Genomic DNA, 40,626 nt, shown 5'->3' with positions numbered 1-40,626 from the left:
GAACCCGGAAGCTAAGACCCACAGCGCCGATGGTACTGCACCCGGGAGGGTGTGGGAGAGTAGGTCACCGCCGGACAACCATTAAGGTCGAGAACCCCCCAACACACACGTGTTGGGGGGTTCTCCCACTTAAACCACACCCCAACCCTCTCCCACATCCTGCACCCGTTCGGGCGACGCTCACCCACCCCGACGGAACCCGGCCAGGAACACCCACCCCGGGCACCGCCGTCGCACCCCACCCACACCACACCCCGGGAGCGGCCGGCAGAAACCAGCAGCAACTGCGAGAGCGTTCGGGGAAACCTGCAGGAAGTGAGAGAGCGTCCGCTGGAAACCCGCAACAACTGCGAGAGCGTCCGCTGTGGGCGCAATTCCCGCAAAAATCCCCTCAAATCTGGTGATTTGAGTCAAAAAGTCGCGGAAACACGCGGAATTTGCGGTCCTCGGCGGCCCAAGCTGGTAAGTTTTCGAACAGTGGCTTGTACGCATGCCGCGTGCAGGCTCCAGAAATCATGACCGTCCAGGAGGACATCAATGGCTAAGAACCGTAGTGAACTTGTTTCAGAGGTAGCAGGCAAGGCTGGCACCAGCCAGGCAGCCGTCAACTCCGTCCTCGACGCACTGTTCGAGGTTTTCGAGACCTCTGTCGCCGCGGGCGAGAAGATCACCATCCCGGGCTGGCTCGCCGTCGAGCGCACCGACCGTGCAGCACGCACCGGCCGCAACCCGCAGACCGGCGAGACCATCCAGATCGCAGCCGGCCACAGCGTCAAGCTGACCGCTGGTTCCAAGCTGAAGGCTGCAGTAGCCAAGAAGAAGTAATTTTCTTCAACAGCATCAGTGGAGCGGCAACCCTTTGGTTGCCGCTCCACCGCTTTAAGCCGATTCGCCGCCTCGGCACGTGTAGCGGACAATGGATAGGTGCCTTCCGCAGCAAAATCCCGTTCCGCCGCACCCCAGCCCATGCCCGGCAAGGGAGCGCCTGGACTGGCCGGTGCCTTGGGAATCTCGCGGCCGTGGCAGCTGGCCGGCCTGGCGGCACTGCTCCTGGGATTAACGGCAGCACTCCTCTTCTCCGGTGCGGCCGCTGCCCGTGAGGTCTCTGACCCGGGTGCGCTGGCCCGCTGGGGGCTTCCCATCAGCAAAGCCATCCACAACGTCTCCCTGGCAACGGTAGTGGGCGGCCTGATTTTCGCCGCCGGCATCCTGCCCCGGAGCGCGTCCCGGCGTTCCAAGGACGACGACGGCCCGGAACACCCGGCTTTTTCAAGGGCCTTGGCCGTGGCGGCTGCAGCCGGTGCAGCCTGGACCCTGTCAGCCATTGCGGTCCTGGTGCTCACGTACTCGGACATCGCGGGCCAGGGCATCTCCGGGGACGCTGAATTTACCCAGGCACTGGTCTACTTCATGACGGACATCGAGGCCGGCCGCGCCTGGCTCGCCGTCACCATCATCGCGGCGGTCGTCACCACGGCTCTGTTCGGTGTGCGGTCGCTCGGAGGCCTCGCACTCACGCTGGTCCTGGCGCTCATTGGCCTGGTGCCAGCTGCCCTGATCGGCCACTCGTCCAGTTCCTCCGACCACGAAGGCGCCATCAACTCCCTGGGCCTCCACCTCGTAGGCGTCAGTGCCTGGGTGGGCGGCATCATTCTGCTGGCCCTTCTTTCGGGAATCCTGACCGCCTCGAAGCCCGGCACTGCAGCGGACATTACCGAACCCACCCTTCGCCGGTTCTCGTCCCTCGCCGGCTTCGCCTTCGTCCTGGTCTTTGCCTCCGGTGTCATCAATGCCAGCATCCGCATCACCAGCTGGGCTGACCTCTTTGGCTCCGCCTACGGGCAGCTGATCCTCGCGAAGACCGCCGCCACACTGGTCCTGGGCGGCATCGGATTTATGCACCGCCAGTGGGTCATCCCGCAGCTTGGCCGCAAGGGATCCGCGTTCTCGTCCCGACGCGTCCTGTGGCAGCTGGTGGTGGTGGAACTCCTCATCATGGGTGCCACGTCCGGCGTCGCCGTAGCGCTGAGCCGGTCCGCCCCGCCGCAGCCCACCACGTTCGCCCCCGATGCGTCCCCTGCCTTCATCCTCTCCGGTTACGAGCTGCCCCCGGAGCTGACCCCCGAGCGCTGGCTGACGGAATGGCGCCTGGACTGGCTGTGGATCGCTGTCGCGGTGTTCGGGCTGGTCTCATACGCCCTCGGTGTTGCAAAGGTGCTGCGCCGTGGCGACAAATGGCAGTGGTTCCGAACGGTGAACTGGGTGCTCGGCCTGATGGTGCTGACGTACATTACGTCCGGGCCGCCGGCGGTGTACGGCCGGGTCCTGTTCTCAGCACACATGGTGGACCACATGGCCCTGACCATGGTGGCGCCCATCTTCCTGGTGCTTGGCGCACCCGTGACGTTGGCCCTCCGGGCGCTCCCTGCCCGGAGGGACGGCTCCCGGGGTCTGCGCGAATGGCTTCTGGTGTTTGTGCACTCGAAGTTCTCGCAGCTCGTGACGCACCCTATCTTCGCGGCCGCCAACTTCGCTGGATCGATCGTCCTGTTCTACTACTCGGACGCATTCGGGTTCGCGATGCGCGAGCATGTTGGCCACGAACTGATGAACCTGCACTTTGCGCTCACCGGCTACATCTTCATCCTGAGCATGATCGGCACGGATCCGCTGCCCCGACGTGCACCGTATCCCATGAGGCTGGTACTCCTCCTGGCCACCATGGGCTTCCACGCTTTCTTCGGCGTGGCCATCATGGGCGGGACCAACCTCCTGGCGGCTGACTACTTCGGCAACCTCGGCCGGGCCTGGGGACCATCGGCGCTCCTGGACCAGCAGACCGGAGGCGCGGTGGCGTGGGGCATCGGTGAAGTACCCACCCTGCTGGTGGCGATTGGCGTGGCCGTAATGTGGTCCCGGTCGGACGCGCGTGAAACCAAACGCGTGGACCGGGCAGCGGACAGGAATAACGACGCCGATCTGACTGCTTACAACGATATGTTTGCCAAATTGGCCGAACGCGATGCCAAGCTGGCTGAACGCAACAAGCTGGAAGGACGCTGATGAGCGAAACCGTACGCACTCATGCCCGGGTCCGGGCCTCCGAACTGGTGGGCCGCAATTGGTTGAACACCGGCGGCAAATCGCTGGACCTTGAAGCCCTGCGCGGGAAGATTGTGCTCCTCGACTTCTGGACCTTCTGCTGCATCAACTGCCTCCACGTCCTCGACGAACTGAGGCCGCTGGAGGAGCAGTACTCCGACGTGCTGGTCACGGTCGGTGTGCACTCGCCCAAGTTCGAGCACGAAGCAGACCCCGTGGCCCTGGCGGCCGCTGTGGAACGCTACGAGATCCACCACCCGGTCCTGGACGACCCCGAACTGGAAACCTGGAAGGCCTACACCGCGCGTGCCTGGCCCACCCTGGTTGTCATCGACCCCGAGGGTTACATCGTTGCCCACTTGTCCGGTGAAGGCCACGCCGACGGCCTCGCCGTGCTCATCCCCGAACTGATCGCCGAACATGAGGCCAAGGGGACCCTGCACCGCGGTTCCGGGCCGTACGTGGCGCCGGAACCGACGTCGGGCACGCTGCGGTTCCCAGGCAAGGCCCTGTTCCTGCCTGCCGGACGCGGAACGGCCCCCAGCCCGGGACAGGATGCAGGAGCTTCCGACGGCGGGGCTTCCATTGATGCCGCAGCAACCCACGGTTCGTGGCTGGTAACCGACACCGGCCACCACCGCATTCTGGAGCTGGACACCGACTTCCACACGGTCCTGGCGACCTATGGCACCGGCACCAAGGGCCACGTTGACGGCCCGGCCGCCGCTGACCCAGCCGATCCTGACGCGGCCACCGCCCAGTTCAACGAGCCGCAAGGCCTGGTGCTGCTCCCGGAAGACGTGGCAGCGAAGGTTGGCTACGACGTCGTCATTGCCGACTCCGTCAACCACCGCCTCCGCGGGCTGTCGTTGCAGGACGGAAAGGCCACCACCCTCGTGGGCAACGGCATTCAACGGCTGCTGGAAACAGGCCCCGCCCGCGTTGACGAGGACGCCGCTGGGTTTACGGGCCGCCTCAGCGAGCACCCGCTGGAAGTCTCCCTGAGCTCCCCGTGGGACGTCGTCTGGTCGCGCAAGCTCAAGGCAGTAGTGATAGCCATGGCCGGAACGCACCAGATTTTCAGTTTTGACCCGCTGACTGGTGCCGTAGCCATCGCCGCCGGCAACGGCCTCGAAGGCCTGCTGGATGGCCAGGGCCACGAGGCCTGGTTTGCCCAGCCCTCTGGCCTCGCCGAGGACGCTGACGGCAACCTATGGGTGGCTGACTCCGAGACGTCGGCCCTGCGCAAACTCGTGATTGACGACGGCGGCACGGTCACCGTGGAGTCCGCGGTCGGAAAGGGACTGTTCGACTTCGGCTTCCGTGATGGCGCCGCGACTGGGGCCCGGCTGCAGCACCCGCTGGGTGTCACCGTCCTGCCGGACGGTTCGGTGGCCATCGCTGACACGTACAACGGCGCGGTGCGAAGGTATGACCCCGCGTCCAAGACGGTTTCTACCCTGGCGCGCGGGCTGGCCGAACCCTCCGACGTCATCGTGGACCACACCCACGCGGCAGGCTCCGAACCGCTGCTCGTAGTGGTGGAGGCCAACAAGCACCAGCTCGTGTACGTGCCGATTCCCAAGGAAGCCCAGCAGGTGGATGAGGGTGCAGTGCAGACCCACCGGCCCAAGAGCCCGGTTGCGCCCGGCCTGCTGGAGCTCAAGGTCCGCTTTACCGCGCCCACCGGCCAGAAGCTCGATGACCGTTGGGGCGATCCCACCCAGATGAAGATCTCCTCCACGCCGCCCGAGCTGATCGTGGCCGGCGGAGGAACCTCTGTGGGGCTGCTCCGGACTGTGGAGCTCTCCGCCGACGTCCCCGAGGGCATCCTGCACATTACGGCCCGCGCTGCGGCCTGCGACGGGCCAGAAACCGAGGACGGTGAGATCCCGGACCACGCCGCGTGCCACCTGTACCAGCAGGACTGGGGCATTCCGGTCCTGCTGCAGGACGACGGCGACACCGAGCTGGTCCTGGACCTGCGCGGCATGGACTGAGCGCCGCCGTCGTGACCTAAGTGCCGAACTGGCCCGGTTTTCGACCCGCGAGGGTGGGGAACCGGGCCAGTTTTGTCCTTGCTGCCGCCAAAACTGGGCCAGTTTGGGCGCTGGTCCGAGGGCGTGGCTTATCCACATAGCCAGTTCCGGGACTGTCTGCAGGCCGGGAGGGCCGACATTGTGGCTTTATGGACCCCACGGAGATCCTCAGGTCGGCGGGCGGAGTGCTGCTGACGCGGGAAGTGCTGACTGCCGGTGCCACAGAAACCGGACTTCGCCGGGCGCTGCGGAGCGGCGAAGTGGTTCGCGTGCAGCGGGGGCTCCTGGCCCTTGCGGGCGCTGATCCGCAGCTCGTAGCCGCCGGGCGCGCTCGTGGCCTCCTCACGTGCGTGTCTGCCGCTCCAGCATTCGGCCTCTGGCAGCTCCGTCCTCCGGTGCGGCCTCACTACTGGCAGAGTAATGGCCGGAACCCTGTGGGCTGTGTCAGCCACCGTCTTCCACTGACGCAGCAGCCCAGCCATGGGACGCTTGCAGCCCTTCCGGATGTCCTGCTGCATGCGCTGTTATGCCTGCCGGAACTCGAATCCCTGGTCATGGTGGAGTGTGCGTACAACCGGGGAGACATCGACCCTGCATTCCTGCTCCGCCACCTGACCGGCAATCGTTGCGGCAAGGCGCGGACCGTGGTGTCCAAGGTGGACCGCGGCGCAGATTCCCTCCTCGAGACGTTGGCCAGGGTGCTGTTCAGGGATGCCGGTATTTCCACAGAGACCCAAGTATGGATCGACGGCATCGGGCGGGTGGACTTCCTGCTGGAGGGTTTCCTCATTGTGGAGATCGACGGACTTGCGTTCCATCTTGAGGCGCGGCAGTTCAAGAAGGACCGCCGCAGGGACAACTCGGCCACACTACAGGGACTGCCTGTGCTCAGGTTCTTCTATGATGACGTCGTTCACGCACCGGAATCTGTCCTGGCGCAGGTGCGGGAGGTGCTTGCCCGTGGTTCGCTGCGGTGGCCCCAACCGAACCGGCCCAGTTATCAACGCAACCGCCACGAAGGCAGTTGGTGATGCAACGGGCAGCCTCCCAAAACTGGGCCAGTGCGGCAGGGGTACTGACCAGCAGGGCTTAGTAGCTCAGCAGCGGCGTGACCTTGATGGTGTCGCCGGCGACGTCAAGGCGGGTGGTGAAGCTGAAGTCCACCTCTTCGTTGAGCGGGAAATTGGCGCCCGTGAAGGAATTCTGCTGGACCGCCTCCACGCGGGCTTTGCCATCCAGCGGCGCCACCACCCAACGACCGCCGAAGGGCTCGATGGAAATCTCCGGGTACTCGGTGATGCTCCACTTGATGGTGCCGTCGTACACCGTGTTGTTGCTGGCGTAGTAGAAGGGACAGTCCGGCTGCAGTTTCTGCTGCTTCTGGGCCTCGGCGGCGCACGTGTCCAGGAACTCCTTGACCTTGGCCCCGACGTCCTCCTTCAGGTCCTCCGTGGCCTGGGTCAGTAGGTTCAGTGGAGCAACAGGGACGTTGTTGCCCGTGATCGTGGCCCGCGTAGGCGGGGCAGCGAAATACTCGCCGTTCAGGGACGCCTCATACTCGCCGGGGTAGAAGACGGCGAACGTGTTGCGGCCGTTGGGCATGTTGACCGGCACTCCGTTGACGGTGGCCTCGCTGGCGTTCACCACGGTGATGTCCACGGTTGGCAGCCGTGAGGGAACAAAGGCCCAGGTATTGAAGAAAAGCCACTCGGTGCCGGTTTTCTCCAGCATGAATTCGGTCCGCAGCCGGCTGCCGTCGATGGTGTACTCCATGGGCACCATGACCTGGTTGCGCGGCCGCGCTTCGGCTTCGCCGATCTTGACGTTGGCGAACCGCGAGGCAGCTGTCTGCAGGGCTGTACCGTCCAGCATGGCGGCGTTGGCCTGCGGGACAGTGGCCCGTAGCAGGCCCAATGCCTTGCCGCCGTCGCCGCTGTGCAGCGCGTCCAGGTACTCGCGCACAGGCTGCTGCGGACTGGCCACGGTATCGTTCACGAGGTTCACCGCCACGATGGCTCCGGCCACGGCAAGCATGAGGCCCAACAGCCATCCGGCCGCGATCCTCACCAACGCTTGACTCATCTGCACGTCCCCCACGTTACCTGCAAGCCCGCCAATTCCGGGTGCCGGGGCACGCCTGCATGACGTGCACCGGCCGCTTTGCCAGGGCCCGACGGCGGCACTCCAGTTCCTGGAACATCGTCAGTTTGGGCCTAGCGGCGGCGCCGGGACGACGTGCCGAACACGCCGCGCAGCAGTTCCCGGCCGAGCTGGGTGCCCATGGAACGGACCATGCTCTTCAGCCCGCCGCCCAGCGCCCCGCCCAAGGCTCCGGCGAGGTCGCCCGCCAGGTCGCCGCCTGCCGGGGCGGGCCGTTCCGGAGCACGCGATGCCCGTGTCCGGGGGGCACGTGGGGCACTTGGGGACCGCCCGGAATCGCCGCTTTCCGGTGCGGTCGACGGTACCGGCGATGAGGCCGGGCGGCTGCTGGGTCGGCCCAGGATCTCTTCCTCGATCCTGCGGGCCTCGGCATCGACGTCGGCCTGGCTCCTGGGAGCTCCGGGCACAGGTGGTTCGCCCGGTGCCGCCGCTCCAGTGGGCGCCGCAGCCTTGCCCGTGAGCTTTTCATAGGCGGAGACGTTGTCCACCGAGGTTCCGTACTTGGCCAGCAGCGCGGAGCCGGCCACTGTGCTTTTGACCAGTTCGTCCGAGCTGGGGCCCATGACGGACTCTGGCGCGCGGAGCCGGGTATGCGCCACCGGGGTGGGGGCGCCCTTCTCATTCATGACCGTGATGACGGCTTCGCCGATCCCCGCCGAAGTCAGCGTTTCCTCAAGGTCGTAATCGCTGACCGGGAAGGTGGACACGGTGGCCTTGAGCGCCTTGGCATCCTCCGGCGTAAAGGCGCGCAGGGCATGCTGGACACGGTTGGCCAGCTGGCCGAGGACGTCCGCCGGCACATCCTTGGGAGTCTGGGTCACGAAGAAGATGCCCACGCCCTTGGACCGGATAAGCCGGACGGTGGTGGTGATGGCGTCCAGGAACGCCTTGGACGCGTCGTTGAACAGCAGGTGGGCTTCGTCCAGGAAGAACACCAGCTTGGGCTTGTCGAGATCCCCGGCCTCTGGCAGGTCCTCGAAGAGGTCGGCCAGCAGCCACATCAGGAACGTGGAGAACAGCATGGGCTTGGTCTGCAGCGTGGGCAGTTCCAGGCAGGTGATTACGCCGCGGCCGTCGGGCGCCGTACGGAGGAGCTCAGCGGTGTCGAACTCCGGTTCGCCGAAGAACCGTTCCAGCCCCTGCGCTTCCAGGTTCACCAGTTCCCGGAGGATGACCCCGGCCGTGGCCTTGGAGAGACCGCCCAGCTCGGCAAGTTCGTCCTTGCCCTCGGCCGAGGTCAGGAACTGGATGACCGAGCGGAGGTCCTTCAGATCGATAAGTTCCAGGTTGTTCTTGTCTGCGAAGTGGAATACGAGCTGCAGGCTGGACTCCTGGGTGTCGTTGAGCTCCATCACCCTGGACAACAGGATGGGGCCGAAGGACGTGACGGTGGCGCGGACGGGCACGCCGTTGCCGTCGCCGCCCAGGGCCAGGAATTCCACCGGGAACGTCTTCCCCGCCCACTCCTGTCCGATGCTCTCGGTCCGCGCGGCGAGCTTCTCGCTGCCGGCCGCGGCCGTGGCAAGGCCGGACAGGTCCCCCTTGATGTCGGCAAGGAACACCGGGACCCCGGCGGTGGACAGTTGCTCTGCCATCATGTGGAGGGTGACGGTCTTGCCCGTGCCGGTGGCTCCGGCCACAAGGCCATGCCGGTTCATCATGGCTAGCGGAAGCCGGACCTGGGCTTCCTTGTGGAGTTCGCCGTCGATGATGGCGGCACCGAGTTCGATGGTGGCACCTTCGAGGGCGTAGCCCTTCTGGATGGTGGCGAGCTTCTCTGCGGTGGTTTTGTTGGCCATGCCGCTAGCTTAGTGGCGGGCCCGGGAGATTCTTGGTGAACGCCAGGGACTTTATCGTCGCCGGATCGGCATGAATATCGAACTGCGGTTCGTACCCGGTGGCCAGGTACAGGTGCTTGGCTTCGGGTTGCCGGGGACCGGTGGTGAGGTAGATCCGCCGGTAGCCGCGGAGGGCCGCCAGCCGCTCCAGCTCGGTGAGCACCACTCGGGCGAGCCCCCGACGGCGGTGCCGGGAGTGCGTCCAGATGCGCTTAAATTCGGCGGTGTCCGCGTCGTACCGCCGGAAGGCGCCGCCGGCAATGGACTCGCCGTTCTCCTGGATCATCAGCAGCGCCCCTCCCGGGCCGGCGAATTCGGCTGCCGGGTAGCGGTTGAGTTCCTCGGCTGCCGCGCCGCGGCCGAAGAGATCGCCGTACCGGGAGTCGTATTCCACCGCGAGCTCATCCAGCAGCGGCCGCACCCGGGGATCGTGCATGGGAAGGTTCAGCACAGTCAGCGCCGCGTGGTCGAGGGGCGTCTTTGTTTCCATTTTTCAGGCCTTCCCGACGGCGGCTGGCTGGGTGGCAGTGTGGGACCCGGCAGTGTGGGACCCGGCAATGTGGGACCCGGCTGACACTGCCCCGCCGGAAGGGTCAGCCGCATAAATCCCCGCCACTACGGTGAGGACGTGCCGGGCCAGGGCATCGTTTTCGCGGAAGGGGGCGGCGTTGGTGCCCGGCCGGGCGAACGCTCCGGCGCCCCAGCCCGATGTGCCAGGACCGATGCCGAAGATCCGGTCCTGGGCCCGGCCCTCCGCGTCCACCAGCTGGTGATTCCCGGACACCAGCAGCTTGCCGGTGGAGTGGATGCCATCCGCGGTGAGGAGCTGCTGTTCGGTTCCCAGCCCGGCGTCGTGCATTGACTGGAGTGCCGGGTTCAGCGATCGGGCCACCGACGTCGCCGGCAGACGCGCCTCGATGAAGGCCTTCGCCCGGACGGCAACGCCGGACTGGGCTGACGTTGCCACGAAGTCTCCGGTGGCCTCGTCCGTGCCCACTGAGATCTCCGGACCGAGGAAGTCCAGCAGCCCGGCGCGGTGGAGGGCCAGCATCTCCCGCAGCCTGCGCGGGGGCGGACCGGAGTCCACAAAGCTGAAAAAGCCGTGCCACCAGCCGTGCACGGTTTGCTGCGAGCGGGCGTTGAGCCGCTCTGCCGGAACCAGCCGGCCGAGGTCCATGTACACCTTCAACAGCGCCACAAACAGGGCCATCGTCTCGGGGTGGTCGGGCCCGTCGCGGACGAGAAGATCGTGTTCGATGTACTTCGCCACGGCGTCCTGCACCTCGGAATGGCTCGGGAAGGACTGTCCGGCGAACGGTCGGTCCAGGCGCTCCAGGTCCAGGCGGAGGCTGCTGTCCTGGACGGAAGCGGCCACCAGTTCCTCGCGGGCTGTGCTGTACCAGTCGAGCGCAGCGAAGCGCCTGGAGAATTCAGCCCAGCTTGTGCTGACCTTTTCGGGGCTGCCCGTGAACAGCTCGCGGTAGTAGCCGTAGCCGGCTTCCTTGGCGATGAGCGGCCAGAGGTGGCTGCGGAAGTCCAGTTCCGTGTGGAGCTCCATGAGAGCGTCCACAGCGTCCCGAGTGAAGAACAGCAGCTCACCCGGGGCCTCCCCGCGAAGGTCTGCGGACACCTTGGAATGGTAGGGCACACCGCGCCGCGACCCGGCCAGGAGCCTCGGTTCGCGGCCGGACGCAATGTACCGCAAACCGCCCTCGGCCGTTTCTTCAAACCGGCCGCCCCGCCCCTCCGTGAGGAGGACGAGCAGGTCAACGAACGCGAGCCCCATGCCGGCCACTATGACGTCCTGGCCCGGGGCCAGGACGGAGTAGTCGACGTCGGTGGTGTAGCTGGGTGCCGCGTGGAAACCGCCGTGCCGGGCAGCGAAGCCGGACCAGGCCTCGGATGCGGCGTCGGGCAGCGAGTCGGTGTGGCCCAGTGCGGCCACCACGACGTCGGCCCGCACCTCGCCACCGTTGGCCAGGCGCACGAGGTGCGTGCCGTCGTCGGACGCGGTGCTGGACGCGACGCCGGAACGGGCTGACACGCGCTCAATGGCGACGGCGGTGGTGCGGTGGACGGTTACGTTCCCGCCGAGTGCCGCGACGGCCCGGCGGAAGAACCACTCCAGGTACTGGCTCTGCAGCTGGCGGGTGGGAAACGTGGCACCGGTGAGGTTGCGCAGCTGCTCCCGGATGGTGCGGGGGAAGTCCGGAACGTCGGTGATGGACCCGTCGAGCACGCCGGCGGCCCACGCGGCGAGCCCGGGACCATCTGCGGCCGGGCCTTCGCAGGCTACTGAGGAGTCGGTGAACATCGTGACATCGGCGGCCGCCGAATTGAGCATGAGCCCCGGGTGCTGGTCATAGCGCCAGATACGGCCCGAGCCCGGCTCGTGCGGCTCCACCACATGGATGTCCAAAGGGCCGGCAAAAAGTGCGGGACGGTTCACCGCCAGCCGCTCAAGCACGCCCGCAGCCCGCGGACCGCCGCCGATGAAGACAACGGAAGGGACGTTGGCTGGCATGGAGGCTCCTGACGGGACGGTGGTTGAGTGCCCATGCTAGGCAGCCTGGACGATGGCGGTCGACGTGCCGGTAACGCCCGTTAACTCCGCGTCACAGGCCGTCAAGGGACGCAAGAAACCGACTCATGACGCCGTGCGAAGCCCGGTGAACTTATGCAACTTGGCGCCTTGCTGCCCGTTTCCCGGCCGCCCTAGATTTGCAGCCAGCGGCCCGGAGCATCCGGGTTCTGCAACCAGGATCCCGAGCATAAGAACCCCAGTGAAGAAGCGAGGTGGCGCATGAGTTCAGCAGTAACCAAAGTGGCCCAGCCGGCAGAGTCAGAAGCAGCACGGCAGGCCACCGCACCGGCGCCCACCGAACCGGCGCCCACCGGCGCGGGAACTGCGGGTCCGGGAACTGCCGGGCCAGGATCATCCGGTCCGGGACCCCGCGGCCACTCCGGCAGCAGCGGACCGCGTGGGCCGGCCATCGACTACTCTGGCTACCCGCTGGTGGCCGCGAAGCATCCGTGGCGCTGGGTTGGAACCGCTGCAGTGGCACTGGGCGTGGCCGCCGTGGCGTGGTCGCTGGCCACCAACCCGCGGTGGGAATGGGGAGTTGTGGCGCAGTGGTTCACCGCCCAGTCCGTCATCAACGGCCTCTTGGAGACGCTGAAGCTGACCGCCATTTCCGGCATCCTCGGATTTGTCCTGGGCTTCGTCCTGGCATTGATGCGGCTCTCCGCCTCACCGCTGCTGGTCTCGGTGTCCTGGACTTTCTCCTGGATCTTCCGCTCCACCCCGCTGCTGGTCCAGATGCTGCTCTGGTACAACCTGGGCTACCTCTACGAGAAAATCAGCCTGGGCATCCCCTTCACGGACGTCCGCTTCTTCGAGGTGCAGACCACCACCCTGGTCAGCCAATTCGCGGCAGCGGTGCTGGGCCTGACCCTGAACCAGGCCGCCTATTCTGCCGAGATCATCCGCGGCGGCATCCTCTCGGTAGATCAGGGCCAGCTTGAGGCGGCCGCGGCGCTAGGCATCCCCGCCTGGCGTCGGTCCACCCGGATTGTCCTCCCGCAGGCCATGCGCGCCATCCTGCCCACGGCATTCAACGAGATCATCGGCCTTGTGAAGGGCACCTCGATCGTTTACGTCCTGGCCTACTCCGAGCTGTTCTACACCGTGCAGGTCATCTACAACCGCACCCAACAGGTCCTGCCGCTGCTCTTGGTGGCCACCCTCTGGTACGTGGTGATCACCTCGGTCCTCAGCGTGTTCCAGTACTACATCGAGAGGCACTACTCCAAGGGTGCGGTCCGGACACTGCCGTTGACGCCCCTGCAGAAGGCCCGCAAATTCTTCGCCACCCACGCTGTGGCACCCAACCGCGCAAGGAGCCCGCGATGAGCCCAGCCACCGCTACCCAGCCATACTCTGACGCGGCTGCTGGCGCCCCCGCTTCAGGGCCCACCCGCGGGCTCGTCGAAATCACCAAGGTCCGGAAGTCTTTCGGCTCCACCGAGGTCCTCAAAGGCATCACCCTCACGGTCGAACCGGGCGGTGTTGCCGTCATCGTGGGACCGTCGGGTTCCGGGAAGTCCACGCTGTTGCGCACCATCAACCACCTGGAAAAGGTCGACGGCGGCCACATCGCCATTGACGGGACGCTGGTGGGCTACGAGGTCCGGGGCAAGCGGCTGCACGAGCTGCGCGAGAAGGACATCCTGAAGCAGCGCACTGAAATAGGCATGGTCTTCCAGAACTTCAACCTGTTCCCGCACCTGACCGCCTTGGAGAACGTGGCCGAGGCGCCGGTCGTTGCGCAGGGCCGCACCAAGGAAGAGGCGCGGCGCCGCGGCCTGGAGCTCCTGGACCGCGTGGGCTTGAAGGACCGTGCCGGCGCCTACCCCCGGCAGCTGTCCGGCGGCCAGCAGCAGCGCGTGGCCATCGCCCGCGCCCTGGCCCTTGATCCCAAAATCCTGCTCTTCGACGAGCCCACCTCCGCGTTGGACCCCGAACTGGTCAACGAAGTGCTGGACGTCATCCGCGGACTCGCCAAGTCCGGCACCACGCTGATCATCGTCACCCACGAGATGGGGTTCGCCCGCGACGTGGCCGACACCGTGGTGTTCATGGACGAGGGCCAGATCGTGGAACAGGGCAGCCCGCGGGAAGTCTTCACCAACCCGCAGGAACCACGCACCCGGAGCTTCTTCTCCAAAGTGCTCGAACCGGCTTTCAACATCTAAGGAACTCCACAAAATGGCCTTCTTCGCATCCCCCAAGCCCGGCGCAGGCCGCGCTCGCCTGCTGGCGGCACTGCCCGCCGTCGTCCTTCTGGGTACCGTAGCGTTGTCCGCCTGCTCCGACCCCGGCGCGTCCGCTTCGGGCACCTCCGGAGAAGCCCGGACGACGGCGGCTCGCAACGGCGTGGTGTACAACACTTCCCCTGAACAGCAGCGAATCCGGGCAGACAAGGACGATGCGCTCGCGGCCAAGGTTCCGGAGCTGATCGGCAAGGACGGGAAGCTGACGGTCGCCACCACGGCCGGGTCCATTCCGCTCTCCTTCCACGCCACGGACGACAAGACCGCCATCGGTTCGGAGCTGGACATCGCCCAGCTCGTGGCCGACAAGCTGGGACTGGAGCTCGACGTCCAGGTGACGTCGTGGGAGAACTGGCCACTGAAGACCCAGTCCGGCGACTTCGAGGCAGTCTTCTCCAACGTTGGTGTCAACAAGGACCGCGTGAAGCTGTTCGACTTTGCCAGCTACCGGGCCGCCTACATGGGGTTCGAAGCCAAGAAATCCGCCACCTACGACATCAAGGGCGCGGACGACATCTCCGGCCTGAAGGTGTCCGTAGGATCCGGGACCAACCAGGAGAAGATCCTGCTGGCCTGGAACAAGGAGCTCGAGGGCAAAGGCAAGGCGCCGGCCGTCCTGCAGTACTACTCCTCCGACGCCGACACCATCCTGGCGCTCTCCTCCGGCCGGACCGATCTGAACATCGCCCCGTACGCGTCCACGGTGTACCGAGAAAACACGCGCGATGACCTCAAAGTGGTGGGCAAGGTCAACGCCGGCTGGCCGTCAGAGACCCTCGTGGCTGCCACGACGCTCCGCGGCAACGGCCTGGCTCCGGTGATCACGGACGCCCTCAACGCCGTTATCGAGGATGGCTCCTACGCGGAGGTGCTGGAACGCTGGGGCCTTTCCGAGGAAGCCCTGCCCGAATCCAAGACCATTACCGAGGAGAGCTTCGCGGCCGCCCAGCCCGCCGCAACCCAGCCTGGAAAAGCACAGTGAAGTTCCAGGTCCTGGACATCATCCCGCACCAGAAGCACCCGGTTACCGGGGAGATTGTTTCGACGGCGGACCATCGACCAGCTGAGCCAGGGCGGCTGGAACTGGTGATCGGCAAGACGGAGCCCACCACCACAACGCCCCGCCCGTTCGACGGCCCTCCCCGTATTTGGCACGGGTCTGCTACAACCCTGACTTCCGCCGCCCTGGCGGCCCAGTGGGGGACCCATTGTTCACCGCCGACCCTGAGTTTGCCCGCACCAGCACCACCCACGCCAGCACTCCAAGGAGCCACCTTGCCCACGCACACTGAAACTGCCCTTGAAACCTTCGAAGCCAACTGGCAGGAGTGGCACGCAGCCCATGAACGCCGCCGCGCCCACCCGCACGGCTTCCTGGCCGTCACCCACCTCCACTGGCTGGGCAGCGAAGCCACCCGACTGGATGGTGCCCCGGGCACCTGGAGCGTGGATGCCGACGTCGTCCGCGTGACATTGGAACCGGGCGAAACCCTGCAACAGGACGGCCAGGAATTGAACGGCGCCTCGGGGGCCACGCTGGAGTTCGGGCCCATCGAGGAGCGCGGCGGAATCTACCTCACCTCCGGAGACACCGTCATTGAGGTGGCTAAACGGGGCGGCGAGTACATCGTGAGACCGCGGCACCCGGAGAACGGGCTGCTGCGCGAGTACCAGGGCACGCCAGCCTACTCACCCAATGCGGCCTACGCCGTCCGTGGGACGTATGTGCCGTTCGAGGCGCCGAGGCCCACCACCGTGGGTGCCGCCGTCGAAGGCATCCAGCATGTCTACGAGGCCCCAGGCGAGATCTTCTTCAGGCTGGCCGGCCAGGAGCTGGCGCTGACCGCGTTCAACGGCCACGCCCCAGGCTCGCTGTCGGTGCTCTTCACGGACCGGACCTCTGGCAAAACCACGTATGCGGCCAACCGTTCGCTGTCGGTGGTCCTGGCCGCGGACGGATCCGTGGAGCTGGACTTTAACCGGGCCGTAAACCTGCCCTGCGCCTATACCGATCTTGCAACGTGCCCGCTGCCACCAGCGGAAAACCGCCTGCCGGTGGCCATCGAAGCCGGCGAGAAGATTCCCTACGAACGTCAGGACCGGCCGTGAGCACCACAGAAGAGCAAACCGCGGAAGCGGGACGCGCCGGATTCCTGGCGATCGAACTTGACGGTGCAGGGTGGGATGGCGGCGACTTCGGGAGCCTCGCCGAAGCCGTCCTCGCCGCTGAATCCGCGGGTTTCCACGCTGCCACCTTCTCCGACGCGCCTGTTCCGGGCCGCGCCAACGCCCTGCAGCGCGCCGCCTACGCCGGCCCGGTCACACGGGCCATCGCCTTGGTCCCCGAAGTGGATACCGTCTACACGGAGCCGTTCCACGTCTCCACCCAGCTCGCGAGCCTGGACTACGTCTCCGGCGGCCGTGCCGGGTGGATCGCAACTGCAGCGGAATCACCGGAGGCGGCGGCCGCCGTCGGACGTTCCTCTGCGAGTGCCGCCGCGCTCGCACACGAAGCCGCCGCTTCGGTTGAGGTTTCCCGGCGGCTGTGGGACTCCTGGGAGGACGACGCCGTCATCCGCGACGTCGCCACCGGCCGGTACATCGACGTGGACAAGCTGCACTATGCGGACTTTGAAACGCCGGCGGACTTTCCCGGGGCCGGCTACTCAGTCAAGGGCCCGTCCATCATTCCCCGGCCGCTGCAGGGTCAGCTGCCGGTGCTTGCCGCCGCCTCCCTGGTGGGCCACGGGCAAGTTCCGGCCGACGCCGTCGACGCCGTGCTGGTCACCGCACCGACGGCCGAACTGCTCGCCGCCGAAATCAGGGATGTCCGAAGCCGGCTGGGTGGGTCCGTGGCGGTCATCGCCGAGCTCGACGTCGTCCTGGACGCCCGTGGGCAGGCTGCGGCCGAGCGTTCGGTCGGGTTCGAAGGCGGCCGCGCACGGTACGCCAGCAGCGCGGCGGGCCTCACGGACTTCCTGGAGTCGCTTCTGCAGGAGGCCGACGGCGTCCGCCTCCATCCGGCGTCGCTCGCCCTGGACCTGGACGAACTGTCACTGCTGGTCCTGCCCGAACTCCGGCGCCGCGGTGTCTTGCGCGCCCCGATCCTTGACGGCACGTTCCGCGACCTGCTGGGGCTCAAGCGCCCGGCCAGCCGCTACGCAGACAAGTCCGCGGCCAATGCCGCCGGAAAACTAGGGGGAACACCATGACTCAGCACAGCAGTGCCCAATCCGACGTTTTTTTGCCCACCGGCAAGCTCCAGTTCGGCGTCTTTTTCCAGGGCGTCAATTCCGGAACTATCTGGAAGGCGGCCGAATCCGGTTCGCAGACCGACTTCGAGTCCTTCCGCCGCATTGTCCAGACGGCCGAGCGGGGACTGTTCGCCGCGTTCTTCCTCGGCGAAGGCCTGCGCCTGCGCGAACACCTCGGCAGGCCCCACGCACTGGACGTGGCAGGCCGGCCGGACGCGCAGACCATGCTGGCTGCACTGGCGTCGGTGACCAAAAACATCGGCCTGGTGGCTACGCAGAACACCACCTACAACGACCCCGCCGACCTGGCACACCGGCTCTCGTCCCTGGACCTGATTTCCGGTGGCCGTGCCGCTTGGAACATCGTGACCACGGACAACGCCTGGACCGGTGCCAACTTCCGGCGCGGTGGATACCTGGACCACGCCGACCGTTACCGGCATGCCGAAGCCTTCGTGGACACTGCCAAGCGCATCTGGGACTCTTGGGAATCTGCAGAAGGCCCCCCACGCCGAGTGCTCCACGAAGGGCAGCACTACACGGTGGACGTGACTCCGCGGCTGCCTCGCAGCGCCCAATACCGGCCCGTGCTCTTCCAGGCCGGTGATTCCCCCGAAGGCCGCGATTTTGCCGCCCGCCAGGCGGACGTCATCTTCTCGGCCCACCCGAAGTTCGAGGCCGCCGTCGAGTTCCGCAAGGATCTTGTGGCACGCTCACTGGCAGCAGGCCGCGGAGCGAATGTGGTACAGATCATGCCGGCCAGCGAATTCATCCTGGCACGCACGGCTGAAGAGGCTGCGGCGAAGAAGGATTGGGTGCGCAGCCTGCAGATCGGCCCGCAGCAGGCGGTGGCGTACCTCGAGCAGTTCTGGGGCCGCGAGCTGTCCGAGTACGATCCTGACGGGCCGCTGCCGGAGATTGATCCCGTGGTGGAGGAAACCTCGGAGACCCGAGGCAGCGGCTTCCACGGCGCCAAGGCCCGCCAACTGGCCGACCAGTGGCGGGCAGAGGCCAAGGACCAGGGCCTCTCCATCCGCCAGTTCGTCACCTCCCGCACAGCCCGGGTGGACGCCACCTTCACCGGTTCGTACTCCGCGGTGGCTGACCAGCTGGCCGAGTATGCGCGCGTCGGCGCGGTGGACGGCTTCAACATCTCGCCGTGGCTGATTCCTTCCGGCCTGGATGACATCGTGAACCACCTGGTGCCGGAACTGCAGGAACGCGGCGTCTACCCGACTGAGTATCGGGGCAGCACCCTGCGCGAAAACCTCGGCCTCGCAACTCCGGTGCGTACTGCTGACGAAGCGGCAAAGGCGGTCCGCGCTTTATGAGCGCGGACCGCCTTGGCGGGTGGCTGCGTCTGTGGGTGACGGTGCGCCGCCGTTGCTTTGGGATGTTCGACGGCGGCGGGGCCGGGGAAGGTGGCGCGGTCAGACTGCAGCTGACGGTGTGGCAGCAGCGGTTGTAGGTTCCCCGCCTAACGGCCCAGCGAATACCATTCCTCGGCTGTTCCGCCCTTGACTCGATCGATCTCCGGTCCGGAAGTAAACACTGTGCCCACTGCGGCAAGCAGATCGTCCCAAGCCTGCTGGTAAGTAGTTTTCAGCAGGATAACCGGCCAGTTACTGGCGAGCATGAGACGGGAAGGCCCGAAGTGCTCGCCGGCCCACTCAACGTAGGGAATAAGGTCCTTGCCGCTCCAACTGTCCAATTTCGACAGCACATCTATTCCCACGGACACCTTCATCGCGATATTTGGGCAGGACGCGAGCTGCTGCGTCTGACCAGCCCACGGTTGCCAGCCCTGCGTGTCCAACGGAGGCCGCCCGAGGTGGTCCACCACGATTCTGAGGTCCGGGACCGCGGATGCGAGACCCAGCACTGCCCGGACCTGCGCGCTGGTTACCGGCACCACGTCCCATACCAGACCGCGGGCAGCCATCTCCTTGAATATCGCAATGACTGCCTCGTGGGAGAGCCATTCGAGCGGATCATTAGCGGTCAGCGTCCTGACGCCACACACCTTGTAAGGGTTGATTCGCTCAAGTTCACGGCGTGCTGAATCAGCATCGGATAGTGGTAGCCAGGCGACAACGCCCGCAACGAACGCGTTCTGTGCATATGCACTCAAGCGGTCGTTCTCGGCGGCCTCATCCACGGACTGCATCAGGATTGTTGCGTCCACTCCTGCCGTATCGAGCTCGGATTTAAGTTCCTCGGCTTCAAAATCCCTTTCGAGTGCGGAATGCGAGGAGTTCCGCCAAGGCTGCTCCTGGGCGGCCGTCCTCCAGAAATGATGGTGGGCATCGATGGTAAGCGGCATATCTTGTCCTTTCATCTTGCGACGATCGCTGGTCCTTCGATTCCCCTCGTGCGGGAATCGAAGGACCAGCGAAGTGCGCCATCAGTGTTGCGTGCTGTGGTTTTCCACTCGGTCAGCTAGGGATTGCGCAAGCAAGCCGGCGAACGGCAAACTGACATCCCCTGTGCGTGCCGCGGCCACCACGTCCCACAAATCCTTGCTCCAGGGACGGTATTTAATAGGTGTCTCGTTCTGGTTGTAAGCGGCGGCCACCTCGTCAAAAAACCCCCAATTGCGGGCTACCCAGGAATCGCCAGTGGAACTGCCCACCGCTTGAAGCACTAGCTTCTCGTCAACGCCATACGCCGCTGCCAGGTCCAGTGCCTCGTGCACTCCCGCGAGGGCCGCAAACATCATGAGTTGGTTAGCCAGTTTTGTGGCTTCGCCTGCACCAACAGGGCCGGCGTGCAGCACCACCCCAGCAAGATCGTCCAGCAAGGGACGGACCTTATCCAGGTCGGAAGGATCGCCTCCGACCATCAGGGTTAGCTTGCCCTCCATGGCAGCTCTAGCCCCACCACTCACCGGTGCGTCGAGAAGAGCCAATCCATGGCTGGCTGCTTGGGATGCCAGGCTCTTGGCCGTTTCGGGGAGCACGGTGCTATGAATAATGATGGTACTTTCCTTGGCCAAAACGTTGAAAAGACCACCTTCCCCCAAACACAAGGAGGTAACAGCCTCGTCATCAGGCACGGCAATTCCCACCACACTGCAATCGGCCAATCCCCTTTCAGGGTCGGGTTCGATGGCACCGTGCTGGATGCATGCGTCTACTCTGCCTGAATTCTGATCCGCAACAGCCACAGACCATCCGGTGGCCAACAACCGAAGGGCCATGCTTTGACCGAGGTTGCCTAAACCTATAAAGCCAATAAGGTCCTTGCGATCCACGGCCTCCATGACCTCAGCGCACAGACTCGTCGAGGTCGCGCCCAAGCTTCTCGTAGAAACCTCGGCGTCCCAGCTTGTCGAAATCCAGTTCCTGGCGCGCATACTTGGCAACGACCTCGGCATGCTCGACTGGAACCACAACGACGCCATCGCCGTCGGCCACCACAACGTCGCCTGGCCGCACGGAGACTCCACAGATGTTTACTGGGACCTGCGTGCTTTCGTATTCAGCCCTGCCCTGAACCATCTTCTGGGAGCGGTACCGATTAAAGATTGGCACGGCTTGCATCCGGCACTCGTCAATGTCCCGTACGCCGCCGGAAGTGATCACACCGGTTGCTCCGGCTGCGTGCCACTCCAACGAGTTGTTCGATCCGACTTCCCCGACATCCGGTATGCCCGCTGATTCGATCACGACAATTTCGCCCTCTTGGAGTTCATCGCGCAATGGAACCTTGTACAGTGTCTTGTACCAAAATTCGTACGCCCATTCCGTGTATTCCTCCGGGGTCAGCGCGGGCACGGTTTTTTCCGTCGGTCGCATTTTGATGGTGCGCGCAACTCCGATTGCCCGCGCACCCTCAAACAGCGGCGCAATGGCTGAAGGTACGGACCCGATGGAATGAAGTCCTGCCCAATCCATTCCGTCTCGGACGTCCGCAACGCGCAATCCCTCGAACAATTTATTGAGCTCAGCGACCTGCATAAGGATTCTTCTCCTAGGTATATATGGGTGTGGCGTACATCACTGGTACGATATTGACTATTGTAGACAAGAAACAAGGTTCCGCAAGTCGGAGGCCTGGCTGCGGGAATACCAGTCAGTATTGGTACGAAGACGACGGAGTACAACAAAGGAGTGCAGATGGCGACATCTCGGCCGGTAGGCATAAAAGAAGAGCAGCAGCCCAATGGCTCTCGGCTAAGTTCGCGCAGCCTGACCGATCTGGCAGTCGAAGCGATCCGATCGAAAATCTTGTCGGGCGAGTTTGCCCCGGGCCAGAGGCTCGTCGAGGAACGGTTGACCGAACTATTGGGTATCAGTCGGCCTCCGCTCCGCGAGGGGATGCGCCTCTTGCAGCAGGAAGGTCTCATTGTGACGCTGCCCCGCCGTGGTTCGACGGTGGCCGCTTTGGATGAAGACGATGTCCATGAGATTCTCACGCTGCGTTCAGGCCTGGAACACATGGCAATTGACCTCGCCATGCCCGTCGAAGACAAGTCAAGGCTGCGCTCGTGCTGGGAAGCGCTGGAAGCCATGGAGTCGAGCGCCGCCAGGGAGGATCGTGCTCAGCTGGTTCGCGACGGGTACGCATTCCACGCCTCCATTGTCGCGCTTGCGGGCCATCGACGGCTCAACAATATGTATGCCTCGGTCCAACAGCAGGTGATGCTTTGCATGGCGCGGAATTTGCGTGTCCGCGAGCACCACTATGAAGATCTGCAACAGCATGTAGCCAGACACCGCTACCTGCTGGAGCTGATTGAGAAAGGCGACCCGCAGGCTGTTCTGGCCGAGCTCGCCGTTCATGGCGAGAGAAGTTTCACCCTTCCAGCTGAAGAAGTCCCCAAGACGGCCCCCTAACTGGCTTACCACAGCGCCCGGTGAAGGCGGAGTCGTACTCGTTGGAGTCCTGGTAGCACCATTGCCGTTCGGCCTCTGAGCCACAGTCATGAAGGCCGACGCGGTTTCCTTGGTTTCGTCTGGCAGGATCTCTGAGTACACGAACCGGGAATGGTGATCTACCGCGTGGTGCAGGAATGTGCAGCCCCGGTCCATGGGCCGGCCTTCCGCCGGCCTTCGGCGAGGTCCCGGGCCTGGGAGTTAGCTTCGCCCTGCACCCGCCCGTGGAAGGGCAGGTGGTAAGCGATCCGTGCCGGACCCCAGCGCCGGTTCGTGCGAAGTCCCAGGACGTGCCGTTCCGTGCGCACCCGGGTCCGGTGTAGGCAGGTCAGGGGCGGCGGGCTCGTGCGGTCGTCCAGGCCGACTTCACCCAGCTCCTGACAGCGGCGGACCAGCGCACTGCGGTCGGGACAGGGACGCTGAATCTTTCGGCGGCGGCGCAAGGGCCAACCATGAACAATTGCTGCGGGCCAGCTGCAGGGCACTGCGGCGCTCCCGGACCGCGTGGTGCTGGTGACGCCCAGGGATTCGACGGCGCCGTAGGATTCGGGTGCCCTCGACGCCGATCCGGGCCAGGCCACCGAATCCTCCGATCCTGGCGAGCACCGCTCGCACCGGAGTTCCGGCCTGGTCCGGGTTCCAGAGCGCCATCTTCGAGGTGGTGGGCACACTATCCGTATCTTTGATGTCGGGTGCCTGCCATCCCACGCTCGCCCGGGAAGACGTCGATAGCGAAGGCCACATACACCAACCCGGACCACGTTCTAACATACGTGAAGTCGGTGACCCACCCGGTGTTCGGCGAGCCCGCGGTGAAATTCCTGTTCAACAGATCCGGAGCCCGCTGCGGGTCCTTCTGCCCTGCCCCGGCTTCAGGGGCCGGGACGAGGCCATACATGGCTTCGTCCCGTATCAGCCGGTTCCACGGGTACTGGCCACGCCGTGGCCTCCCGGCGCAGGCAGGCGGTCATTTCCGGCCGTCCGTACAGGGACTCCAGGTTCTCCTCCGTCTCCTTCAGCGAGTGGACGATGACAGTGTCCGCGAGAGTCCGGGTGGTCGACGTCTCGATTTCTCTAGGACCCGTAAGTCCGCGGGCATCATCGCTGCCTCAAGCCCGGTACGGTTCAGTATCAGCGCCTAAACTTGATGCCGTTGGAGCCGGCCTCGTGGGTCCAACCAGGTTCACCCACGAGGCCCGCGGCTGCGTAACCCGCACGACTACTTACCTGGAACTTATCGTCCAGTGCAGGCCTCAGGACCGCATCACATCTGGTTACTCACTGTGAGCCCTCAAGGACGGCGTCACGCGACCATGCACCGGAGCGGCCGCCCTGCCCAGGCACGCTCTGCTTCCTCCGTGGCTAAACGCTGAAGGTTGGCCAGCGACGCATCCGAGAAAAAGGCGGCGTGCGGGGTGAGGAGAACGTTTTGGAAAGCGCGCAGTTCCGAACCAACCGGAAGTGGCTCCATCTCGAAAACATCCAGCGCCGCCCCGCCGATATGTCCATCGCGCAGGGATTCTACGAGGGCGTCCGGGTCAACCAGGCCACCACGCGAGGTATTGACCAGTACGGCTCCTGGACGCATTTGACGCAGTGCCTTTTTTCCGATGAGGTGATGGTTTTCTTCAGTTAGCGGTGCGTGGAGGGACACGGCGTGGGCTGATGCCAGGAGTTCGTCCAAGTCCACTGAACGAATATTGAGTTCGGCCAAACTCGAGCGGGCGACAAAAGGATCGTACGCGATGACCTTAAAACCGAACGGCTGCAGCCTTGCCGCGACCGCCCGGCCAATCCTTCCCGTCCCGACCAGGCCGACTGTCGTATCGGCGAAACCCGGCAGCGGCCCCAATTCTCCGGGCTGCAGCCAGCCGCGTTCGCGCACCGCACGATCGAGGAGGTTGATCTTGCGCAAGAGCGTCAGCAGGCTCGCCACCGTGTGGTCTGCGACAGTATCAGCACCGTAATCCGGAACATTGCAGACCCGGATTCCACGTTCCGCCGCCGCAGCGACGTCGACGTTGTCATAGCCAATGCCGTATCGAATAATGACCGAGTCCGGTTTCATCGAATCGAGCACCCGTCTGGTGATGGGTGCAAAATTTACGAGTACCACGGCGGCATCTGCCACCACTTCAATGGTCTCGTCTTCAGTGCGGCACTGGTGCGACGAGAAGTGGGCGCCCAGGCGTTCGGCCAGTTCGCGCTCCCTGTCCACGTTTCCAAAGGCCTGGTCGGTAACGACAATTGCGGCGCTCATAGCGCAGCGTCCTGATGTGTGCTGAGCAGACCACGTTCGCTGAGGTTTGCGATGAGCGACCGGATGCCAAACGTCCAATCGGGAGCATCCTCTGCGGTCGTTACTGTGTTGACCAGGGTGCCAAGCAGAGGGGTGGAGATGCTGACCACGTCCCCCAGTTTGTGCGTGAAACCCATCCCTGCTTCATCTCGGTCCTGTGTTGGCGCGAACAGGGTTCCCGTGAACAGCGCAAAGCCATCCGGGTAGCGATGATGCGGGCCATAAGCGTGATTGACGAGATCTTCGAGTTCGCGGCTCATTTCACTCATTGAACTCACATCTTCAAGGACATAACCGTCGTCCCCGATGATACGAAGGCTGACGTCCAGGCGCTTGAGCGTATCGAGATCGAAAGTGTTGTCGAATAGCCGGATAAGCGGTCCGATCGCACAGGAGGCATTATTGTCCTTTGCCTCAGTAAGGAGGAGCGCGCTTCTGCCTTCGAAATCACGCAGGTTAACATCATTTCCAAGTGTCGCGCCAACCGCAGCTCCCGTAGACGTAACTGCCAGCACCACCTCCGGTTCAGGATTGTTCCACGTTGAACGCCTAAGAACTCCGATTGGCGCCCCGGCCCCCACCGCGGATAGCACCGGAGCTTTGGTGAAGATTTCCGGGTCTGGGCCGATGCCAACCTCAAGGTATTGAGACCAGAGTCCGTGATCAATGAGGACTTTCTTAACTTTCTCCGCCTCCGGGGAGCCCGGCCGGATGCCGCTGATCGCGCCGCCGATCGCCGAGTCAATCCGTGCCCGTATCTCCAGCGCCTTACTTGCGTCGCCGGCGGCCCGCTCCTCGATAACTCGCTCGACCATGCTCTTCGCGAAGGTAACGCCTGCCGCTTTTATGACTTGCAAGTCGAATGGGGCGATGAAATGGACGGAAGACCTGTCCCCGACCATTGTCGCTTCGATGACCTGCTCCAGCGGCCAGCTCTTCCGTGGTTCACCCGAACGAACGATCTCGAGAAGATCATCCTGGTCCAGTAAGTGGGACACCGTCGGAGCGATGTGGGTAAGATCCACAACTTGGTCACCCCTCACGGCAATGACGCTGGGGCCGCGTTCAGATGGATCAAATACGCGACCAACCAGGTGCGCTGTGGTGTGGTCGTTGGGCAGAAGCGCGGGAATTCTCGGACTAATGTGCATCAATTCACTTCCTAAAGGTGGGATAAAGCGATATTTTTGGGCTTCACCGATCAGTCGTGTCACCAACCGGGTTAAGTTAATGCAGCTAGACCCCTCGCCAAACGGGGCGGCGCTTGTCCAGAAACGCTTGAACCCCTTCGCCGAAGTCCGCGCTCCCGTAGCAACTCTCGAGAACGTCGTCTGCGAATACTTCAGCGCGGGAGCGGTTCAGGCGCCTGTCGATTTCCTTCAGCCCCGCGAGGGTGAGGGGCGCTCCTGCGGCGATCCGGTCGGTTAATTCGCGCAAAACGTCGTCAGATTCTTCCCGTTCGACAACCCGGTGGACCAGACCGCCCGCTTGGGCTTCCTCGGCTGATATGAGCGTCGAAGCGAGCAGCATCGCCATGGTCCGGGACGCCCCCAGTCGGGACTGCAGGCGGGCAATAACCTGTGGCGGCAGACAATTCCCCAGCGTCCGGGCTATTGGCGCACCGAACTTTGCGTCCGGCGTTGCGATCACAATGTCACAGCATGCCGCCACGGCCAGTCCCGCGCCGACAGCTGGGCCGTCCACCAAGGCGAGGACGGGTACACGAATGTCGAGCAGCTGATTCAGGATCGCACCAACTGTGTGCTCGTAGGAAACTCCGTCCAATCCAGTGAATTCCGTGAACTGATTAATGTCCGTTCCGGCTGCAAACGCTCGCCCACCGGCTCCGCGAATCACCATCACCCGCAAGTCCGGATCAGCTTGAGCCTCGATGCAGATCTGGCGGAGGTCTTCGTACATGTCCCAAGTGAAGGCGTTGCGGCGGGATTGGTTGTCAATTTCCACCATCCAGTGAGAACCGAGTCGCTGCAATCGCACACGGGCGTGCTCCATCGCGTTCACGTGCACACTCATGCGTCCGTTTGAACTGAATAGGTCAGCTCGGTGGCTGCCAGAACTTCGTCAGTGTGCTCGCCAAGCAGCGGTGCAGCGGTCCGTATGCTTGCCGGAGTCTCGGAAAACCGAACTGGATTTCCCAGTACTTTGACCTGACCCTGTACTGCATGACTCACGGTTCGCACCATGTTACGGGCTGCAACGTGTTCGTCATGGTCCAAGACCTGCTGGTAGTTACGGATGGGCCCCGCGGGAATACTGGCTCCAAGCAGCACCGCCACCCAGTCGTCGGTGTCCCGCTCCGCCAGCCGAATTTCAAGCTGCTCTACGAGCTGGGCCCTATTAGCCATACGTTCATTATTGGTCGCGAACCGAGGGTCTGCTGCGAGCTCGGGCGCTTCCAACACCAGGCAGAGCTGCTGCCAGAAGCGATCGTTGTTTGCACCGATTGTCACGTATCCATCCCTTGTCTTCAGCGCTTGGTACGGCGCGGACATCCGGTTCGCGGAGCCCAGTGGCTGAGGTATTTCCCCAGTTGCCCAGTACTCAGTTGACTCCCACACCGAGAGGGCGAGGGCTGACTCAAAGAGCGAGGTCTCAACGTGCTGACCAACGCCTGTCAGGGTGCGGGAGTGGAGGGCTGCAAGTATGCCGGACAGGCAAAACAGCCCTGCGCCCAAATCTGCTATCGGCAGTCCGCATTTGACCGGTGGCCCGCCCGCTTCTCCCGTGATGCTCATAACGCCAGTCATCGCTTGGGCGATAAGGTCGTAGCCAGGTCGATCGGCATATGGCCCTGTCGCGCCAAACCCCGAAATGCTCGCGTAGATGATCCGGGGATTAATTCTCTGGACATCTTCGTATCCGATGCCCAGCCGTGCGGCAACACCGGGCCGCCAGTTTTGGATGACTACATCTGCGGTGCGCATCAACTCCCGAACGGCAGCAAGTCCCTTCGTTGTCTTGAGATCAATGCAAACACTGCGCTTGTTGCGGTTGAGCGCAAGAAACGCCCGGCTGTCATGCCCTTCTTCCACCTTGCCCCACGATGAGCGGGTCTGGTCGCCGGCCCTGGGATCCTCGATTTTGATAACGTCGGCGCCGAAGTCGGCAAGCATCATGGATGCGTAGGGCCCAGCCATGACCTGGGTGAAGTCCAGAACACGTAGACCGGCCAGCGAACCGCCAGTGGCGCCCTCGGGTCGGTCGGCCGGCTGCTGTTGCTGGGTTATTGAGTTAGGGCACATTTCTTTCTCCGCTTCGTAGGACTGGACATGTTGATGTGAGTTGCATCATACTCGAGATTGAATACAGTAGACCATAGCCCGAAGACAGTAGACAATTTGCGTGATGACGCGCAGAGGATTCATCCAAGGAGAGACATCCCATGACACAGCGGAAATACCGGCGAATCGGTACAACAACGGCCCTACTGGTAACAGCAACGCTTGCTCTGTCCGGGTGTGGCAGTTCCGAGGGAGCTGAGGCAACTGGAAAGGTCGCCGGGCCCATCCAGTACGGCTTTTGGGGAAATGCCGACCGGACGAAATATACAGCGGCTGTTTCTGAGTTGTTCATGGCCAAAAATCCGGGTACCAAGGTCGAACATCTCGCTTCTGAGTACCAGGCTTATATCGAGCGGTTGACGGTCCAGGCCTCATCCGGAGAGTTGCCCTGCGTGACCCAGACTCAGAGCACCTTTGCATCCACATACATGGCTGCCGGGGTGCTTCGCCCGCTCGATGACTTAATAAAGTCCGGAGCAATCGACATCTCCGGCATTCCCGAAGAGATCCTGGAGACCGGCCGCGCGGACGGCAAGCAGTACACCATTCCCGTCAGCACCTTTCTGCGACTGATTGCATACAACACGGCGATGGGCGAGGACTATGGCGTCGAACCCCTGGCCAAGTCCGGAACCTACGAGGACTATCGGAAGTGGGCGCTGCAGGCCCAAGCCAAGCTGCCGGCAGGCACTTATGCAGCCGAGAACGAGGGCGCTAATCTCTTTACGCTGTACAACTGGGTTGCCGGACACGGGAAACAGATGTTCGACGGCGGTGCGCTCGGCTTTGATCAGCAGCTGTTGGTTGAGTACTTCGAGTTCTGGGAGGAACTGCGCAAGGCCGGGGCTGCGACACCCGCTGACCGACTCGACGAGCAGTTCGGCGCCTTGGAGGTCACTCCGCTCGCCCGCGGTATCGCCCTGAGCTCCACCCGTGACATTGCGCAATTCGCAGTAGTTGTGAACACATTGAAATCCCAGGGAAAGCCGTCGGAGTTGGCCTTCCTGCGTCAGCGCGTGGAGCCTTCCGTTCAGTCCGGCAATGTGCCGGGCACCAATGGACTTTCGATCTCCACAAGTTGCGACAATGTTTCCACAGCTGCCGAATACATTGATTTCTTCGCTAATGACGTGGAAGGCGCCCAAGCGTTCCAATCAAACAACAGTATCGTCATCTCACCCGAGGGCCGGAAAGCCCTGCTGGAAGATCAGAAGACTTCCGAGACTGTTCGGAAGTCCCTTGAGGTATTCACAGAGATCACGGACGACGGCGACATCGCAGCCGCGACATACCCGTCCGGATACCAGACTCTTCAGCCTCTACTGAGGCGTCTTTATGAGAACGTTGCCTTCGGCAAGACAACCGCAGCAGACGCCGCGGCGACCTTCTTCACCCAGTCGAAGAGCGACCTGAAATGAGCCTGTCCATTAATCACCTTCGGGGCGAAGAGAAATCGGCGCCGGCAAGCAGTGCACCGCCTCCAACTTCGCTGCCGCGGAGACCCAAACACCGGGACAATCTAGCAGGCTACTTCTTCCTCTCGCCGTGGTTCATTGGCCTCATACTGATCGTCGCAGGACCGCTGCTGGCGTCCCTGTACCTGTCGTTCACCGACTACTCTGCCTTCGGTAGGCCGAAATGGGTCGGGCTGGAGAACTACATCACGGCCTTCACCGCTGATCCGCGGATGTGGGCGTCAGCCCAGGTCACCCTCACTTACGTGGCTGTGTCAGTGCCCGTTGTGTTGGTTTTCTCCCTGCTGCTGGCATCGGCGCTGAACAAAGGGCTCAAGTTCCTTGCGGGGTACCGGGCTATCTTCTACCTGCCATCGCTCATTGGTGGCAGCGTTGCCATCGCGCTTCTGTGGCGGAAGGTCTTCGGCTCGGATGGGCTTGTAAACTCTGCCCTCGGCTGGCTGGGCATAGACCATGACACGTCCTGGATTGGATCGCCTTCGTCGGCCCTATCGACACTTATCATCCTGCATGTGTGGCAGTTCGGCGCGTCAATGGTCATATTCCTTGCCGGGCTGCGTCAGGTTCCGGAAAGTCTGTATGAGGCAGCCCGTCTAGACGGGGCAGGCCGGGTTCGGCAGTTCATTTCGGTGACTCTGCCAATGATCAGCCCGATCATCCTCTTCAACGTCCTCATGAACACGATCCACGCATTTCAGGCATTCAACTCGGCCTACATCATCAGTGCCGGTTCAGGTGGACCAGCGGATTCCACGCTGTTCTTCACCCTGTACCTCTACCAGCGTGGCTTCGTCAATTTTGAGTTTGGCTATGCTTCGGCACTTGGCTGGATTCTGATCCTGGGCATAGCAGGTGCCGTTGCCGGGCTATTTGCCATGTCGCGCAAACTCGTTCACTACGGAGATTAGCAATGACCATTACGAGCAACATATCGAGGATGATCCGAAAGCCCGCGGGGCCGGCAAAACGGGGGTCTAAGTCCCACCCGCTAATAATGCACCTGATGCTGATCGCAACTGCGGCATTGATGTTCTACCCCGTTGCTTGGATGGTCAGCGCGTCACTTCGCCCCGACACCGCGATCAACAACTTCGGTCTTTGGCCAGGGGCGGACTTTACGACGGAGAACTATGCCAAGGGATGGGAGGGTGTCGCGGGAACCGGTTTCGCACAGTTCTTCATCAACTCATTAGTCGTTTCAGTGGCTGTGGTGATTGGCAACGTCGTATCGTGTGCATTGGCGGCCTACGCTTTCGCGCGAATGGACTTCGCGTACAAGAAAGTTTGGTTCGCGATCATGCTGGGAACTCTGATGATTCCCTATCACGCCATCCTTATTCCTCAGTATCTGATGTTCCGCGAATTTGATTGGCTGAATACGTACTGGCCGCTCATCGTTCCAAAACTCCTGGCCACCGATGCGTTTTTCATCTTTCTCCTGACGCAATTCTTCCGCAGCGTCCCGCGTGATCTGGACGAGGCGGCCCGCATCGACGGGGCGGGACGCTTCCGTGTGTTCTGGCAGGTGATCCTTCCGCTCTCAAAGCCGGCGCTGGCAACAACCGCTATATTCTCGTTCATCTACTCGTGGAATGACTTCTTCGCTCCACTCGTGTACTTGACTCAAACGTCAAACTTCACCGTCCCGCTTGCCCTGCGTGCAATAGGTGACGCCTCCGCCGAGTCCGCGTTCGGTTCGCTGTTCGCGATGTCGCTCTTGTCCCTCCTGCCTGTTATTGGCGTCTTCATCGCCTTCCAACGACTGCTCGTCACCGGCATCGCCACGACAGGAATGAAGGATTAGCCCCGCCATGCAAGATTTAGAAAGGATCACACTATGACGACTATTGCTGGGACCAGCCCGTACACGGGCGAACTTCTCGGAACCGCGACAGATGCGAGCACAGCCGAAGAGGTCGAGGCCGTCGTCGGGAGTGCGATGGAAGCAGTTGCGTACTTGGACCGGGCTGGAAGATCAGGCCGGGCTGCGCTTTTGCGGGCCATGGCCGGCGGGCTCGAAAGCAACAGCGGAAGCCTCGTAACCATCAGTGACCAGGAGACGGGCATTGGCGTTGAGCGCCTGTCGGGCGAACTCAGGCGCGCGGTGTTCCAGTTGAGGTTTTTCGCCGACGTCGTCGAAGAGGGCAGCTATCTGGAGGCGGTCATTGACCTTCCCGCTGATACTCCCATGGGCCCGCGTCCGGATCTTCGCCGGATGCTGGTTCCTCTCGGTCCCGTTGCCGTCTTTGGGGCCAGCAACTTTCCCTTCGCCTTTTCGGTGGCAGGAGGTGACACGGCCTCTGCCTTGGCGGCGGGTTCACCTGTGGTTGCGAAGGCTCACAGCTCTCATCCGGAAACCTCACGTATGTCTTTTGAGGTCATGTCGGCGGCCGCCGCTTCGATCGGCGCACCGGAAGGTGTTCTCGGCATCGTTTACGGACAGCGGGCGGGCGCCCTTCTGGTGTCACATCCAGATGTGAGAGCCGTTGGATTCACGGGCTCAGTGAGCGGCGGTCAAGCGCTGATGGATCTCATTGCACAGCGAGACAGGCCGATACCGTTCTACGGCGAGCTCAGCAGTCTCAATCCGTTGATCGTTTCCCGGACAGCGGCGCTGGAGCGTGGCAGCGAGATTGGCGCTGGCTTGGCTGCATCCGTCACGATGGCCGCCGGTCAGCTTTGCACAAAGCCCGGAGTGATTTTTGTCCCCGCGGGAGCTGAAGGTGACCGGCTTGTGGCTGTGTTCGCAGAGAAGCTCGCCGCGGCGCCCGTTTCCCCGCTCCTCAACCAGCGGATCTTTGACAGTTACGGAGAGATTCTCAGCACGCTCGGCGCAGTCTCCGGAGTCACACGGTTGGTAGCCGGTCCTGATCCCTCGGAGGGTGGTTTTCGGGTAGCCCCCGCGCTCTACAGCATCAGCGCGAAGGACCTAAGGAAGGATACGGCAGAAGAATGCTTCGGCCCGGCTTCCCTGGTGGTGCGATACACAGACCACGCCGAGCTGCTTCAGGCCCTCGAGCTCGTCGAGGACTCCCTGACCCTGACGATTCACATCGGGGAAAACGAAGCTGATTTCACTGAGCAACTGACCAAGGTGGGCCTGTCCAAGGTTGGCCGCATGGTTTACAACGGTTACCCCACTGGAGTTGCCGTTAGTTGGGCGCAAACCCACGGCGGTCCTTGGCCTGCAACGAACTCAGTCCACACTTCCGTGGGAGCCACAGCCATTCGGCGTTTTCTAAGGCCTATGACTTGGCAAAATGCGCCGGTGTCGGCGCTTCCCGCCGAGCTACGTGATGGATCTTGCCTTGTGCCCACCAGGATTAACGGAAGAATCTCAATGCCGGACGGCTATACAGAAAAATGACCGTGGTCTGGCTGACGGTACAGCACACCTAGAGCTCAAGAACCGCTCCGCCATTGGGTGACCTCCCAATAGCGGAGCGGTTTGCTTGAACAATGTCAGCCCTTTATGCCATCTTCTACATTGCCTGGCACGAACGCAAAGGACAGCTTGCCATGACAAATATTCACGGTTATGACGGAAAAAGCCCCGAGCTCCACGGAAGTGTTTTTGTCGCGCCCACCGCATCCATAATTGGGGACGCCCATTTCGCTGCGGATTCCAGTGCATTTTACGGAGTGGTGGTGCGTGCAGACACCGCTCCAATATGGGTTGGCACGGGCAGTAACCTTCAGGATAATGTCGTGCTTCACGCTGATCCGGGTTTTCCCGCCGCTATCGGCGCGGGCGTGAGTATCGGACACGGTGCAGTCGTACACGGCTGCACCGTCGAAGATGACTGCCTCATCGGGATGGGAGCAATCGTACTCAACGGAGCCATCGTCGGCGCTGGATCGCTTGTCGCCGCCGGCGCCGTCGTTCTAGAGGGAACCGTGATTCCCCCGCGATCGCTGGTTGCAGGCGTCCCCGCGAAAGTACGGCGCGCGCTCACTGCCGAGGAGTTCGCAGGGGTCCAGGAGAATGCCGCCCGTTATGTTGAGCTCGGGCGTGAGCACCGCGTGCTACATACCCCAATCTAGTCTCCGCACCCGGAGTGGGGGATACGACGCGAATTCGGAAGTTGGGGTTAGTACGACTCTGGGAACTGCCAGCATGCAGCCGAGGAGGAGCAGCGGCCCTAAGTGACTTTGGAGTCCGCCATCTGGTCCTGAGCGGGTGAAGCCTGCAGGTCTTTGCCCGGTGACGGATGTGCCGCCGACAAGGAAAACGCCGAAGAAGCCGAGGTCGTGGCCTTCGCCGAAACCGGCCGTGTCAAAGAAGACCTCAGGGCCGCGGTCTTTGTCCCCATCTGGCCAGACTATTGCCAAACCCGCCAGGAGTGCACTTTGATGGCCATGAAGCACCTGGACGGCTGCTTCCCCGGCGGCCGCACGTAACATGAGCAGCAGAATCCCCGCCTCGCTGGAGCAAGGCGGGGATTCTTCGTCGGCGGGCCTACTTCTTGGGAAGGCCCGCCGGGTTCAGTTCGGACTTCTGGATGGCCTCTGATGACAGGCCCCAGCGGTCCAGGATTTCGGCGTAGCTGCCGTCTTCGATCAGTTGGTTCAGGGCTGCCTGGGCGGCGACGGCGAGGCCGTTGCCCTTCTGGGTGGTGAAAGCGATTTCGGCTGTCAGCGGCCAGCCGCCGTTGAGCGTGCCCACCTCTTTGGTCTTGCCGTCCTTGGCCGCCTTGTAGGCAGCTGCGGCATTCGGGCCGAACGTCAGGTCCGCGCGCCCGGACTGCAGCGCCAGCGTGGAGGCCGAGTCGTCGTCGTAATACTGGAACTCGACCGGCGCGAGGCCCTTGGCCTTGTTCTCTTCGTCCCAGCGCACCAGGATTGCCTCCTGGTTGGTGCCTGAGCCGACGATGATGCGCTTGCCGGCAACGTCTTTGGCTTCCTTGATGTCGCCGATGGACGAGTCAGTCTTGGCGTAGAAGCCGAGCAGGTCGTTGCGGTAGGTGGCGAAGTCGAACTTTTCCTTGCGCGCCTCCGTGACGGTGACGTTGGAGAGGACTGCCTCGTACTTGCCGGATTCAACGCCAAGGGGCCAGTCGGCCCACGCCACCGGAAGTACCTCGACGGTCAGGCCCAAAGTCTCGCCGACCGCGTAGGCGATGTCCACCTCGCTGCCGATGAGCGTCTTGTTGTCCGTTGCGAACAGGCTTAGTGGGGCTGTGCCGCCGGTGGTCACGACGGTGAGTTTGCCGTCTGCCTTGATGGCGTCGGGCACCAGCGCGGCGGCTTCGGCGTCCGCGCTCACTTTGACGCGGTTTTGCTCCGGGGCCAGGTTGAACGTCTTGCCGGCCGCGGTCACCGTAGAGCCCGACGACGGTGCTGACGCCGCCGTTGCGCCCGGGTCCGAGCAGGCGGCCAGCGCCAGAAGTGTGGTGATTGCAACTGCTGCACCGGCAGCCTGCCTTGCCTTGAGTGTTGCCATGTTTGCCCCTAGAAAATTGCTTGATTGCTGAACGGATCGTTGTTCTTGGCTGCAACTATCCGGCAGTCCCCGCGAGGGAATCAAAGCTTCCGAAACCCGGAGATACAGGGCGTAACTGCAGTTAATCGGGCGTACGGTGCGGTCATATTCAGGGGCATTCGGAGTACTCACAGCATGTGTTTTGGCGGCGTCGCCCGGGCAAACCAAGTAGCGCGCAAAAACGGGTCCGGGAAAACGAGTACTCGTCCCCGAAAGACGGGTGTGGATTACGCGTGTGCTCGCCGGGGGGTGATCCCTACGGTGGGACTACGGTGCGATCGGAACGGCTGCACCGCGGATGAGGGAGGCCATCATGAAGTATTCAGAAGTAATCCAGGACACGGGGCCTGGCAAGATTTTGCTCCGCCGCGCCGGGGTCAGGGCTGCGGCCACCCTAGCGGCCGGAAGCCTTCTTCTCGCGAGTGCGGGGGTGGTTTATGCGGACACGATCAACAACACCCTTGATACGACCGTTGATTCAGTTGCGGAGGTTATGCCCCTCAACGTTGGCGGGGCCAACGGAACCACGCTGCTGGCCCTAACCCCCACGAACGGTGACGGAAAGAACGGCTGTAACCTCACAGGATCGACCGTTCTCACCCTAAATATCGTTTCGAGCAATACTGCAGTGGCGACCATCGCTACGCCGCAAGTGTCTTTCACAGCCTGCAGCGATACGCCGACGGTACGTGTGCAGCCCGTTGCGGTAGGTTCAGCCACAGTGACCGCGACTGTCGCCTCCAACACCTCGGGGGGCACCTTTAACCTCGTTGCTGTTCCGTTCCGAGTAGAGGTGGCCCCTCCGGCCAACACAGCACCTGTCCTGTCGATCAGCGGGGTTACCCCGGGCGCCTCTTATGCGAAGGGGACTGTTCCCGCTGGGGTCTGTCACGTGACGGATACCGAAGACGGCAACAGCTCCTTCCCCGCAATCCCCAGCGCCATCACCGGCGATGACGCTGCCACCGGGATCGGGTCCCAGACGGCCAGCTGCAGCTACACCGACGGTGGCGGCCTGACGGCCACAAGTTCCGTGACCTACAGCATCGTCGATGCCACGGCCCCGGTGATCAGCTACACCCTCAGCCCCGCCGCGGCGGACGGGCTGGCGGGCTGGTACAGGAACTCTGTCCAGCTGACCTGGACCGTCACCGAGCCGGATTCACCCAGCACGCTTCAGCTCGTCGGCTGCGATGACACTCTGGTCTCCACCGACCAACTGCCCAACGACTACTCCTGCTCAGCCACCAGCGGTGGCGGCAGCGCCGGTCCGGCCACCGTGTCCCTCAAGCGGGATGGGACCGCCCCCACCGTCAGCTACGCCGACGCCACAGGCACCCTGGGCAACAACGACTGGTATGTCTCGGACGTCGTCGCCCGGTTCACCGCTACGGATGCAACATCCGGCCCGACCTCGGCCTCCCAGCCGGTGACCTCCAGCGGCGAAGGATCAGCCGTAGCCGTCCAGAGCCCTGAATTCGCGGACGTAGCGGGCAACACCACCGCCGCCGGCGCCGCGAGCCAGTCGTTCAAGATCGACAAGACGGCACCGGAGGTTTCCTACACCGGAGCCGCTCCCGCGCCCAACTCCAACGGTTGGTACAAGAACGACGTCGAAGCGACGTTCACGGCAACCGATACGGTGTCCGGGCCGTTGGAGGCAACCAAGAAGGTAACGTCCTCCGGTGAGGGCGAAGCCGTCGAGGTGGCAAGCCCTGCGTTCGAAGACCTCGCCGGCAACGTTCGGGAGGCTGGCGTGGCAACAGCCAGCTTCAAGATCGACAAGACAGCTCCGACGGTGAATTTCAGCTCGCTGCTGGCCGACAGCTACTACGGTTCCACTCCGGCAGCCCCGGGCTGCGTCGCATCCGACAGCCTTTCCGGGCTTGCCGGAAGCTGCACAGTCAGCGGCTACGAAACCACAGTAGGCACGCACACCTTGACTGCCACCGCCACTGACAACGCAGGCAACACCACCACGATCACCGATGACTACGAGGTCAAGGCCTGGACCCTGAAGGGCTTCTACCAGCCCATCGACATGAACGGCGTGTTGAACACAGTCAAGGGCGGCAGCACCGTACCGGCCAAGTTCGAAGTGTTCGCCGGCGCAACTGAGCTCACCGATCCAAGCCAGATGTCGTTCTCGATGGCGAAGATCTCGTGCTCCCCGGTTGTCCCTACTGACGAAATTGAAACGACTGCAACCGGCAATACGTCACTCCGTTACGATGCAACGGCGGGCCAGTTCATCTACAACTGGAAGACTCCGACGGGCGCCGGCACTTGCTACCGGCTCACGATGAAGGCGTCCGACGGCAGCACCATGAGTGCCAACTTCAAGCTGAAGTAGGAACCAGCCAACAGCAGGGCCCGGCCGCGAGGCCGGGCCCTGCTGTATGCCCCTGGTCGGCGTGCTCCTGAGCCGCCCCGCATAACGGTGTGGGCCACCCCACCGCAGCTAGCAGAAATAACGCAGGCGCCGCCGTCGTTGTCCACAGTGTGCCCGCCGCAACCCGGCCGGCCCACCCTACGCAACGCATTGAAAGGCCGGCACCGACGTGACTCTTCCCCTCTCCATTCTTGACCTGGCAACCATCGGAAGGGGCCAGAGCGCGGCGGAGAGTTTCGCGGGCAGCGTGGCCATCGCCCAGCGCGCAGAAGAACTGGGCTACCGGCGGATCTGGTACGCCGAGCACCACAACATGTCCTCCATCGCCTCTTCAGCTACGAGCGTGCTGATCGCCCACGTGGCCGCGCATACCCAGACGATCAGGCTGGGCGCCGGCGGCATCATGCTGCCCAACCACTCGCCGCTGACCATCGCCGAGCAGTTCGGCACCCTGGAGACCTTGCACCCCGGCCGGATCGACCTTGGTCTGGGCCGAGCCCCCGGCAGCGACCAGAACACCATGCGCGCACTGCGCCGGGACCCGATGTCCGCCGACAGCTTCCCGCAGGACGTCCTGGAACTGCAGGGCTACCTCACAGGCCCCACCCGGATCCAGGGCGTGGAGGCCACCCCGGGCAAGGGGACGAATGTGCCGCTGTACATCCTCGGCTCCTCGCTGTTCGGCGCTCGGCTGGCCGCCCAACTGGGCCTCCCGTACGCTTTCGCCTCGCACTTCGCGCCCAACGCCCTGCAGGACGCCGTTGCCGTTTACCGCCGTGAATTCAAGCCCTCAGCCCAGCTTGACGCACCTCACGTGATCGCCGGCGTGAACGTCATCGCTGCGGAATCCGCCGCGGATGCGCAGGCAATGCTGCAGGCCACCAAGCGTGCCCGCGTGTCCCTGTTCTTCGGCGGTGGACGCGAGTTCACGGACGACGAAGCTGACATGATCCTGGACTCACCGCAGGGCCAGCATGTGTCCCAAATGATGACGTACTCCGCCGTCGGCACCCCGGATGCGGTGATCGAATACCTGGATGAGTTCGGTAAGCACGCCGACGCCGATGAACTGATCGTCGCGCACCAGAGCACCGGGACCGAGGCCCGGATCCGCTCTGTGGAGCTGCTGGCTCAGGCCGCCGGCCTGGCACGGGTCTAGCCGCCCCGCCGTCGGGCTCTAAAAGGCTGCCGGGCGTGACGCCGATCCTTTACCCACTTGCGTGACGTTTACACACTTGCAACCAGAGGGACTTTCGGGCGAAACGGCACGGGCGGAGAATAAAACTGCCCCCTCTGGAATTCCATCTGGACTTCCGGGGAGGGGCACCACCCGGAAGTCCGCAAGGTAATCCAGCGGCTGCTTTTCCGGGCCGGGTTCCGCTCGAAGGGTTTCCTCATGCCTACTCCGCTAAACCAGAGTGTGGCTGATTCTGCGCTGCTGACCAGGTCACTTCCGCTGGGCCTGCTCCGGGCGTTCGTCCAGTCGGACGGGGCGGACGAAGGCTTCACTCCCAGCCTGCTGGCCGAACTCAAGGTCCTGGCCCGGGTCCCCGGGCTTCTGGTGGCCTGCAACTACGGCGGAACGCTGTGCGACGCCGAGGGCATTTCCACTGAGACGCTGCCGCTGGGGAGCGCCGCCATCGCACTCCGCGCCCTGGCCGCGCTGCCCAACACCCACGCCGCCGTCATCTCCGGCCGTTCGCTCCGCGACCTCGCCGCAGTGTCCCGGCTGCCCGCGGAAGTGCACCTGATCGGCTCACATGGTGCAGAGACTGACATGGGGTTCGCCCACGTCCAGAGCCTTGCCACCGAAGCCACCCTTCAGAAGGTCAGCGTCTCCTTGTCCGAGGCCGTGGGCTTCCAGAAAGGCATTTGGATCGAACGGAAGCCCGTGGCGGTCTCCGTGCACACCCGGCCCGCCGCGCCGGACGTCGTGAAGACTGTGACGGAGACGGCGCGGGAGATCGCCAGGGCTCACGGGATGTTCTTCATCATCGACGGCTCAGTGCTGGACCTCTCGATAGTGGAACCCTCCAAGGCCGAAGCCCTGGAAACCCTCAGGTCCCGGCTGGGAGCCAGCGCAGCGTTGTACGCAGGGGACGCGTACAGCGATGAGCTGGCGATTGCCACGCTCCGAGGCCCGGACATGGGCTTGCGTGTTGGCCCCGGGGAGACCCGCGCGGCGCACCGGCTGCGGGATCCTGAGTCCTTCGCCCGGGTGCTGGCCATCCTCTTCGAACTCCGCCGTGCCTGGCTCTTCGGCGAGGACGCCGTGGGACTCGAGCGGCACTCAATGATCGGCAACGGAGCCTCCACCGCTTTGCTCACCCCGGATGCAAAGATCTGCTGGATGAGCCACCCGCTGCCGGATTCAGGGTCGCTGTTCGCCCACATCCTGGGCGGGGACGCCGCCGGCCACTTCTCCGTGGAACCGCTGAAAACATCGCAGGTGCTGGGGCAGCGCTACGTGGACAGCACCATGATCGTCGAAACCCGGTGGGCCGACGTCACCGTGACGGACTACCTGGAACCGGCGCCGGAAGGCATTACCAGCCTGGTCCGCGTGCTGTCCGGAACCGGGGCGGCCAAGATCGTGTTCGCACCGCGGCCGGACTACGCCAACGCGCCGTTCAGCATGGAGATCCGCGGCGATGAGCTGCACGTCGTGGGCACGTCGGATCCGATTTTCCTTTTTGCCCCCGGCGTCAGCTTCACGGTCACCTCGGACGGCCGTCACGGCACCGCCACTGCGACGGTCAACCTGCAGGACGGGCCCGTGGTCCTCAACCTGCGCTGCGGGGACACCGAGCCTGCGGCGGAGCACCCAGGCGGGGAGAACGACCGGCGTGCCTGGGTGGCGCTCCACTCCCGCCAGTGGGTGCAGGACCTGGAGCTGCCTTCAGTGAAGCCGTCGCTGGTCCGTCGCTCAGCATTGGTGCTCCGCGCACTGGTACACGAGCCCACCGGCGCCGTGCTGGCCGCGCCCACCACTTCCCTGCCCGAAGGGATCGGTGGGACGAGGAACTGGGACTACCGGTACTGCTGGCTGCGGGACGGGTCAATGACGGTGAACGCACTCGTGGACCTTGGCTCCACGGCGGAGGCGGAAGGATTCCTCAGCTGGCTTGGCCGGATCCTCGAACATGCGCCCGGCCCGGAATGGCTGCATCCGCTGTACTCCGTCACGGGGGCGCCGCTTTCCACGGAGGCCGTCATTGACAGCCTTCCCGGGTACGCAGGGTCCCGCCCTGTCCGGATCGGAAATGCCGCAGACCACCAGGTCCAACTGGATGTTTTTGGCCCCATTGCGGAGCTCATTCACGCACTCAGCGAACGCACCGGGGTGCTCCGGGACGAGCACTGGGAACTGATGGTGCAGATGGCCGCCGCCGTGCTGGCCCGTTGGCATGAGCCTGACCACGGCATCTGGGAAGCCCGCAGGCCGCCGCGCCACCACGTCTACACGAAAGTGATGTGCTGGGTGGCGCTGGACCGGGCGCTCCGCACGGCCGCGCGGCACGGCAGGGCACCGGAACCGTCGTGGGAGCCCACGGCGCAAACCATCCGTGAGGA

At 63.7% G+C, this 40,626-nt stretch carries 32 protein-coding genes and 1 rRNA gene (1 of these 33 running past the window's edge); 21 read left to right on the top strand and 12 right to left on the bottom strand.

The features are described from left to right. The 5 genes from rrf to V9L18_RS12545 all read left to right on the top strand — a co-directional run. A 5S ribosomal RNA gene (rrf, locus tag V9L18_RS22065) occupies nucleotides 1-76 on the top strand; the annotation flags it as partial. 461 nt (nucleotides 77-537) lie between these two features. Next, nucleotides 538-825, top strand: coding sequence for an HU family DNA-binding protein (locus V9L18_RS12560; protein WP_056341443.1), 288 nt, complete (start codon nucleotides 538-540; stop codon nucleotides 823-825). Between the two features lie 141 nt (nucleotides 826-966). Further along, entirely contained in the window at nucleotides 967-3,063 is a 2,097-nt protein-coding gene (locus V9L18_RS12555; protein WP_337347509.1) for a cytochrome c oxidase assembly protein, read from the top strand. After that, entirely contained in the window at nucleotides 3,063-5,102 is a 2,040-nt protein-coding gene (locus V9L18_RS12550; protein ID WP_337347500.1) for an NHL domain-containing thioredoxin family protein, read from the top strand. The genes V9L18_RS12555 and V9L18_RS12550 overlap by 1 nt, the downstream gene beginning before the upstream one ends. 188 nt (nucleotides 5,103-5,290) lie before the next feature. Continuing rightward, a complete protein-coding gene (locus V9L18_RS12545; RefSeq protein ID WP_337347499.1) occupies nucleotides 5,291-6,172 on the top strand; it encodes a type IV toxin-antitoxin system AbiEi family antitoxin domain-containing protein in 882 nt (293 codons plus the stop codon). Nucleotides 6,173-6,230: 58 nt separating this feature from the next. Here V9L18_RS12545 and V9L18_RS12540 read toward each other — a convergent pair whose 3' ends face one another. The 4 genes from V9L18_RS12540 to V9L18_RS12525 form a co-directional block, all read right to left on the bottom strand. After that, nucleotides 6,231-7,223: a hypothetical protein gene (locus V9L18_RS12540; RefSeq protein WP_337347498.1), complete on the bottom strand. Its 993-nt coding sequence runs from the start codon at nucleotides 7,221-7,223 to the stop codon at nucleotides 6,231-6,233. Between the two features lie 131 nt (nucleotides 7,224-7,354). Continuing rightward, nucleotides 7,355-9,100 (bottom strand): helicase HerA-like domain-containing protein, encoded by a 1,746-nt coding sequence (locus V9L18_RS12535; protein WP_337347497.1) that lies wholly within the window; start codon nucleotides 9,098-9,100, stop codon nucleotides 7,355-7,357. Nucleotides 9,101-9,104: 4 nt separating this feature from the next. Continuing rightward, the gene (locus V9L18_RS12530; protein ID WP_337347496.1) at nucleotides 9,105-9,629 is read right to left on the bottom strand and encodes a GNAT family N-acetyltransferase; all 525 of its coding nucleotides are present in this window, start codon (nucleotides 9,627-9,629) and stop codon (nucleotides 9,105-9,107) included. A 3-nt stretch (nucleotides 9,630-9,632) separates the two neighbouring features. Then, entirely contained in the window at nucleotides 9,633-11,663 is a 2,031-nt protein-coding gene (locus tag V9L18_RS12525; RefSeq protein WP_337347495.1) for an FAD/NAD(P)-binding protein, read from the bottom strand. A 279-nt stretch (nucleotides 11,664-11,942) separates the two neighbouring features. Here V9L18_RS12525 and V9L18_RS12520 point away from each other — a divergent pair, with 279 nt between their 5' ends. The 7 genes from V9L18_RS12520 (at nucleotide 11,943) to V9L18_RS12490 (ending at nucleotide 18,694) form a co-directional block, all read left to right on the top strand. Next, nucleotides 11,943-13,052: an ABC transporter permease subunit gene (locus V9L18_RS12520; RefSeq protein WP_337347494.1), complete on the top strand. Its 1,110-nt coding sequence runs from the start codon at nucleotides 11,943-11,945 to the stop codon at nucleotides 13,050-13,052. Further along, entirely contained in the window at nucleotides 13,049-13,894 is an 846-nt protein-coding gene (locus V9L18_RS12515; protein WP_337347493.1) for an amino acid ABC transporter ATP-binding protein, read from the top strand. The genes V9L18_RS12520 and V9L18_RS12515 overlap by 4 nt, the downstream gene beginning before the upstream one ends. Nucleotides 13,895-13,907: 13 nt before the next feature. Then, a complete protein-coding gene (locus V9L18_RS12510) occupies nucleotides 13,908-14,954 on the top strand; it encodes a transporter substrate-binding domain-containing protein (protein ID WP_337347492.1) in 1,047 nt (348 codons plus the stop codon). 293 nt (nucleotides 14,955-15,247) lie between these two features. Further along, the gene (locus V9L18_RS12505) at nucleotides 15,248-16,081 is read left to right on the top strand and encodes a DUF1684 domain-containing protein (protein ID WP_337347508.1); all 834 of its coding nucleotides are present in this window, start codon (nucleotides 15,248-15,250) and stop codon (nucleotides 16,079-16,081) included. Beyond that, entirely contained in the window at nucleotides 16,078-17,184 is a 1,107-nt protein-coding gene (locus V9L18_RS12500; protein ID WP_337347491.1) for an LLM class flavin-dependent oxidoreductase, read from the top strand. Before V9L18_RS12505 ends, V9L18_RS12500 begins: the two co-directional genes overlap by 4 nt. Further along, complete coding sequence (locus V9L18_RS12495) at nucleotides 17,181-18,557, top strand: NtaA/DmoA family FMN-dependent monooxygenase (protein WP_337347490.1); 1,377 nt, start codon at nucleotides 17,181-17,183, stop codon at nucleotides 18,555-18,557. Before V9L18_RS12500 ends, V9L18_RS12495 begins: the two co-directional genes overlap by 4 nt. After that, nucleotides 18,554-18,694: a hypothetical protein gene (locus V9L18_RS12490; RefSeq protein WP_337347489.1), complete on the top strand. Its 141-nt coding sequence runs from the start codon at nucleotides 18,554-18,556 to the stop codon at nucleotides 18,692-18,694. The genes V9L18_RS12495 and V9L18_RS12490 overlap by 4 nt, the downstream gene beginning before the upstream one ends. A 9-nt stretch (nucleotides 18,695-18,703) precedes the next feature. On the opposite strand, the gene V9L18_RS12485 is transcribed toward V9L18_RS12490, so the two are convergent. The 3 genes from V9L18_RS12485 to V9L18_RS12475 form a co-directional block, all read right to left on the bottom strand. Then, entirely contained in the window at nucleotides 18,704-19,549 is an 846-nt protein-coding gene (locus V9L18_RS12485; protein WP_337347488.1) for an amidohydrolase family protein, read from the bottom strand. A gap of 81 nt (nucleotides 19,550-19,630) precedes the next feature. Beyond that, a complete protein-coding gene (locus V9L18_RS12480) occupies nucleotides 19,631-20,488 on the bottom strand; it encodes an NAD(P)-dependent oxidoreductase (RefSeq protein WP_337347487.1) in 858 nt (285 codons plus the stop codon). A gap of 4 nt (nucleotides 20,489-20,492) precedes the next feature. Beyond that, the gene (locus V9L18_RS12475; RefSeq protein WP_337347486.1) at nucleotides 20,493-21,185 is read right to left on the bottom strand and encodes an RraA family protein; all 693 of its coding nucleotides are present in this window, start codon (nucleotides 21,183-21,185) and stop codon (nucleotides 20,493-20,495) included. A gap of 159 nt (nucleotides 21,186-21,344) precedes the next feature. Here V9L18_RS12475 and V9L18_RS12470 point away from each other — a divergent pair, with 159 nt between their 5' ends. Further along, nucleotides 21,345-22,064: a GntR family transcriptional regulator gene (locus tag V9L18_RS12470; protein ID WP_337347485.1), complete on the top strand. Its 720-nt coding sequence runs from the start codon at nucleotides 21,345-21,347 to the stop codon at nucleotides 22,062-22,064. Nucleotides 22,065-23,406: 1,342 nt separating this feature from the next. Here V9L18_RS12470 and V9L18_RS12460 read toward each other — a convergent pair. Genes V9L18_RS12460 through V9L18_RS12445 form a run of 4 tightly spaced genes read right to left on the bottom strand, consistent with a single transcriptional unit; the run spans nucleotide 23,407 to nucleotide 27,665 of the window. Next, the gene (locus V9L18_RS12460; protein ID WP_337347484.1) at nucleotides 23,407-24,363 is read right to left on the bottom strand and encodes a C-terminal binding protein; all 957 of its coding nucleotides are present in this window, start codon (nucleotides 24,361-24,363) and stop codon (nucleotides 23,407-23,409) included. Further along, nucleotides 24,360-25,616, bottom strand: coding sequence for a fumarylacetoacetate hydrolase family protein (locus tag V9L18_RS12455; protein ID WP_337347483.1), 1,257 nt, complete (start codon nucleotides 25,614-25,616; stop codon nucleotides 24,360-24,362). The genes V9L18_RS12460 and V9L18_RS12455 overlap by 4 nt, the downstream gene beginning before the upstream one ends. A 22-nt stretch (nucleotides 25,617-25,638) precedes the next feature. After that, nucleotides 25,639-26,415: an enoyl-CoA hydratase gene (locus tag V9L18_RS12450; protein WP_337347507.1), complete on the bottom strand. Its 777-nt coding sequence runs from the start codon at nucleotides 26,413-26,415 to the stop codon at nucleotides 25,639-25,641. 17 nt (nucleotides 26,416-26,432) lie between these two features. Then, a complete protein-coding gene (locus V9L18_RS12445) occupies nucleotides 26,433-27,665 on the bottom strand; it encodes a CaiB/BaiF CoA transferase family protein (RefSeq protein WP_443197948.1) in 1,233 nt (410 codons plus the stop codon). Nucleotides 27,666-27,805: 140 nt separating this feature from the next. On the opposite strand from V9L18_RS12445, the gene V9L18_RS12440 reads away from it, so the two are divergent. The 5 genes from V9L18_RS12440 (at nucleotide 27,806) to V9L18_RS12420 (ending at nucleotide 33,223) form a co-directional block, all read left to right on the top strand. Further along, the gene (locus tag V9L18_RS12440) at nucleotides 27,806-29,122 is read left to right on the top strand and encodes an ABC transporter substrate-binding protein (protein ID WP_337347482.1); all 1,317 of its coding nucleotides are present in this window, start codon (nucleotides 27,806-27,808) and stop codon (nucleotides 29,120-29,122) included. Then, nucleotides 29,119-30,087, top strand: a complete 969-nt coding sequence (locus V9L18_RS12435; RefSeq protein WP_337347481.1) for a carbohydrate ABC transporter permease — start codon at nucleotides 29,119-29,121, stop codon at nucleotides 30,085-30,087. Before V9L18_RS12440 ends, V9L18_RS12435 begins: the two co-directional genes overlap by 4 nt. A gap of 95 nt (nucleotides 30,088-30,182) precedes the next feature. Next, a complete protein-coding gene (locus V9L18_RS12430) occupies nucleotides 30,183-30,983 on the top strand; it encodes a carbohydrate ABC transporter permease (RefSeq protein ID WP_337347480.1) in 801 nt (266 codons plus the stop codon). Nucleotides 30,984-31,016: 33 nt separating this feature from the next. Next, complete coding sequence (locus tag V9L18_RS12425; RefSeq protein ID WP_337347479.1) at nucleotides 31,017-32,546, top strand: aldehyde dehydrogenase (NADP(+)); 1,530 nt, start codon at nucleotides 31,017-31,019, stop codon at nucleotides 32,544-32,546. Between the two features lie 152 nt (nucleotides 32,547-32,698). After that, nucleotides 32,699-33,223 (top strand): gamma carbonic anhydrase family protein, encoded by a 525-nt coding sequence (locus V9L18_RS12420; protein WP_337347505.1) that lies wholly within the window; start codon nucleotides 32,699-32,701, stop codon nucleotides 33,221-33,223. A gap of 415 nt (nucleotides 33,224-33,638) precedes the next feature. Here the strand turns inward: V9L18_RS12420 and V9L18_RS12415 are convergent, their stop codons facing one another. Next, nucleotides 33,639-34,622, bottom strand: a complete 984-nt coding sequence (locus tag V9L18_RS12415; protein ID WP_337347478.1) for an ABC transporter substrate-binding protein — start codon at nucleotides 34,620-34,622, stop codon at nucleotides 33,639-33,641. 352 nt (nucleotides 34,623-34,974) lie between these two features. Between V9L18_RS12415 and V9L18_RS12410 the strand changes: the two genes are divergently transcribed. From V9L18_RS12410 to V9L18_RS12400, 3 genes are all read left to right on the top strand, one after another. Next, a complete protein-coding gene (locus tag V9L18_RS12410; RefSeq protein ID WP_337347477.1) occupies nucleotides 34,975-37,014 on the top strand; it encodes a PxKF domain-containing protein in 2,040 nt (679 codons plus the stop codon). 208 nt (nucleotides 37,015-37,222) lie between these two features. Then, nucleotides 37,223-38,212 (top strand): LLM class flavin-dependent oxidoreductase, encoded by a 990-nt coding sequence (locus V9L18_RS12405; RefSeq protein WP_337347476.1) that lies wholly within the window; start codon nucleotides 37,223-37,225, stop codon nucleotides 38,210-38,212. Between the two features lie 237 nt (nucleotides 38,213-38,449). Further along, on the top strand, nucleotides 38,450-40,626 hold the 5' portion of the coding sequence (locus V9L18_RS12400) for a trehalase-like domain-containing protein (protein ID WP_337347475.1). Its footprint extends 463 nt past the window's final position; 2,177 of the gene's 2,640 nt are visible here — the first part of the coding sequence; the start codon lies at nucleotides 38,450-38,452; its stop codon lies beyond the right edge, outside the window.

Source organism: Pseudarthrobacter sp. CCNWLW217, from assembly GCF_037203985.1.
In the GTDB taxonomy this organism is placed as follows: domain Bacteria; phylum Actinomycetota; class Actinomycetes; order Actinomycetales; family Micrococcaceae; genus Arthrobacter.
Note: the sequence above shows the minus strand (reverse complement) of the source record. Positions and strands in the feature narration are given on the sequence as shown.

Coding starts and splice junctions, on each gene's coding strand:
- V9L18_RS12560 (WP_056341443.1), top strand. CDS start 538: ATGGCTAAGAACCGTAGTGAACTTGTTTCAGAGGTAGCAGGCAAGGCT.
- V9L18_RS12555 (WP_337347509.1), top strand. CDS start 967: ATGCCCGGCAAGGGAGCGCCTGGACTGGCCGGTGCCTTGGGAATCTCG.
- V9L18_RS12550 (WP_337347500.1), top strand. CDS start 3,063: ATGAGCGAAACCGTACGCACTCATGCCCGGGTCCGGGCCTCCGAACTG.
- V9L18_RS12545 (WP_337347499.1), top strand. CDS start 5,291: ATGGACCCCACGGAGATCCTCAGGTCGGCGGGCGGAGTGCTGCTGACG.
- V9L18_RS12540 (WP_337347498.1), bottom strand. CDS start 7,223: ATGAGTCAAGCGTTGGTGAGGATCGCGGCCGGATGGCTGTTGGGCCTC.
- V9L18_RS12535 (WP_337347497.1), bottom strand. CDS start 9,100: ATGGCCAACAAAACCACCGCAGAGAAGCTCGCCACCATCCAGAAGGGC.
- V9L18_RS12530 (WP_337347496.1), bottom strand. CDS start 9,629: ATGGAAACAAAGACGCCCCTCGACCACGCGGCGCTGACTGTGCTGAAC.
- V9L18_RS12525 (WP_337347495.1), bottom strand. CDS start 11,663: ATGCCAGCCAACGTCCCTTCCGTTGTCTTCATCGGCGGCGGTCCGCGG.
- V9L18_RS12520 (WP_337347494.1), top strand. CDS start 11,943: ATGAGTTCAGCAGTAACCAAAGTGGCCCAGCCGGCAGAGTCAGAAGCA.
- V9L18_RS12515 (WP_337347493.1), top strand. CDS start 13,049: ATGAGCCCAGCCACCGCTACCCAGCCATACTCTGACGCGGCTGCTGGC.
- V9L18_RS12510 (WP_337347492.1), top strand. CDS start 13,908: ATGGCCTTCTTCGCATCCCCCAAGCCCGGCGCAGGCCGCGCTCGCCTG.
- V9L18_RS12495 (WP_337347490.1), top strand. CDS start 17,181: ATGACTCAGCACAGCAGTGCCCAATCCGACGTTTTTTTGCCCACCGGC.
- V9L18_RS12490 (WP_337347489.1), top strand. CDS start 18,554: ATGAGCGCGGACCGCCTTGGCGGGTGGCTGCGTCTGTGGGTGACGGTG.
- V9L18_RS12485 (WP_337347488.1), bottom strand. CDS start 19,549: ATGCCGCTTACCATCGATGCCCACCATCATTTCTGGAGGACGGCCGCC.
- V9L18_RS12480 (WP_337347487.1), bottom strand. CDS start 20,488: ATGGAGGCCGTGGATCGCAAGGACCTTATTGGCTTTATAGGTTTAGGC.
- V9L18_RS12475 (WP_337347486.1), bottom strand. CDS start 21,185: ATGCAGGTCGCTGAGCTCAATAAATTGTTCGAGGGATTGCGCGTTGCG.
- V9L18_RS12470 (WP_337347485.1), top strand. CDS start 21,345: ATGGCGACATCTCGGCCGGTAGGCATAAAAGAAGAGCAGCAGCCCAAT.
- V9L18_RS12460 (WP_337347484.1), bottom strand. CDS start 24,363: ATGAGCGCCGCAATTGTCGTTACCGACCAGGCCTTTGGAAACGTGGAC.
- V9L18_RS12450 (WP_337347507.1), bottom strand. CDS start 26,415: ATGGAGCACGCCCGTGTGCGATTGCAGCGACTCGGTTCTCACTGGATG.
- V9L18_RS12445 (WP_443197948.1), bottom strand. CDS start 27,665: ATGTGCCCTAACTCAATAACCCAGCAACAGCAGCCGGCCGACCGACCC.
- V9L18_RS12440 (WP_337347482.1), top strand. CDS start 27,806: ATGACACAGCGGAAATACCGGCGAATCGGTACAACAACGGCCCTACTG.
- V9L18_RS12435 (WP_337347481.1), top strand. CDS start 29,119: ATGAGCCTGTCCATTAATCACCTTCGGGGCGAAGAGAAATCGGCGCCG.
- V9L18_RS12430 (WP_337347480.1), top strand. CDS start 30,183: ATGCTGATCGCAACTGCGGCATTGATGTTCTACCCCGTTGCTTGGATG.
- V9L18_RS12425 (WP_337347479.1), top strand. CDS start 31,017: ATGACGACTATTGCTGGGACCAGCCCGTACACGGGCGAACTTCTCGGA.
- V9L18_RS12420 (WP_337347505.1), top strand. CDS start 32,699: ATGACAAATATTCACGGTTATGACGGAAAAAGCCCCGAGCTCCACGGA.
- V9L18_RS12415 (WP_337347478.1), bottom strand. CDS start 34,622: ATGGCAACACTCAAGGCAAGGCAGGCTGCCGGTGCAGCAGTTGCAATC.
- V9L18_RS12410 (WP_337347477.1), top strand. CDS start 34,975: ATGAAGTATTCAGAAGTAATCCAGGACACGGGGCCTGGCAAGATTTTG.